General features: G+C 73.4%; 51 protein-coding genes (1 of these 51 running past the window's edge). 28 read left to right on the top strand and 23 right to left on the bottom strand.

The features are described from left to right. The 3 genes from G5C62_RS04645 to aceB all read right to left on the bottom strand — a co-directional run. Positions 1–451 carry the start of an FAD-binding oxidoreductase gene (locus G5C62_RS04645; RefSeq protein ID WP_036336341.1) on the bottom strand. Its footprint begins 812 nt before the window's first position, so the window shows 451 of its 1,263 coding nt (coding positions 1–451); its start codon is at positions 449–451; its stop codon lies beyond the left edge, outside the window. After that, positions 451–2,007 carry an FAD-linked oxidase C-terminal domain-containing protein gene (locus G5C62_RS04640; RefSeq protein WP_197058473.1) on the bottom strand — a complete coding sequence of 519 codons (1,557 nt, stop codon included), beginning with the start codon at positions 2,005–2,007 and terminating at the stop codon, positions 451–453. Before G5C62_RS04640 ends, G5C62_RS04645 begins: the two co-directional genes overlap by 1 nt. Positions 2,008–2,149: 142 nt before the next feature. Further along, positions 2,150–3,751, bottom strand: a complete 1,602-nt coding sequence (gene aceB / locus G5C62_RS04635) for a malate synthase A (protein ID WP_036336342.1) — start codon at positions 3,749–3,751, stop codon at positions 2,150–2,152. 254 nt (positions 3,752–4,005) lie between these two features. Between aceB and G5C62_RS04630 the strand changes: the two genes are divergently transcribed. Then, positions 4,006–4,809, top strand: coding sequence for an IclR family transcriptional regulator (locus G5C62_RS04630; protein WP_036336343.1), 804 nt, complete (start codon positions 4,006–4,008; stop codon positions 4,807–4,809). Here G5C62_RS04630 and G5C62_RS04625 read toward each other — a convergent pair. The 3 genes from G5C62_RS04625 to G5C62_RS04615 all read right to left on the bottom strand — a co-directional run bounded on the left by G5C62_RS04625 (position 4,790) and on the right by G5C62_RS04615 (position 8,409). Beyond that, positions 4,790–5,560: an enoyl-CoA hydratase/isomerase family protein gene (locus tag G5C62_RS04625; protein ID WP_036336344.1), complete on the bottom strand. Its 771-nt coding sequence runs from the start codon at positions 5,558–5,560 to the stop codon at positions 4,790–4,792. The genes G5C62_RS04630 and G5C62_RS04625 overlap by 20 nt on opposite strands. Next, positions 5,557–6,771 (bottom strand): CaiB/BaiF CoA-transferase family protein, encoded by a 1,215-nt coding sequence (locus tag G5C62_RS04620; RefSeq protein WP_164700090.1) that lies wholly within the window; start codon positions 6,769–6,771, stop codon positions 5,557–5,559. Before G5C62_RS04620 ends, G5C62_RS04625 begins: the two co-directional genes overlap by 4 nt. 126 nt (positions 6,772–6,897) lie before the next feature. Next, positions 6,898–8,409 (bottom strand): SLC13 family permease, encoded by a 1,512-nt coding sequence (locus G5C62_RS04615; protein WP_164700089.1) that lies wholly within the window; start codon positions 8,407–8,409, stop codon positions 6,898–6,900. 239 nt (positions 8,410–8,648) lie between these two features. Between G5C62_RS04615 and G5C62_RS04610 the strand changes: the two genes are divergently transcribed. The 3 genes from G5C62_RS04610 to G5C62_RS04600 all read left to right on the top strand — a co-directional run bounded on the left by G5C62_RS04610 (position 8,649) and on the right by G5C62_RS04600 (position 14,630). After that, a complete protein-coding gene (locus G5C62_RS04610) occupies positions 8,649–9,821 on the top strand; it encodes an alanine--glyoxylate aminotransferase family protein (protein WP_164700088.1) in 1,173 nt (390 codons plus the stop codon). Continuing rightward, entirely contained in the window at positions 9,818–12,736 is a 2,919-nt protein-coding gene (locus G5C62_RS04605) for an FAD-binding and (Fe-S)-binding domain-containing protein (RefSeq protein ID WP_164700087.1), read from the top strand. Before G5C62_RS04610 ends, G5C62_RS04605 begins: the two co-directional genes overlap by 4 nt. 229 nt (positions 12,737–12,965) lie before the next feature. Further along, on the top strand, positions 12,966–14,630 hold the full coding sequence (locus G5C62_RS04600; RefSeq protein WP_164700086.1) for an MFS transporter: 1,665 nt from the start codon (positions 12,966–12,968) through the stop codon (positions 14,628–14,630). 119 nt (positions 14,631–14,749) lie between these two features. Here the strand turns inward: G5C62_RS04600 and G5C62_RS04595 are convergent, their stop codons facing one another. Beyond that, complete coding sequence (locus G5C62_RS04595) at positions 14,750–15,184, bottom strand: OsmC family protein (RefSeq protein ID WP_036336349.1); 435 nt, start codon at positions 15,182–15,184, stop codon at positions 14,750–14,752. A 193-nt stretch (positions 15,185–15,377) separates the two neighbouring features. Further along, positions 15,378–15,839 carry a MarR family winged helix-turn-helix transcriptional regulator gene (locus G5C62_RS04590; RefSeq protein ID WP_164700085.1) on the bottom strand — a complete coding sequence of 154 codons (462 nt, stop codon included), beginning with the start codon at positions 15,837–15,839 and terminating at the stop codon, positions 15,378–15,380. Between the two features lie 196 nt (positions 15,840–16,035). Here G5C62_RS04590 and clpB point away from each other — a divergent pair, with 196 nt between their 5' ends. Together clpB and G5C62_RS04580 are read left to right on the top strand one after the other, a co-directional pair. After that, the gene (gene clpB, locus G5C62_RS04585) at positions 16,036–18,627 is read left to right on the top strand and encodes an ATP-dependent chaperone ClpB (protein WP_036336351.1); all 2,592 of its coding nucleotides are present in this window, start codon (positions 16,036–16,038) and stop codon (positions 18,625–18,627) included. 240 nt (positions 18,628–18,867) lie between these two features. Further along, complete coding sequence (locus G5C62_RS04580) at positions 18,868–19,506, top strand: hypothetical protein (RefSeq protein ID WP_036336352.1); 639 nt, start codon at positions 18,868–18,870, stop codon at positions 19,504–19,506. A gap of 6 nt (positions 19,507–19,512) precedes the next feature. On the opposite strand, the gene G5C62_RS04575 is transcribed toward G5C62_RS04580, so the two are convergent. Further along, the gene (locus G5C62_RS04575) at positions 19,513–19,986 is read right to left on the bottom strand and encodes a hypothetical protein (RefSeq protein ID WP_036336353.1); all 474 of its coding nucleotides are present in this window, start codon (positions 19,984–19,986) and stop codon (positions 19,513–19,515) included. Positions 19,987–20,087: 101 nt separating this feature from the next. Between G5C62_RS04575 and G5C62_RS04570 the strand changes: the two genes are divergently transcribed. The 7 genes from G5C62_RS04570 to G5C62_RS04540 all read left to right on the top strand — a co-directional run bounded on the left by G5C62_RS04570 (position 20,088) and on the right by G5C62_RS04540 (position 26,112). Continuing rightward, positions 20,088–20,801: a fasciclin domain-containing protein gene (locus G5C62_RS04570; protein WP_206330458.1), complete on the top strand. Its 714-nt coding sequence runs from the start codon at positions 20,088–20,090 to the stop codon at positions 20,799–20,801. 68 nt (positions 20,802–20,869) lie between these two features. Then, a complete protein-coding gene (gene pyrE / locus G5C62_RS04565) occupies positions 20,870–21,427 on the top strand; it encodes an orotate phosphoribosyltransferase (protein WP_164700084.1) in 558 nt (185 codons plus the stop codon). 49 nt (positions 21,428–21,476) lie between these two features. After that, positions 21,477–22,913 (top strand): FAD-binding oxidoreductase, encoded by a 1,437-nt coding sequence (locus tag G5C62_RS04560; RefSeq protein WP_164700083.1) that lies wholly within the window; start codon positions 21,477–21,479, stop codon positions 22,911–22,913. A 29-nt stretch (positions 22,914–22,942) separates the two neighbouring features. Further along, positions 22,943–24,304 (top strand): FAD-dependent oxidoreductase, encoded by a 1,362-nt coding sequence (locus G5C62_RS04555; RefSeq protein WP_164700082.1) that lies wholly within the window; start codon positions 22,943–22,945, stop codon positions 24,302–24,304. A 98-nt stretch (positions 24,305–24,402) separates the two neighbouring features. Next, positions 24,403–25,437, top strand: a complete 1,035-nt coding sequence (gene fbaA, locus G5C62_RS04550) for a class II fructose-bisphosphate aldolase (protein ID WP_036336355.1) — start codon at positions 24,403–24,405, stop codon at positions 25,435–25,437. A 3-nt stretch (positions 25,438–25,440) separates the two neighbouring features. Next, on the top strand, positions 25,441–25,848 hold the full coding sequence (locus tag G5C62_RS04545) for a DUF3151 domain-containing protein (RefSeq protein ID WP_036336356.1): 408 nt from the start codon (positions 25,441–25,443) through the stop codon (positions 25,846–25,848). A gap of 120 nt (positions 25,849–25,968) precedes the next feature. Then, on the top strand, positions 25,969–26,112 hold the full coding sequence (locus G5C62_RS04540; protein WP_164700081.1) for a GPGG-motif small membrane protein: 144 nt from the start codon (positions 25,969–25,971) through the stop codon (positions 26,110–26,112). A 48-nt stretch (positions 26,113–26,160) separates the two neighbouring features. Here the strand turns inward: G5C62_RS04540 and G5C62_RS04535 are convergent, their stop codons facing one another. Genes G5C62_RS04535 through G5C62_RS04525 form a run of 3 tightly spaced genes read right to left on the bottom strand, consistent with a single transcriptional unit; the run spans position 26,161 to position 29,014 of the window. Further along, positions 26,161–27,186, bottom strand: coding sequence for an NAD(P)-dependent alcohol dehydrogenase (locus G5C62_RS04535; RefSeq protein WP_164700080.1), 1,026 nt, complete (start codon positions 27,184–27,186; stop codon positions 26,161–26,163). Further along, positions 27,183–27,971, bottom strand: coding sequence for an iron-sulfur cluster assembly protein (locus G5C62_RS04530; protein ID WP_164700079.1), 789 nt, complete (start codon positions 27,969–27,971; stop codon positions 27,183–27,185). Before G5C62_RS04530 ends, G5C62_RS04535 begins: the two co-directional genes overlap by 4 nt. Continuing rightward, positions 27,971–29,014: an amidohydrolase family protein gene (locus tag G5C62_RS04525; protein ID WP_036336359.1), complete on the bottom strand. Its 1,044-nt coding sequence runs from the start codon at positions 29,012–29,014 to the stop codon at positions 27,971–27,973. The genes G5C62_RS04530 and G5C62_RS04525 overlap by 1 nt, the downstream gene beginning before the upstream one ends. A gap of 211 nt (positions 29,015–29,225) precedes the next feature. Here G5C62_RS04525 and G5C62_RS04520 point away from each other — a divergent pair, with 211 nt between their 5' ends. Beyond that, positions 29,226–30,698: a helix-turn-helix domain-containing protein gene (locus G5C62_RS04520; protein ID WP_206330457.1), complete on the top strand. Its 1,473-nt coding sequence runs from the start codon at positions 29,226–29,228 to the stop codon at positions 30,696–30,698. Positions 30,699–30,713: 15 nt separating this feature from the next. On the opposite strand, the gene G5C62_RS04515 is transcribed toward G5C62_RS04520, so the two are convergent. From G5C62_RS04515 to G5C62_RS04505, 3 genes are all read right to left on the bottom strand, one after another. Beyond that, positions 30,714–31,535, bottom strand: coding sequence for an ATP-binding cassette domain-containing protein (locus G5C62_RS04515; RefSeq protein WP_164700078.1), 822 nt, complete (start codon positions 31,533–31,535; stop codon positions 30,714–30,716). Continuing rightward, positions 31,532–32,632 (bottom strand): ABC transporter permease, encoded by a 1,101-nt coding sequence (locus G5C62_RS04510; RefSeq protein WP_241175697.1) that lies wholly within the window; start codon positions 32,630–32,632, stop codon positions 31,532–31,534. The genes G5C62_RS04515 and G5C62_RS04510 overlap by 4 nt, the downstream gene beginning before the upstream one ends. 73 nt (positions 32,633–32,705) lie before the next feature. Continuing rightward, positions 32,706–33,323, bottom strand: coding sequence for a hypothetical protein (locus G5C62_RS04505; protein WP_164700077.1), 618 nt, complete (start codon positions 33,321–33,323; stop codon positions 32,706–32,708). A gap of 76 nt (positions 33,324–33,399) precedes the next feature. Between G5C62_RS04505 and G5C62_RS04500 the strand changes: the two genes are divergently transcribed. Beyond that, on the top strand, positions 33,400–34,689 hold the full coding sequence (locus G5C62_RS04500) for an adenylosuccinate synthase (RefSeq protein ID WP_164700076.1): 1,290 nt from the start codon (positions 33,400–33,402) through the stop codon (positions 34,687–34,689). Positions 34,690–34,945: 256 nt separating this feature from the next. Here the strand turns inward: G5C62_RS04500 and G5C62_RS04495 are convergent, their stop codons facing one another. Both G5C62_RS04495 and G5C62_RS04490 read right to left on the bottom strand, forming a co-directional pair. After that, positions 34,946–35,113, bottom strand: a complete 168-nt coding sequence (locus G5C62_RS04495; protein WP_164700075.1) for a hypothetical protein — start codon at positions 35,111–35,113, stop codon at positions 34,946–34,948. A 70-nt stretch (positions 35,114–35,183) separates the two neighbouring features. Beyond that, the gene (locus G5C62_RS04490; protein WP_036336362.1) at positions 35,184–36,230 is read right to left on the bottom strand and encodes a glycerophosphodiester phosphodiesterase family protein; all 1,047 of its coding nucleotides are present in this window, start codon (positions 36,228–36,230) and stop codon (positions 35,184–35,186) included. Positions 36,231–36,409: 179 nt separating this feature from the next. Between G5C62_RS04490 and rsgA the strand changes: the two genes are divergently transcribed. Both rsgA and purD read left to right on the top strand, forming a co-directional pair. Beyond that, positions 36,410–37,348: a ribosome small subunit-dependent GTPase A gene (gene rsgA / locus G5C62_RS04485; protein WP_241175696.1), complete on the top strand. Its 939-nt coding sequence runs from the start codon at positions 36,410–36,412 to the stop codon at positions 37,346–37,348. 56 nt (positions 37,349–37,404) lie between these two features. Beyond that, the gene (purD, locus tag G5C62_RS04480) at positions 37,405–38,658 is read left to right on the top strand and encodes a phosphoribosylamine--glycine ligase (RefSeq protein WP_164700073.1); all 1,254 of its coding nucleotides are present in this window, start codon (positions 37,405–37,407) and stop codon (positions 38,656–38,658) included. Positions 38,659–38,751: 93 nt separating this feature from the next. Here purD and G5C62_RS04475 read toward each other — a convergent pair whose 3' ends face one another. Further along, a complete protein-coding gene (locus G5C62_RS04475; protein WP_164700072.1) occupies positions 38,752–40,200 on the bottom strand; it encodes an AI-2E family transporter in 1,449 nt (482 codons plus the stop codon). 92 nt (positions 40,201–40,292) lie between these two features. Between G5C62_RS04475 and purB the strand changes: the two genes are divergently transcribed. Both purB and G5C62_RS04465 read left to right on the top strand, forming a co-directional pair. After that, positions 40,293–41,600 (top strand): adenylosuccinate lyase, encoded by a 1,308-nt coding sequence (gene purB / locus G5C62_RS04470; protein ID WP_164700071.1) that lies wholly within the window; start codon positions 40,293–40,295, stop codon positions 41,598–41,600. Then, positions 41,597–42,475 (top strand): phosphoribosylaminoimidazolesuccinocarboxamide synthase, encoded by an 879-nt coding sequence (locus tag G5C62_RS04465; protein WP_164700070.1) that lies wholly within the window; start codon positions 41,597–41,599, stop codon positions 42,473–42,475. The genes purB and G5C62_RS04465 overlap by 4 nt, the downstream gene beginning before the upstream one ends. 45 nt (positions 42,476–42,520) lie before the next feature. Here G5C62_RS04465 and G5C62_RS04460 read toward each other — a convergent pair whose 3' ends face one another. Next, positions 42,521–43,186, bottom strand: coding sequence for a PilZ domain-containing protein (locus G5C62_RS04460; RefSeq protein WP_164700069.1), 666 nt, complete (start codon positions 43,184–43,186; stop codon positions 42,521–42,523). Between the two features lie 222 nt (positions 43,187–43,408). On the opposite strand from G5C62_RS04460, the gene purS reads away from it, so the two are divergent. From purS to G5C62_RS04440, 4 genes are read left to right on the top strand one after another with little or no spacing between them, the layout of a single operon-like run. Then, the gene (gene purS / locus G5C62_RS04455) at positions 43,409–43,657 is read left to right on the top strand and encodes a phosphoribosylformylglycinamidine synthase subunit PurS (protein WP_036336369.1); all 249 of its coding nucleotides are present in this window, start codon (positions 43,409–43,411) and stop codon (positions 43,655–43,657) included. 10 nt (positions 43,658–43,667) lie between these two features. Next, complete coding sequence (purQ, locus tag G5C62_RS04450) at positions 43,668–44,342, top strand: phosphoribosylformylglycinamidine synthase subunit PurQ (protein WP_164700068.1); 675 nt, start codon at positions 43,668–43,670, stop codon at positions 44,340–44,342. After that, a complete protein-coding gene (gene purL, locus G5C62_RS04445) occupies positions 44,339–46,660 on the top strand; it encodes a phosphoribosylformylglycinamidine synthase subunit PurL (RefSeq protein WP_241175695.1) in 2,322 nt (773 codons plus the stop codon). Before purQ ends, purL begins: the two co-directional genes overlap by 4 nt. A gap of 36 nt (positions 46,661–46,696) precedes the next feature. Further along, positions 46,697–47,107 carry a sterol carrier family protein gene (locus tag G5C62_RS04440; protein WP_036336371.1) on the top strand — a complete coding sequence of 137 codons (411 nt, stop codon included), beginning with the start codon at positions 46,697–46,699 and terminating at the stop codon, positions 47,105–47,107. Positions 47,108–47,244: 137 nt separating this feature from the next. Here the strand turns inward: G5C62_RS04440 and G5C62_RS04435 are convergent, their stop codons facing one another. Together G5C62_RS04435 and G5C62_RS04430 are read right to left on the bottom strand one after the other, a co-directional pair. Then, positions 47,245–47,394, bottom strand: coding sequence for a hypothetical protein (locus G5C62_RS04435; RefSeq protein WP_164700067.1), 150 nt, complete (start codon positions 47,392–47,394; stop codon positions 47,245–47,247). After that, the gene (locus tag G5C62_RS04430) at positions 47,391–48,809 is read right to left on the bottom strand and encodes an OFA family MFS transporter (protein WP_164700066.1); all 1,419 of its coding nucleotides are present in this window, start codon (positions 48,807–48,809) and stop codon (positions 47,391–47,393) included. Before G5C62_RS04430 ends, G5C62_RS04435 begins: the two co-directional genes overlap by 4 nt. 236 nt (positions 48,810–49,045) lie before the next feature. Between G5C62_RS04430 and G5C62_RS04425 the strand changes: the two genes are divergently transcribed. The 4 genes from G5C62_RS04425 to purM all read left to right on the top strand — a co-directional run bounded on the left by G5C62_RS04425 (position 49,046) and on the right by purM (position 53,447). Next, complete coding sequence (locus tag G5C62_RS04425; protein ID WP_036336373.1) at positions 49,046–50,146, top strand: S-(hydroxymethyl)mycothiol dehydrogenase; 1,101 nt, start codon at positions 49,046–49,048, stop codon at positions 50,144–50,146. Continuing rightward, entirely contained in the window at positions 50,143–50,751 is a 609-nt protein-coding gene (locus G5C62_RS04420; RefSeq protein ID WP_164700065.1) for an MBL fold metallo-hydrolase, read from the top strand. Before G5C62_RS04425 ends, G5C62_RS04420 begins: the two co-directional genes overlap by 4 nt. Before the next feature lie 75 nt (positions 50,752–50,826). Then, positions 50,827–52,386, top strand: coding sequence for an amidophosphoribosyltransferase (purF, locus tag G5C62_RS04415; protein ID WP_164700064.1), 1,560 nt, complete (start codon positions 50,827–50,829; stop codon positions 52,384–52,386). Beyond that, a complete protein-coding gene (purM, locus tag G5C62_RS04410; RefSeq protein WP_036336376.1) occupies positions 52,383–53,447 on the top strand; it encodes a phosphoribosylformylglycinamidine cyclo-ligase in 1,065 nt (354 codons plus the stop codon). Before purF ends, purM begins: the two co-directional genes overlap by 4 nt. Positions 53,448–53,572: 125 nt before the next feature. On the opposite strand, the gene G5C62_RS04405 is transcribed toward purM, so the two are convergent. Both G5C62_RS04405 and G5C62_RS04400 read right to left on the bottom strand, forming a co-directional pair. Beyond that, positions 53,573–53,788: a DUF3073 domain-containing protein gene (locus G5C62_RS04405; RefSeq protein WP_036336377.1), complete on the bottom strand. Its 216-nt coding sequence runs from the start codon at positions 53,786–53,788 to the stop codon at positions 53,573–53,575. Between the two features lie 199 nt (positions 53,789–53,987). Continuing rightward, complete coding sequence (locus G5C62_RS04400; protein WP_036336420.1) at positions 53,988–55,043, bottom strand: Glu/Leu/Phe/Val dehydrogenase; 1,056 nt, start codon at positions 55,041–55,043, stop codon at positions 53,988–53,990. A gap of 287 nt (positions 55,044–55,330) precedes the next feature. Between G5C62_RS04400 and G5C62_RS04395 the strand changes: the two genes are divergently transcribed. Beyond that, positions 55,331–56,314 carry a sugar ABC transporter substrate-binding protein gene (locus tag G5C62_RS04395; RefSeq protein WP_164700063.1) on the top strand — a complete coding sequence of 328 codons (984 nt, stop codon included), beginning with the start codon at positions 55,331–55,333 and terminating at the stop codon, positions 56,312–56,314. Positions 56,315–56,450: the final 136 nt, after the last annotated feature.

Here is a 56,450-nt window from a genome sequence, read left to right as displayed (position 1 = left end):
TGCCGACGGCGACCCGACCGGGACCGCTGGCGTTGGTGGCCAGCATGCCGCCGACCGTGCCGCCGGCGATCGGCTCGTCCAGGGCGAGTCGCTGCCCGGCCGAGCTCGCGGTCTGCTGGACGTCGGAGAGCAGCGCGCCGGCCTCGGTGTCGACGATGAGGTCGCCGGCGGCGTGGTCGAGCACCCGGTTCATCCGGCTGAGGTCCAGCACCACGTCGGCGGACTCCGGCGGCCGGCCCCAGGTGAGCTTGGTGCCCTGGCCGCGCGGGACGACGGTGAGCCCGGCGGCCGCGGCGGCGCGCAGGACGGCGGCGGTCTCCTCGGTGGAGCCGGGCCGGGCGACGAGTGCGGCGGGCACCCCGTCGACGGCGTCGGCGGGCGTGGCGTCGGTGATCTCCCCGCAGGCGTCGGCGAGGGCGGTACGGGCGCTGTCGAGGTCGACGGTGGTCATCAGAACGCGTCCGCCAGACCGGCCTCGACCAGCGGGTGCGCCTTCTTCCGCTTGCCGGGCACCTCGCCGCAGAGCCGCGGGGTCGGGAAGACCTTGCCCGGGTTGGAGATGTTGCCCGGGTCGAAGGCGCACCGGACCAGCTGCATGGTGTCCAGGTCGTCGTCGGTGAACATCTTCGGCATGTAGGCGGCCTTGTCCACGCCCACCCCGTGCTCGCCGGTGATCGCCCCGCCGTGGGTGATGCAGAGGTCCAGGATCGCGCCGCTGACCTTCTCCGCGGCCTCGCCGGCGCCCTCCTTCTCTCCGTCGAAGAGCACCAGCGGGTGCAGGTTGCCGTCGCCGGCGTGGAAGACGTTGGCCACCCGGACGCCGGAGGACTCCGACAGCTCGGCGATCGCCCGGAGCACCTCGGGCAGCGCGGTCCGCGGGATCACGCCGTCCTGCACGATGTAGTCGGGGCTGATCCGGCCCACCGCGGCGAAGGCGGACTTGCGGCCGCGCCAGATCAGCGCGCGCTCCATGGCGTCGGTGGCCAGCCGCAGCTCGAAGGAGCCGTTCTCCTGGCAGAACCGCTCGACCAGGGCGTACTCGTGCTCGACCTCGGCCGAGGCGCCGTCGAGCTCGATGACCAGCACCGCGCCGGCGCCGTCCGGGTAGTTGCAGTGCACGGCGGCCTCGGCGGCCTCGATGGCCAGCGCGTCCATCATCTCGATCGCGGCGGGCAGGACGCCCGCGCTGATGATCGCCGAGGTGGCGGCGCCGGCGTCGTCGGTGGTGTGGAACCCGACGAGCAGGGTGCGGACCTCCTCGGGCAGCCGCACCAGCCGGACGGTGGCGGTGGTGGCGATGCCGAGGGTGCCCTCGGAGCCGACGACGGTGCCGAGCAGGTCGTAGCCGGGGGAGTCCGGCGCCAGGCCGCCCAGCTGCACGACGTCGCCCTGCGGGGTGATCAGCTCGGTGCCGAGCACGTGGTTGCTGGTGAACCCGTACTTCAGGCAGTGCGCGCCGCCGGAGTTCTCGGCCAGGTTGCCGCCGATGGAGCAGATCTGCTGGCTGCTGGGGTCGGGGGCGTAGTAGTAGCCCTCCGGGGTGGCGGCCCTGGTGACGTCGAGGTTGATCACGCCGGGCTCCACGATCGCGCGCTGGTCGGCGCGGCGGACCTCGTGGATGGTGCGCATCCGGGAGGTGACCAGCAGGACGCCGTCGGCCCGGGGGAGTGCACCGCCGGACAGCCCGGTGCCCGAGCCGCGGGCGACGAACGGGACGCCGTGCTCCGAGCAGGCCTTGACCACCGCGGCCAGCTGCTCGGTCGTCTCCGGGAGGACCACCAGTGCGGGGGTGACCCGGTAGTGGGCCAGGCCGTCGCACTCGTAGGTGCGCAGCTGGGTCGGGTCGGCGATCACCCCGGTCTCGGGCATCAGCTCGCGGGCCACCCGGCCCACGGCCGCGATGCCCGCGGCGTTGTCCCCTGCCTCACCGGTGGCCGACGTGGCCTCGGGTGGGGTGTCGCCGAGGACCGGGCCGGCCGTCGTCTCGGTGCCGTGCATGCCGCTCATGAGGTTCCGCCTTCGTTGCCGGACCTGCTGTGACGTGCGATCTGGTGCGGTCCCCGCTGACCACCGAAATGGCCATTTCGGTGGCCAGCGGGGGTGTGCCCCTGGGGGCCAAAATAGCGACTTTGGCCCCCAGGGGCGGAGATCAGGGCATGCGCTCGTAGGCCGGGACGGTCAGGAAGTCGTTGTACTCGTCGCCCAGGGCCATCTCGGTGAAGAGCGCACGGGCATCGTCCCATCGGCCGGAGGAGTACGCATCTCCCTTGGCCTCGGCGATGGCGGCCATCTCCTCCTCGATCACCCGCTGCACGAGCTCGGTGGTGACCTGCTGGCCGTCGTTGAGCGACACCCCGTTGTGCAGCCACTGCCAGACCTGGCTGCGGCTGATCTCGGCGGTGGCGGCGTCCTCCATCAGGCCGTTGATGCCGGCGGCACCCGAGCCGCGCAGCCAGGACTCCACGTACTGGATGCCGACGCTGACGTTGGCCCGGAGGCCCGCCTCGGTGACCTCGCCCGGGGTGGCCTTCACGTTGAGCAGGTCGGCCGCGCTGACCGACACGTCCTCACGCAGCTTGTCCAGCTGGTTCGGCCGCTCGCCGAGCACCTTGTCGAAGGCGTCCATCGCGGTCTGGACCATGCCCGGGTGGGCCACCCAGGAGCCGTCGAAGCCGTCGTTGGCCTCGCGGCTCTTGTCCTCGGTGATCTTGTTGAACGCGAACTCGTTCTTCTCCGGGTCCTTGCTCGGGATGAACGCGGACATGCCGCCCATCGCGTGCGCGCCGCGCTTGTGGCAGGTGCGCACCAGCAGCTCTGTGTAGGCCCGCATGAACGGCACGGTCATCGTGATCGAGTTCCGGTCGGGGAGGGTGAAGTCCTCACCGCGGGTGCGGAACGTCTTGATCACGCTGAAGAGGTAGTCCCAGCGGCCGGCGTTGAGGCCGGAAGAGTGCTCGCGCAGCTCGTAGAGGATCTCCTCCATCTCGAAGGCCGCCGGGTAGGTCTCGATCAGGCAGGTGGCCCGGATGGTGCCGCGCGGGATGCCCAGCTGGTCCTGCGCGAGGTTGAAGGCGTCGTTCCAGAGCCGCGCCTCGAGGTGGCTCTCCATCTTCGGCAGGTAGAAGTACGGGCCCTGACCGCGGTCGATCTGCTTCTGCCCGCAGGCGGAGAGGTAGAGCGCGAAGTCGACCAGGCTGCCCGAGGTCTGCTCACCGTCGACGGTGATGTGCTTCTCCGGCAGGTGCCAGCCGCGGGGGCGGACGATGATCGTGGGCAGCTCGTCGTCCGGCTTGAGCTCGTAGCTCTTGCCCTGCGGGCTGGTGAAGTCGATGGTGCGGTCGATCGAGTCCATCAGGTTGAGCGGACCGTTGACGACGTTCTCCCACAGCGGGGAGTTCGCGTCCTCCTGGTCGGCCAGCCAGCACTTCGCGCCGGAGTTGAGCGCGTTGATGGTCATCTTGCGGTCGGTCGGGCCGGTCATCTCCACCCGGCGGTCGACCAGGCCGGGGGCCGGCGGGGCCACCCGCCAGGAGTCGTCCTCGCGGACCGAGGCCGTCTCCGGCAGGAAGTCCAGCGTGCCGCCGTCGGCGAGTGCCTGCACCCGCTCCGTGCGGGCCTGCAGCCGCTCCAGCCGACGGCCGTTGAACTCGCGGTGCAGCAGCGCGATGAGCTCCAGAGCCTGAGGCGTCAGGACCTCGTCGAACCGCGGGCCCATCGGGCCGGTGATCTCCACGCCGTCGACGGTGCTCATTGCTCTCCCTGGGGGTCGGTGCCGTCCGGCAGTGCCACCGAGGCGTTCCCCGGGCCGGCGGGACGGGCCGTACGAGTGGTGTCACCTTCCGAGAAGCGGAAGGTTCCATCTGTGATGTGGAAAACGTATCCTCGGTCACCAGTGGGGTCAAGACGACCGCGGGCGCTCCGGTGCCCGGCGGCCGTGCGGCCCCGGGTTCCCGGGGAGCGAGCACGGTGGCGGGCCCCGGGTGCGCGGGACGACGGAGGAGTGGCATGGCCGAGACCGGCGGCGCGATCAGCGGTTCCGACGGGGGCGTGCAGTCCCTCGAGCGGGCCTTCCTGCTCCTGGAGCTGATGGCGGAGGACGGCGGCGAGGTCGCGCTCTCCCGGCTCGCGGTGGACAGCGGCCTGCCACTGTCCACGATCCACCGGCTGGTCCGCACGCTGGTCGCCCGCGGGTACGTACGCCAGCTCCCCTCCCGGCGGTACGTGCTGGGCCCCCGGCTGATCCACCTCGGCGAGAGCTCCTCGCGGACGCTCGGCACCTGGGCCCGGCCGCACCTGAGCGACCTGGTCGACTCCACCGGGGAGACGGCGAACCTGGCGATGCTGGACGGCGACCGGGTGGTGTACGTCGCTCAGGTGCCCTCCAAGCACTCGATGCGGATGTTCACCGAGGTCGGCCGCCGGGTGCACCTGCACTGCACCGGGGTCGGCAAGGCGCTGCTGTCCCAGCTGCCCGTCTCGACCGCCCGTGAGCTGCTGGAGCGCGGCGGCATGCCCCGCCGCACCGACAAGACGATCACCGACCCCGACGAGCTGCTGGCGTTGCTGCCGCAGATCGCCGCGCAGGGCTACGTGCTGGACGACGGTGAGCAGGAGATCGGCGTCCGCTGCGTCGCCGTCCCGGTGCCCGGCGGCCCGGCGCAGACCGCGATCTCGGTCTCCGGCCCCGAGGGGCGGGTGCCGATGGAGAGCGTGCCGGCGATCGTGGCGCTGCTGCAGCGGACCGCCGCCGGGCTGGCCGCCGAGCTGCGGGAGGACGGCGCCCGCGCGCTCAGCGGCCGGTCCAGCTGACCTGTCCACGGTCCACGAACGCCCGCACGCCGGCCCGGAAGTCCGCACTGCCGAACACCTCCCGCACCAGGTCGTCGCCGTCGGGCAGGTCGGCCCGGCGCAGCCGCGCCACCGCCTGGCCGGCGGCCTTCATGCTCAGCGGCGCGTGCCCGAGCAGCGTCTCGACGAGCGACGCCAGCGCCGGGTCCAGCTCCCCGTCGGGCACCACCTCACCGACGAAGCCGGCGGCGGCCGCGTCGGCGGCGGACAGCAGCTTCGCGCGCAGCAGCATGTCCAGCGTGCGACCGGGGCCCAGGTGGTGCACCAGCAGCGAGTAGGTGTTCATCGACAGGCAGTTGCCCAGCGTGCGGGCGATCGGGACGCCGAACCGGGACGACGCCGTCGCCACCCGCAGGTCGCAGGCGGCGGCCAGGGCGAGCCCGCCGCCGACACAGGAGCCCTCGACCGCGGCGACGGTCGGCACGGTGACGTCCTCCAGGCGGTTGACCACCCGCTCGATCCGGGCCTCGTAGGCGATCCCGTCGTCCCCGCTGGTGAACTCCAGGAACTGGGCGATGTCGGTGCCGGCCACGAAGGCCCGGCCGCCGGCGCCGCGCAGCACCAGCACCCGCACCGACTCCTCGGCGTCGGCCCGGGCGCAGGCCTCCTCGAGCCCCTCGTACATCGCGAAGGTCATCGCGTTGCGGGCCTCGGGGCGGTTGAACAGCACGGTCAGCACCGCGCCGTCCTGGGTGACCTCGAGCTCGCTCATGCGTCGTCCTCTCGGCTGGATGGGGCGACGGCGTCGACGACGTCGGCGGGGACGCCGTACCGGGTGAGCACCGCGCGGGTGTCGGCGCCCAGCGGGGGGCCGGCGACGCCGCGGACGGCGGGGGTCCGGGAGAACCGCATCGGCGAGCCGATCTGCCGCACCGGCCCGAGCGTGGGGTGCGGCGCGTCCCAGAAGAACTCCCGGGCGTTCAAGTGCTCGTCGGTGAACACCTCGCCGTAGTCGTTGATCGGGGCGCACGGCACCCCGGCCGCACCCAGCGCGGTGAGCAGGTCGGCGGTGGTGCGGGTCCGGGTGCGGCTCTCCACGACGTCCAGCAGCTCGCCGCGGCGGGCGTGCCGGCGGCTGGCGTCGGCGTAGCCGGGGTCGGCGAGCTCGTCGGCCATGTCCAGGGTGGCGCAGAGCCCGGCCCAGGTGTTGGGGGTGTTCGCGCCGATGGTCACCCAGCCGTCGGCGGTCTGGAACGCCTGGTAGGGCGCCTGGCTCTGGTGCGCCGAGCCCAGCGGGCCGCCCACCTCGCCGGTGGCGAACCACTTGCCGGCCTCCCACACCGCGAGGCTGACCCCGGCCTCGAACAGCGAGACGTCGATCGACTGGCCGACGCCGGTGCGGTCCCGCTCGCGCAGCGCCGCGGTGACCGCGAGTGCCAGGTAGAGGCCGCAGACCAGGTCGCAGACCGGGACGCCGACCTTGACCGGCTCGCCGCCCGGCGTGCCGGTGATGCTCATGATCCCGCTGCGCGCCTGGGCCATGATGTCCAGCCCGGGGAGCGGGGCGAGCGGCCCGTCCTGCCCCCAGCCGGACCCGGAGGCGTGCACCACCCGCGGGTTGACCGCCCAGATCCCCTCGGCGTCCAGCCCCAGCCGGGCCATCGCGCCGGGCCGCAGGTTCTCGATCACCACGTCGGCGGAGGCGACCAGGTCGAGGAACGCCTGCTTGCCGGCGGGTGACTTCAGGTCCAGCGCGACGGACTCCTTGTTCCGGTTCAGCCGCAGGTACGGCGAGCTCTCGCCGTCGACGAACGGCCCGCTGGCCCGGACCGGGTCACCGGACCGGGGGTCCTCGACCTTGACCACCCGGGCGCCCAGGTCGGCCAGCTGCATCGCGGCGTACGGCGCCGCCATGAAGACGCCGACCTCCAGCACGGTGATGCCGGTCAGGGGCGGCTGGTCCGGCGGTGCGGGTGTGCTCACGTCTGCCTCCGCGGGTGGTGGTGGTCTCGTCGTGGTGGGGATGTCGTGGTGGGGATGTCGTGGTCGGGACGTGACCGCGCCCCGGTGGCTGGGTGCCGACCGGGGCGCGGGTGGTGCGGGTGCTGCTCAGAGCCAGCCGGGCACGATCAGGATCAACCAGGTGATCGGCGGGATGAGCGCGACCATCGAGAAGCCCCAGACGGTCAGGTTCTTGAACGTCCGCTCCCGCTCGGCCTCGGTGGCGTTGGCGACGACGAGTGCCCCGCTGGTGGAGAACGGGCTGGAGTCGACGATCGAGGAGGACATCGCCAGCGCGGTGATCAGGCCGATGGCCCCGATCGCGTTGTCGCCCTGGAGGAAGGGCACGGCCAGCGGGATCAGCGCGCCGAGGATGCCGGTGGTGGAGGCGAAGGCCGAGACGACGGCGCCGATGTAGCAGATCAGCAGCGCGGCGATCAACGGGAGGCCCATTTGGGCGACGTTGTCCCCGAGCCAGCCGGGCACGTTCTGGTCCTGCATCAGCCCGACGAACGTGACGATGCCGCAGATCAGCAGCACGGTCGGCCAGGCGATCTGGCCGACGGCGCCCTTGGCGCCGCGGGGGGCGATGACCGACAGGATGACGCCGACGGTGATCGCCATCAGGCCGATGTCGAGGTCCAGGGGGAGCAGCGACCCGACGACCAGGATGACCAGCCCGATCAGCGTCAGCGTGCGGTCCCGGTCGAGCGTGGTGACCGGGTCGGGCGCGTTGTCGACGGCCAGCGCGGTGGTCTGCAGCGCCTTCTGGTCGGCGCGGTCCTCGACGTGGGAGTGCTGGTGGCCCGGCTCGCCGTGCCGCGCCTCGGTGACCCGGCCGCCGGAGACCGCCGCACCGGCGGTGCCGGTGCTGCCGATGGCCACGCCGCGGGCAGGGCCGCCGGGGATGTCCTCGCCGGTGTCCTCGGTGGCGTCCCCGGCGACGGAGGCCGCCACGAAGTCGTCGTCGCGCTTGTCGGTCAGGTCGACCCGCCCGCCGCCGAGCAGCTTGCGGCCGCCGAACAGGAAGAAGACGGCGATGGAGAGCAGGATGTTGATGACGATCGAGGCACCCCAGAGGAACAGCGGGCTGCCCTCCAGGCCGTTGTCGGCGACCACGGTGTTGGTGATGACACCGAAGATCGACAGCGGCGAGAACCCGCCGGCGGTGGCGCCGTTGATGATGAACAGGCCCATCAGCACCGGGTTGATCTGGTAGCGCCGCGCGAAGGACATGCCGACCGGGGCGATGATCGCCACCACCGCCGGCACGACGCCGCCGATGGCGGTGAGCACGCCGGTGACGGCGAACATCGCCCACGGGATGGCTGCGAGCCGGCCGCCGGATGCGGTCACCGCGGCGTGCACCAGCCAGTCGACGGTGCCGTTGTTCTTCGCGATGGCGAACAGGTACGTCACCCCGACCAGGACGACGAACAACGACCCGGGGAAGAAGCCGAAGACCGCGTCGTCGTACGTCGGGTCGCCGTCGGTGCCGTAGATGAAGTAGCCGGCGATGAACGCCGCCACCAGCGCCAAGGCGCCCATGTGCACGGGCATCACCGTGGCGATCAGGAACACCACCAGCAGGATCGAGATCAGCACGAGCTGTACGGACACCGGCGTCCCCAGGGTTCGGTCGAGGCGGGTGTCACCCGCCGGTCAGGCGCTTCCGCGATACGGAACCGCGCTTTCGCTAGCGGGGATTAGATGGTGTGGCGCGGCCAGTGTCAAGGGTCACAGGACGTCCGAGATGTCTCTGCGCCAATCCGCCTGCCGGTAGTAGCCTCCCGCATGGTGGACTTCCGGTGTCGAGCCGGGGATCCGGACGAGAGGGCCACACCCATGGAGGCACGGGCATGTCAGTGACGACGACGACCGGCGGGCGCCACTTCCTGCAGATCCCGGGGCCGACCAACGTGCCCGACCGGGTGCTGCGGGCGATGTCCGCCCCGACCATCGACCACCGCGGCCCGGAGTTCGCCGCCCTCGGCCTGGAGGTCCTCGAGGCCGTCAAGCCGGTCTTCGGCACCACCCAGCCGGTGGTCATCTACCCCGCCTCGGGCACCGGGGCCTGGGAGGCGGCGCTGACCAACACGCTCTCGCCCGGGGACAAGGTGCTGGCCTTCGAGACCGGCCACTTCGCCACCCTCTGGCAGGACATGGCCAGCCGGCTCGGCCTGCAGGTCGAGTTCGTGGCCGGCGACTGGCGGCACGGCGCCGACCCGCAGGCCGCGCAGGAGCGGCTCGCCGCCGACACCAGCCACGAGATCAAGGCCGTCATGGTGGTCCACAACGAGACCTCCACCGGCGTGACCAGCCGGGTCCCCGAGGTACGCAAGGCCATCGACGCCGCCGAGCACCCGGCCCTGCTGCTGGTCGACACGATCTCCTCGCTGGGCAGCATCGACTACCGGCACGACGAGTGGGGCGTCGACGTCACCGTCGCCGGGTCGCAGAAGGGGCTCATGCTCCCGCCGGGGCTGAGCTTCAACGCGGTCAGCGAGAAGGCGCTGCAGGCGTCGAAGACCGCCGGGCTGCCCCGGTCGTTCTGGGACTGGCAGCCGATCCTGGCCGCCAACGAGCGCGGCTTCTTCCCGTACACGCCGGCCACGAACCTGCTGTACGCGCTGAAGGTGGCGCTGGAGATGCTGGACGACGAGGGCCTGGCCAACGTCTACGCCCGGCACACCCGGCACGCGGAGGCCACCCGGGCCGCCGTGCGCGGCTGGGGGCTGGAGGTGCTGGCCCTGGACGAGCGGGAGTACTCCGGCTCGCTGACCGCCATCTACCTGCCGGACGGCGGCGCGGACGCGATCCGCGAGGTGATCCTCCGCGAGTACGACATGTCGCTGGGTGCCGGGCTGGGCAAGCTGGCCGACAAGGTCTTCCGGATCGGGCACCTGGGCCACTTCAACGACCTGACCCTCGTCGGCACCCTGGGCGGCGTGCAGATGGGCCTGGTCCGCAGCGGCGTGCAGATCGACCCGAACGGCATCCAGGCGGCCCTCGAGCGCCTGCAGCAGGCATGACGGCGGCCCCCGAGCGCCCCCGCGTGGGGGTGGCGGACCTCGAGCAGGAGCTGACCCGGGCGCTGGACGGCGAGGTCGCCTTCGACGACTACACCCGGCACCTGTTCAGCCAGGACGCCTCGATGTACACGATGACCCCGGTCGGGGTCGCCTACCCGGCGCACACCGCCGACGTGGTGGCCGCGGTGCGGCTGGCCCGCGAGGCCGGCATCCCGGTGCTCGCCCGTGGCGCGGGCACCAGCCTGGCCGGGCAGACCGTCGGCCCGGGCCTGGTGCTCGACCTCTCCCGGCACATGCACCGGATCACCGAGCTGGACCCCGAGGCCCGCACCGCCCGGGTCGAGCCGGGCGTCGTCCAGGACGACCTGAACCGGGCCGCCGCGGCCGCCGGGCTGATGTTCGGGCCGGACACCTCGACGTCCAACCGCGCCACCATCGGCGGGATGATCGGCAACAACTCCGCCGGCAGCGGCTCGGTGCGCTTCGGCATGACGATCGACCACGTCGAGGAGGTCGACGTCGTCCTGGCCGACGGGTCGACGGCCACGTTCGGCGTCGTCGACGAGGCCGAGCGCGCCCGCCGGGCGCAGGGCGACACGCTCGAGGCGGAGATCTACCGCCGGCTGCCCGAGCTGGTCGCGGAAAACGCGGAGGCGATCGCCACCGGGTTCCCGTCCTTCTGGCGCCGGGCCGGGGGCTACCGGCTCGATCGGCTGGCCGAGGGGCAGCCCTTCGACCTGGCCAAGTTCCTGGTCGGCTCCGAGGGCACGCTCGCGATCATCACCGCCGCCCGGGTCGGGCTGGTGCCCAAGCCGTCGAAGCAGGTCTTCGCGGTGGGCCACTTCGAGACGGTGCAGGCGGCGATCAACGCCACCGAGGACGCGCTGACGGTCGACCCCGCCCAGGTGGAGCTGCTGGACCGCACGATCCTCGACCTCTCCCGGCAGAAGATCGAGTACGCCGGGCTGGGCAAGATCCTGCAGGGCGACCCCGACGCGCTGCTGTTCGTCTCGTTCACCGGGGACGACGAGGCCCAGTTGGTCGAGTCGATGGACCGGCTGATCGAGCTGTGGGAGCGCAACGGGCACGGCTACCACACGCTGCGGGCGGTCACCCCGGCCCAGCAGGGCGCGCTGCTCAAGGTGCGCAAGTCCGCCCTGGGCCTGCTGATGGCCAACTCCGTGGGCGCCCGCCGGCCGCTGGCGTTCATCGAGGACACCGCGGTCGACCCCAAGCACCTGGCCGAGTACACCGCCCGGTTCAAGGACGTGCTGGACCGGCACCAGCTGGAGGCGGGCTTCTACGGGCACTGCTCGGTCGGCTGCCTGCACATCCGCCCGTTCGTCGACCTGAGCCAGCCCGGCCAGGTCGAGGTCATGCGCTCGGTGGCGGTGGAGATCAAGGACCTGGTGCGTGAGTACGGCGGGGTGAACTCCAGCGAGCACGGCGACGGCCTGGCCCGCAGCGAGTTCAACCGCGAGCTGTTCGGCGACGACCTCTACGAGGCGATGCGGCAGGTCAAGGGCCTGTTCGACCCGCAGGGCACGCTCAACCCCGGCAAGATCGTCGACTCCCCGGCGATGACCGAGCACCTGCGGGACGCGAACCCGCCGACGCCCGGCCCGCTGCGCACCCGGCTGCAGTTCGACGTCGTCGGCGGGATGTTCGGCGCCGCCGACCGCTGCATGAACATCGGGCTGTGCCGCAAGTCCACGACCGGGGCGATGTGCCCGTCCTACATCGCCACCCGGATGGAGGAGCACTCCACCCGCGGCCGGGCCGGCGCGCTGGTCAAGGCGCTGAGCGAGGGCGACCCGCACACCGCGCTGGCCGACGAGCGGCTGCACGAGGTGCTCGACCTGTGCCTGATGTGCAAGGCCTGCAAGAGCGAGTGCCCGCTGGGCGTCGACGTCTCGGCGATGAAGAGCGAGGCGCTGGCGGCCAAGCACGACGTGCACGGCACCCCGCTGCGGTCGCGGGCGTTCGGGGCGATCCGGACGCTCAACCGGCTGGGCTCGGCCACCGCGCCGCTGTCCAACCTCCCGCTGCGGATCAAGCCGCTGCGGGCGCTGATGGACTCCCGCCTCGGCATCGCGCGCCAGCGGGACCTGCCGGTCTTCCACCGGACCACCCTGATGCGCTGGTTCAAGCGGCACGAGGCGCCGGCGGCGCTGACCCAGCAGCCGGTCACGATGCTGGCCGACTCGTTCACCAGCTACACCGAGCCGGGCATCGGTCAGGCCGTGGTGCGGCTGCTGGAGGCGGCCGGGCACCCGGTGCGGCTGGAGAGCAAGGGGTGCTGCGGCCGCGCGAGCATCTCCAAGGGCTTGCTGGACGACGCCCGGGGCAAGGCGCAGAAGCTGGCGGCGAACCTCTGCGAGGGCTCCGAGCCGGGTTCGCCGATCGTGGGCTGCGAGCCCTCCTGCATCCTCACGCTGCGCGCCGAGCACGTGGAGCTGCTCCCCGACGACCCGAACGTCCGGGACGTCGCGGCGCGGGTGAAGCTGCCGGAGGAGCTGCTGGTCGAGGCGATCGACGACGGCCGGCTGCAGTTGCGGGCGGACAGCTGGCTGGCCGGGCGCACGGTGGTCTTCCACGGCCACTGCCACCAGAAGGCCGAGGCCGGGACGGCGGCCACGGTGGCCCTGCTGTCGCGGATCCCCGGGGTCACCGTGCAGGAGCTGGACGCCGGCTGCTGCGGCATGGCCGGGTCGTTCGGTTTCGAGTCCGAGCACTACGACGTGTCCCTGCAGGTGGGGGAGGACCGGCTGTTCCCGGCCGTCCGAGCCGCCGCGCCCGACGCGGTCATCGCCGCGACGGGGGTGTCCTGCCGCCAGCAGATCTTCCACGGCACGCAGCGCACCGCCTGGCACCCGGCGGAGCTGGTGCTCGAGGCGCTACAGGTGCCGGCCTGACCCCAGGCTGAGCGAGTACCGCCGGACGGGCGGCGACCGGACCCCAGAGGTCCGGTCGCCGCCCGTCCTGCTTCTGGGAGACGCGGCTCACCGGAAACCCTTGTTGCATGCTGCAACAAACGGGTGCACGATGGTTGCTGTCTACATGTACCGGGTTCCCGGCGCGCGGGGCCGATCGGCCACCGGACGGCGCTCGCCCCCGTACTCGCAACGTCCAGGAGAGCCACGGATGAGCAGCTCCGCACCGCCCCGGCCGGCCGCCGGGGCGACCGCCGGCCCGGCGGCGCCCGGCCCCGCCGAGCAGCAGGGCCGGATGACGCACCGGCAGATCCTCAGCGCGCTGTCGGGGATGTTGCTGGCGATGTTCGTGGCGTTCCTGTCCTCGACCGTCGTCTCCAACGCCCTGCCGACGATCATCACCGACCTGCGCGGCTCGCAGAGCCAGTACACCTGGGTGGTCACCGCCACCCTGCTGGCCTCGACCGCGTCCACGCCCATCTGGGGCAAGCTCGCCGACCTGTTCAGCAAGAAGCTGCTCATCCAGATCGCGATCGTGGTCTTCGTCGTCGGCTCGATGCTGGCCGGGCTCTCGCAGTCGCTGCCGACGCTGATCGGCTGGCGGGTGCTGCAGGGCCTGGGCCTGGGTGGGCTGCAGGCGCTGGTGCAGATCGCGATGGCGGCGATGATCAGCCCGCGGGAGCGGGGTCGGTACTCCGGCCTGCTCGGCTCGGTGATGGCGGTCGCCACCGTCGGTGGCCCGCTGATCGGTGGCCTGCTGGTCGACACCAGCTGGCTGGGCTGGCGCTGGTGCTTCTTCGTCGGCGTCCCGTTCGCCCTCGTCGCCCTGGTGCTGCTGCAGCGGACCCTGCACCTGCCGGTCACCAGACGTGCGGTCTCCATCGACTACCTGGGTGCGACGTTCCTGACCGCCGGCGTCTCGGCGCTGCTGATCTGGGTGACCCTGGCCGGGGACAGCTTCGCCTGGGCGTCCCTGGAGACCGCGCTGTTCGTCGGGGGCGGCGTGCTCGCCCTCGTCGCGTTCGTGGTCGCGGAGCTGCGTGCGGAGGAGCCGATCGTCCCGCTCCGGTTGTTCCGCGACCGGACGACGACCCTGGCGATCATCGCCAGCGTCGCCATCGGTGTCGCGATGTTCGGCTCCACGGTGTTCCTCGGCCAGTACCTGCAGATCTCCCGCGGCTACTCGCCCACGGCGGCCGGGCTGCTCACCATCCCGATGGTCGGTGGCCTGCTGGTCTCCTCGACCGTCTCTGGGATCCTGATCACCCGCACCGGGTTCTGGAAGCGCTACCTGGTCGCCGGTTCGTTGCTGGTGGCCCTCGGGTTCGGCCTGCTGGCCACGATCGACCACGCCACCAACATGGTCGTGCTGGGCGTCTTCCTCGCCGTGCTCGGCGTCGGCATCGGGATGACCATGCAGAACCTGGTGCTGGCCGTGCAGAACACCGTCGCCGCCACCGACCTGGGGGCGGCGAGCTCGGCGGTCGCGTTCTTCCGCAGCCTCGGCGGCACGATCGGCGTCTCGGTGCTCGGTGCGGTGCTCTCCAGCCGGGTGGGCACGCTGATCCGGTCCGGGCTGTCCGACGTGCCGGGCGCCTCCGCGGCGGCCGGATCCCAGGAGATCGGGCTCGCCGACCTCGCCGACGCGCCGGCGCCGATCCGTGCGCTGATCCAGGTCTCCTACGGCGACGCCACCGGGCGGGTCTTCCTCATCGCGGCGCTGCTGTCGCTGATCACGATCGTGGCCGTCCTGCTGATCCGCGAGGTCGCGCTGCGCACCGAGACCGGGGACGAGCGGCTGCGGAGCGAGGGCGGTGCCACCTCGGGCGGTGCGACCGCCGAGGTCGACGCCCAGCTCGCGGGCCGACGCGGCTGACCGCCAGGACGCGCAGAGGCCCGTCCCCCCACCGGGGAGACGGGCCTCCGTGCGTCACGGCCCCCCCTTCAGGGGCCCACCCTGAGCGTGCGAAGGGTGGGGGGAAGGGGGGTCCTTCCTCAGAGGAGCGCGGCGTCCAGGCTGATGTCCACGGCGGCCAGCGCCTTGCTCACCGGGCACCCGGCCTTGGCGGCCTGGGCTGCCTTGTCGAACCCGGCGGCGTCGAGCCCGTCGACCTCACCGCGCACGGTCAGCGCGATGGCGGTGATCGTCGGGGCGCCGTCCTGCTGGCCCAGGGTCACGTCGGCGCTCACCTCGAGCGACTGCGTCGTGCCGCCGGCCTTGCCGATCTCGCTGGACAGCGCCATGGCGTAGCAGGACGAGTGCGCGGCGGCGATGAGCTCCTCGGGGCTGGTGGTGCCCCCGGCCTCCTCGGCCGCCCGCTTCGGGAAGCTGACGTCGAACGTGCCGACCTTCGAGCTGGACAGCTCGACCTGGCCGGAGCCCTCCTGCAGGGAGCCGTTCCAGGCGGTGCGTGCGGTACGGGTGGGCATCGGACCTCCTCTTCGTCGGTGGCGGTCGCGGCGCAGGTCTGCGTCGGGACCGGACACCGGTTCTGACGGGGTCAACCGTTCCGGGCCGCCGGTGTTCCCGCCACCGGACCGGCCCCGCAGCCGACCCGGCCCGTCCGGCCCCGCTGCAGGCCCCGCCGCGAGCTCGCGACTGGTGGGGGCAGCGGGCCCTTCCTCAGGCGGAGGCGCTCGCACGGGTGTCGGCGACCCGGTCGGTGATCAGCCGCAGCTGGCTCTTCAGCTCGTCGAACTGCTGCTGGTTGAGCGCCAGGGCGTCGATCATCTCCGCGGAGATCGCGCACGCCGGGGCCTCGAGGGCCCGGCCCGCGTCGGTGAGGCGGACGGAGACGGACCGCTCGTCGTCGGCCCGGCGGTGCCGGGTCACCAGCCCCGCGGCGGTGAGCCGCTTGAGCAGGGGGGACAAGGTGCCGGAGTCCAGTGCCAGGCGGGTGCCCAGCTGGCCGACGGTCTGCCCGTCCTCCTCCCACAGCAACATGAGGACCAGGTACTGGGGATAGGTGACCCCCAGCTCGTCCAGCATGGGCCGGTAGCGGGCGGTGACCGCCCGGGAGGCGGCGTAGAGCGCGAAACAGAGCTGATCGTCGAGAGCGACGCTCGGCGACGGGATGTCTGTCATGGGGCAAGAGTAGGGCGCGATCCGGCGGCAAGCAGCCATGTGGTCCTCCTCGTCGGCTTTTCTGCCAGGGGCGAAGGTCCCGGAAGGCTGCGGGGCGGCCCTGGACGTGTCCGGGTTGAGTGGAACAGACTCAAGTCCTGGTCCGTTGGACTCCACGAACCGTCCCGTGTCGCAGGAGAGGACAGACCCACCCGCCATGCAGAGCAAGCTCACCACCCGTTCGCAGGAGGCCGTCGCCGCCGCTCAGCGGCTGGCGGTCGACCGGGGCCAGGCGGCCCTCGAGCCCCTGCACCTGCTGGTCGCCCTGCTCGAGCAGGCCGACGGCATCGCCGGGCCGCTCCTGCAGGCCACCGGCGCCGACCCGGGCGACGTCCGGGCCAAGGCCGACGCCGCGCTGCGCCGGATGCCGAGCGTCAGCGGCTCCACCGTGGCGGCCCCCGCGCCGTCCCGGGAGCTGCTCCGGGCGATCAACGCCGCCGGGGAGCAGGCCAGTGCGCTGGGCGACGAGTACGTCTCCACCGAGCACCTGCTGGTCGGCCTGGCCACCACCGACGGTGAGGCCGGCGCCGTCCTGACCAGTGCCGGGGCCACCCGCGACGCCCTCGTCGCGGCCTTCCGCACCGTCCGCGGCAACCGCAAGGTCACCAGCCCCGACCCGGAGAGCACGTTCCAGGCGCTGGAGAAGTACGCCGTGGACCTGACCGCCCGCGCCCGCGAGGGCCGGATGGACCCGGTCATCGGGCGGGACACGGAGATCCGCCGGGTGGTGCAGGTGCTCTCCCGGCGCACCAAGAACAACCCCGTCCTGATCGGTGAGCCCGGCGTCGGGAAGACGGCGATCGTCGAGGGCCTGGCCCAGCGGATCGTCGCCGGCGACGTGCCGGAGAGCCTCAAGGGCAAGCGGCTCATGGCGCTGGACCTGAGCGCCATGGTCGCCGGGGCCAAGTACCGCGGCGAGTTCGAGGAGCGGCTCAAGGCCGTGCTCCAGGAGATCACCGAGGCCGAGGGGCAGGTCGTCACCTTCATCGACGAGCTGCACACCATCGTCGGGGCGGGGGCCAGCGGCGACTCGGCCATGGACGCCGGCAACATGATCAAGCCGATGCTGGCCCGCGGTGAGCTGCGGATGGTCGGCGCGACCACGCTCGACGAGTTCCGCGAGCACATCGAGAAGGACCCGGCGCTGGAGCGCCGCTTCCAGCAGGTCTACGTCGGGGAGCCGTCGGTCGAGGACACGATCGGCATCTTGCGCGGCCTCAAGGAGCGCTACGAGGTGCACCACGGGGTGCGGATCACCGACGGCGCCATCGTCGCGGCGGCCACCCTGTCGGACCGGTACGTCACGGCCCGCTTCCTCCCGGACAAGGCGATCGACCTGGTCGACGAGGCCGCCAGCCGGCTGCGGATGGAGATCGACAGCCGGCCGGTCGAGGTCGACGAGGTCGAGCGGGTCGTGCGCCGGCTGGAGATCGAGGAGATGGCGCTGGCCAAGGAGGACGACCCGGCCTCCCTCCAGCGGCTGGCGGCGCTCCGCGAGGAGCTCGCCGACCGCCGCGAGGCGCTCGGCGAGCTGACCGCCCGCTGGCAGCAGGACAAGACCGCGATCGACCGGATCCAGCACACCAAGGAGGAGCTCGAGGGGGTGCGGCTGGAGGCCGAGCGCGCCGAGCGGGACGGCGACCTGGCCCGGGTCGCCGAGCTGCGCTACGGCCGGATGCCGGCGCTGGAGCGGGCGCTGTCCGAGGCCGAGGCGTCGGTGGCGGCCAGCGACTCGATGCTCAAGGAGGAGGTCGGCGCCGACGACATCGCCGAGGTCGTCCAGGCCTGGACCGGGATCCCCGCCGGCCGGCTGCTGGAGGGGGAGACACAGAAGCTGCTGCGGATGGAGGAGGAGCTCGCGAAGCGGGTCGTCGGCCAGCCCGACGCCGTCCGCGCCGTCTCCGACGCCGTCCGCCGGGCGCGGTCCGGCGTCGCCGACCCGGACCGGCCGACCGGCTCCTTCCTGTTCCTGGGGCCCACCGGCGTCGGCAAGACCGAGCTGGCCAAGGCGCTGGCGGAGTTCCTGTTCGACGACGAGCGGGCGATGGTCCGCATCGACATGAGCGAGTACTCCGAGAAGCACTCGGTGGCCCGGCTGGTCGGCGCCCCGCCCGGGTACGTCGGCTACGAGGCGGGTGGCCAGCTCACCGAGGCGGTGCGCCGCCGCCCGTACACGGTGGTGCTGCTCGACGAGGTGGAGAAGGGGCACCCCGACGTCTTCGACGTGCTGCTGCAGGTGCTCGACGACGGCCGGCTCACCGACGGGCAGGGCCGCACGGTCGACTTCCGCAGCACGCTGCTCGTGCTGACCTCGAACCTGGGGTCGCAGGTGATCGCCGACCAGTCGGTGCCCGACGAGCAGAAGCAGCGGGCGGTGCAGGACGTGGTGCGGGCGCACTTCAAGCCGGAGTTCCTGAACCGGCTCGACGACGTCGTCACGTTCCGCGCGCTGGGCTCCGACGAGCTGGTCGGGATCGTCGACATCCAGGTCGAGGTGCTCGCCCGCCGGCTGGCTGCCCGCCGGCTCACCCTGCGGGTGACCGACGCCGCCCGGGAGTGGCTGGCGCTCAACGGCTTCGACCCGGTCTATGGGGCACGGCCGCTGCGCCGGCTGGTGCAGTCGGCCATCGGTGACCAGCTCGCCCGGGCCCTGCTCGCCGGGGAGATCCGTGACGGCGACGACGTCGTCGTCGACTGGGCGGCCGACGTGGCCGACGGCGACGCCGGGCTGACGGTCACCCGGGCCTGACCACACCCCGTCCGAGCCGAGTGTCGCCCGGTCGCCGTCCACTCCCCCCGAGGACGGCGACCGGGCTCGCTCGGACCGTGCCGCCTGCCGCCGAGGCGCACCGCACGTCGTCCGCTCGGGTGACGGGGGCGGCCGGGAGCGCCTGCGACGGGCCCGGCAGGCGGACGATGAGGTGCCGGGTGGCCTGGGTAGACCATGATCATCCGGAATTGCAAGCCAGAGGTGACCCGAGGAGCCGTCATGACGTCAGGACCGCAGGACCCGCAACAGGGCGGGTACGGGCAGCAGCCGCCGCAGGGCGGGCCGCCCCAGTACGGGCAGCAGCCGGGCTACGGGCAGCAGTCCGGCTACGGGCAGCAGTCCGGCTACGGGCAGGGCGGGCCGGAGCAGCCCGGCCAGTACGCCTACCCCGCCGCACCCGGCGCCCAGTACGGCGGCGCCCCGGAGGCCCCGACGGAGCGACCGACCACCGTCAAGGCCGGGATCGGTGCGTTCCTGGCGAACACGATCCTCGGGCTGATCGCCTCGATCATCACCTTCACCAGCCTCGACTCGCAGATCGACGACCTGGTCGTCGACCAGGCACTGACCCGCGACGAGGCCTCGGCGGCGCTCACCATCGGCGCGGGCATCGGCCTCCTCCTGACGGCGGCCTACCTGCTGGTGCTGTTCTTCGCCTGGAAGGGGCGCAACTGGGCGCGCATCGTCCTCTGGGTGCTGGGCGGCCTGAGCGTGCTGTTCAGCCTGCTGGGGGCAGGATCCCTCGGCTTCCTCGGCCTGCTCGGCCTGCTGCTCACCATCGCCGGGATCGTGCTCCTCGCGCTGAAGCCCTCCAGCGACTGGTACAAGGCGGAGACGCAGCGCCGGAACCGCCTCTGACCCCCGTCAGCGGGAGGTGCGGCTGCGTGGGCCGGACGAGGCCCACGCAGCCGTCGTCCGCGCCAGCAGGCTGGTGGCGGCGGCCGCACAGAGCACCAGCACCAGCAGCGACGAGGCCGCCACGCCCCCCGTCAGGAAGGTCGCGCCGAGGGTCAGCAGCCCCAGCGGCAGGCTGACGGCCAGCCCGGTCCACCGCGCCCACGCCCGGCCGCGGGCGAGGAAGACCGCGGAGACGGCGGCCAGCACCCCGAACACCACGGCCTGGACCAGGTTCAGGAGCACGGCCCGCTCGGCGTCGGAGCGCGGCGAGCCCGGCTGGGCATCGGCGAGGGTGTCGATCACGGTGTCCCGGACGACGAACGTGAGCAGTGCGTTGAGCAGGAGCAGCAGGGCGAGCGCAGCGAGCACCCCGATGGAGACCTTGACCGAGACGGGGGTCTCCGGGCGTGCCGGACCGGAGGGCGGAGGGCTGCTGCTCACCGCGACAGGGTGGCACGCCGGGACGGCAGCTCGGTCGCCTGCCGTGCCGGATGCGATGCTGGCAGCGGCCTGACCAGCGGGCCAGGACCACCGTGCATGTGGTGACCGAGACCAGGAGGACAGCCGCAGTGATGGCCCCCCGGCAGACCCGAGCCGTCGTCCCGTCCCGGATCGGTGGGCTCCTCGCCGTCCCGGTCCTCCTGGCCGGGCTGGCCGGCTGCAGCGGGTCCGACGACGAACCGACCGCGCGCGCCACCCCCAGCGCCACGGCGGCCGAGACCAGCGCCGAACCGACACCGGAGGCCGCTGCGGCGCCCACCGGTCCGATCGGACCGGGCTGCGAGCAGGTCTTCCCCGCAGCCGGTGGTGCGCCGGCGGACCTGGCCACCCAGCCGGTGAGCGCGGCGGTGGGCGCCAACGCCCAGCTGAGCACCCTCACCGCCGCCGTGGGCGCGGCCAACCTGGTCGACGTGCTCAACACCCGCGAGGAGGTCACCGTGCTGGCGCCGACCAACGCCGCCTTCGACGCGCTGGGCCCGGATGCGGTGCCCGCGCTGCTCGGGGACGTCCCGCGGTTGACCTCGCTGCTGACCCACCACGTCCTGCCCGGTCGGCTGGCGCCGGCCGACCTCGTCGGGGACCACGTCACGCTCAACGGGGACCCGATCACCGTCGCCGGGACGGCCGAGGCGCCGACGGTCGCCGCCGAGGACACCCTGGCCGGCGCCGCCCCGGCGACCGTGGTCTGCGGCAACGTGCCGACGGCGAACGCCACGGTCTACGTCATCGACCAGGTGCTCGCCCCCGTCGGCTGAGTCGTGCCGTGCCGAGCGGGGTCCCGGTCACCGGCACCCGCTCCGCCGGCCTCAGTAGGGTCAGCGGGGTGAACGCCCCTGCTCCGGCCCACCCCGACCGCGACCGGCTGCTCGAGCTCATCGTCGACCTCGCCGTGGTGCACGGGAAGGTGACCCTCTCCTCCGGCCAGGAGGCCGACTGGTACATCGACCTGCGCCGGGTGACGCTGCACCACGAGGCCGCCCCGCTGGTGGGCCGGGTGATGCGCCAGCTCACCGGCGACCTGCGCTACGACGTGGTCGGCGGCCTCACCCTCGGCGCGGACCCGGTCGCTGCCGCGATGCTGCACGCCGCCTCGGACGGCGAGGGGTTCCTGGACGCCTGCGTGGTGCGCAAGGCGACCAAGGTCCACGGGATGCAGCGGCGGATCGAGGGGCCCGACGTCGCCGGCCGCACGGTGCTCGTGGTCGAGGACGTCTCCACCACCGGCGGCAGCCCGCTCACCGCCGTCGAGGTGCTGCAGGAGGCCGGCGCCGAGGTGCTGGGCGTGGCCGTGATCGTCGACCGCGGCGCCCGCGCAGCCGTCGAGGCGGCCGGCCTGGAGTACCGCGCGGCGTTCGAGCTGGCGGACCTCGGCCTCTCCTGAAGCACCCTGCGGCGGGCCGGAGGGGACGGCGGCGTCGTACGGTGGCGACGTGACCGCCCTCACGACGACGTGGGTCCGCGAGCTCCAGGACGCCCTGGGCCCGGACAGCGTGCTCACCGACCCCGACGTCACCGCCGCCTACGCACGCGACCAGGCGATGCTCGCCGAGGCGGGGCTGCCGGCCGCGGTGGCGCTGCCGCGCAGCACCGAGGAGGTGTCGGCGGTGCTCCGGCTGGCCAGCCGGCACGGGGTGCCGGTGGTGCCGCGGGGCGCCGGCTCCGGTCTGGTCGGTGCGGCCAACGCCGTCGACGGGTGCATCACCCTGGCCCTGACCCGGATGGACGCCGTCCTGGAGGTGGCCCCGGCCGACCGGCTCGCCGTCGTCCAGGCCGGCGTGGTGAACAAGACGCTGCGCGACGCCGTCCGGGAGCACGGGCTGTTCTACCCACCGGATCCGGCCAGCTACGACTGGTGCACCCTCGGCGGCAACCTGGCGATGAACTCCGGCGGGCTGTGCTGCGTGAAGTACGGCGTCACCACCGACTACGTGCTCGGCCTGGAGGTCGTGCTCGCCGACGGCCGGGTGCTGCGCACCGGACGGCGCACCGTCAAGGGCGTCGCCGGGTACGACCTGGCCCGGCTGTTCGTCGGCTCCGAGGGCACGCTGGGCGTGATCACCGAGGCGACGCTCGCCCTGCGGCCGGCCCCGCAGCCGCCGGTCACCCTGGTCGCCAGCTTCGGCACCAGCGCGCAGACCGGCCAGGTGGTCGAGCGGGTGGTCACCAGCGGCCTGGTGCCCAGCATGCTCGAGGTGATGGACCGCACCTGCATCCGCGCGGTCGACGACCTGATGAAGGCCGACCTCGACCGGGACGCGGCGGCGCTGCTGCTGGCCCAGTCCGACAGCGGGGGAGACGTGGCGCTCGCCGAGATCGCGGCGCTGACCCGGCTGTGCGAGGAGGCCGGGGCGGACTTCGTGCACTCCACCGACGACCCGGCCGAGGGCGACCTGCTGATGACCGCCCGGCGGATGGCGCTGCCGGCCCTGGAGCGGCTGGGCAGCAGCCTGCTGCTCGACGACGTCGCCGTCCCGCGGTCGCGGGTGGCCACGTTCATCGACGGCTGCGACGCGATCGCCGCCACCGCCGGGCTGGTGGTCGGGGTCGTCGGGCACGCCGGTGACGGCAACATGCACCCCACCGTCGTCTTCGACGGCGCCGACCCCGACCAGTGCACCCGGGCCTACGCCGCCTTCGACGCGATCCTGGAGCTCGGCCTCTCCCTCGGCGGCACCATCACCGGTGAGCACGGGGTGGGCACGATCAAGGCCGACTGGCTGGAGAGGGAGATCGGCCCGGTCTCCCTCTCGGTCCACCAGGCGATCAAGCACGCGCTGGACCCGGCGGGGGTCCTCAACCCGGGCAAGGTGTTCCGCCGCGCTGCCGGCGGCGACCTGGCCGCCGTCTCCGGCCTGGTCGGCGGCTGAACTGCCGTGCCGGTGGGAGGCTGCGGGACATGACCGAACGACTGGTGGTGGTCGGCGGCGACGCGGCCGGGATGTCGGCGGCCGCCCAGGCCCGGCGCCTGCGCACGGCGGCCGAGCTGGAGATCGTCGTCCTGGAGCAGAGCGACGTCGTCTCCTACTCCGCCTGCGGCATCCCCTACTGGGTCGCCGGGCAGGTGGGCGACCGGGACGACCTCATCGCCCGGACGCCGGCACAGTTCGCCGCCGCCGACATCACCGTGCACATCGGCACGCGGGCCGAGGCGATCGACCTGGACGCCGGTGAGGTGCACGCCCGCGGGGGCGCGCGGTTCGGCTACGACCGGCTGGTCGTCGCCACCGGCGGCCGGCCCAGCCGGCCCCCGATCCCCGGCCTGGACGCCCCCGGGGTGTTCGGCGTGCACCGGCTGGACGACGGCGCGGCCATCCGGGCGGCGATCGACCGGCTGCCCGCCGACGGCCCGCGGCGCGGGCTGGTGCTCGGCGGCGGCTACATCGGGCTGGAGATGGCCGAGGCCCTGCAGGACCGGGGCCTGGAGGTCACCGTCGTCCTGGCCGACCCGCTGCCGATGGCGCTGCTGGACACCGACATGGGCGAGCGGGTCTGCGCCGCCCTCGGGGCGATGGGCATGACGGTGCACGCCGACCAGGCGGTGCGGGAGGTGCTCGTCGACGCCGACGGCCGGGCCTGCGGCGTGCGCACCGACGTCGGCACGTACGAGGCCGACCTGATCGTCCTCGGGCTCGGCATGGGGCCGGAGGCGTCCCTGGCCGCCGAGTCCGGGCTGGCGATCGGGCCGACCGGCGCGGTCGACGTCGACCGGAGCCAGCGCTGCCGGGACCACCCGGAGGTCTTCGCCGCCGGTGACTGCGCGCAGACGTTCCACCGGGTCACCGGCGACGTCGCGCACGTCGCGCTGGGCACGCACGCCAACAAGCAGGGCCGGGTCGCGGGCTCGGTGATCGGTGGCCGGCCGGCCCGGTTCGCCGGGGTGCTCGGCACCGCGGTGACCAGGGTGCGCGAGCTGGAGATCGGCCGCACGGGCCTGTGCACCACCCAGGCCGAGGAGGCCGGGTTCGCCTACCGCACGGACGTCATCGAGGCGACCACCCGGGCCGGCTACTTCCCCGGCGCCGAGGAGATCGCGGTCAAGCTGGTCACCGAGGCGGGCTCCGGGCAGCTGCTCGGGGCGCAGGTGGTCGGCGGGCCGGGGTCGGCGAAGCGGATCGACGTGCTGGCCACCGCGATCTGGGCGGGGATGACCGCCGAGGAGCTGGCCGGCAGCGACCTCTCCTACGCCCCGCCGTTCTCGCCCACCTACGACCCGGTGGTGGTGGCCGCCCGCGCCGTCAGCCGCATCGAGCAGGGCTGAGGAGCCCCTCCTCCCCACCCTCGCGACCCCCGGGCGGTGCCCCGGAGGGGCCGATGAGCGGTGCGCCCGGTGGCGGTCGGCTCCACTAAGGTGCGGGCATGCCGATCGCGACACCCGAGGTCTACGCCGACATGCTCGCCCGGGCGAAGGAGGGCGGGTTCGCCTATCCGGCGATCAACTGCACCTCGTCCGAGACGATCAACGCCGCGCTGCGCGGCTTCGCCGACGCCGGCAGTGACGGGATCATCCAGTTCTCCACCGGGGGTGCGGAGTTCGGCTCGGGCACCCGGGTGAAGGACATGGTGACCGGTGCGGTCGCGCTGGCCGAGTTCGCCCACGTGGTCGCCGACAAGTACCCCGTCCAGGTGGCGCTGCACACCGACCACTGCCCCAAGGACAAGCTGGACAGCTACGTCCGGCCGCTGATCGCCCTCTCCCAGGAGCGGGTGGACGCCGGCAAGGAGCCGCTGTTCCAGTCGCACATGTGGGACGGCTCGGCCGTCGAGCTCACCGAGAACCTGGAGATCGCCCAGGAGCTCATCGAGAAGTGCGCGGCGGCCAAGATCGTGCTCGAGGTGGAGATCGGCGTCGTCGGCGGCGAGGAGGACGGCGTCGCCCACGAGATCAACGAGAAGCTCTACACCGCCGACGGCGACTTCGTGCGCACCGCCGAGGCCCTCGGGCTCGGGGAGAAGGGCGTCTACCTGCTGGCGGCGACCTTCGGCAACGTGCACGGGGTCTACAAGCCGGGCAACGTGAAGCTCCGCCCCGACGTGCTCGAGCGCGGCCAGGCCGTCGTCGCCGAGCAGTTCGGCCTCGGGGACGGCGCCAAGCCGTTCAACCTGGTCTTCCACGGCGGTTCCGGCTCCGCGCTCGAGGAGATCCGCGAGGCGCTCTCCTACGGCGTGGTGAAGATGAACGTCGACACCGACACCCAGTACGCGCTGACCCGGGCGATCGCCGGGCACATGTTCAGCAACTACGACGGCGTCCTCAAGGTCGACGGCGAGGTCGGCGTGAAGAAGACCTACGACCCGCGCACCTACATGAAGCTCGCCGAGGCGAGCATGGCCGACCGGATCGTGGAGGCCTGCGAGCACCTGCTGTCCGCCGGCCGGTCGCAGGCGGCCTGAGCCATGACCCACGCACACCACAACCTGCTCGGCGAGCCGCCGGCCACCCTGCTGCCGGGCATCCCGGAGGCCGACGACGCGCTGGCTGCCGGCGCCGACCCGGCCGAGGTCGCGGCGGGGCACCCCACCTCCAGCGCAGCCTGGGCCGCGCTCGCCGAGACCGCGCTGGAGGCCGGCCGCACCATCGAGGCCTACGCCTACGCCCGCACCGGGTACCACCGCGGGCTGGACGCGCTGCGCCGCAACGGCTGGAAGGGCTACGGCCCGGTGCCGTGGTCGCACGAGCCCAACCGCGGTTTCCTGCGCTGTGTCACCGTGCTGGCCACGGCGGCCGGGCGGATCGGCGAGGTCGACGAGCAGGAGCGCTGCACCCAGCTGCTGCGCGACTGCGACCCGACGCTCGCCCCCTGACCCAGGGGACTCCAGCAGGTAACGGATCTTGTCCGTCCCGATGACGGGACGCGGCAGTTCCGTTACCGTCTGCCCTCCGGTCGGCGCCACGGGGCGTCACCTCGGGAAGAGAGGCTGATCATGGTCACCCTGCTCTGGATCCTCGCCGTCGTCCTGGTCGTCGCGGGGATCGTCGCGGTCGTCCGCAAGCAGATCGTGTGGGGGGTCGTGTTGATCGTCCTCGGGCTGCTGGTCGGCCCGGGGGGCGTCAGCATCTTCAACTGAGCTGCCCCTGGTGGGGCCGAGAGAGCCTCTCGGCCCCACCAGGGGGCGTCAGGGCACCAGGATGGCGCGGCCGCGCACCCGGCCGGCGTCGAGGTCGTCGATCGCCGACTGGAAGTCCTCCAGCGCGTACTTCGCGGTGTGCAGCGTGACCTTCTGCTGCGCCGCCAACGCCATCAGGTCGACCAGGTCGTTGTACGAACCGACCAGGTTGCCCAGCACGTTGATCTCCGCGGAGACCAGGTCGATCGTCGGGACGTCGACGTTCTCCCCGTACCCGACCACCAGGTAGTCCCCGGCCCGCCGGGTCATCGCCAGGCCCTCCTTGGTGGAGCCGCCCTCGCCGACGAAGTCGATCACCACCTCGGCGCCGTGCCCACCGGTGAGCTCGCGCACCTGCTCGACCTGGCTGCCGTCGGCGACGATCCCCCGGTCGGCACCGATCGACTCGGCCAGCTTCACCGCGTCGGGGTTGCGGTCGACCACGATCAGCTCGGCCGGGGAGAGCGCCTTGAGCACCTGGATGCCGATGTGCCCGAGCCCGCCGGCGCCGATCATCACGCACCGGAACCCCGGCCGCAGCCGGCGGGCCGCCTTGGCCACCGCGTGGTAGGCGGTGAGCCCGGCGTCGGCCAGGGCCGCGACGTCCGCGGGCTCCAGCGAGTCGTCGATCCGCACCACGCTGCGGGCCGTGGTCCTCAGGTACTCGGCGTACCCGCCGTCGCTGTCGATGCCGGGGAACTGGGAGTTCTCGCAGTGCACGTCGTCCCCGGACCGGCAGGCGCGGCACAGCCCGCAGGTGACCAGCGGGTGCAGGATCACCTTGTCGCCCTCGGCCACGTGGCCGACCGCGCTGCCCACGGCCGCCACCCAGCCGGCGTTCTCGTGCCCGATCGTGTACGGCAGCGCGACCTGGGACTTCTCCGCCCACTGCCCTTCCAGGATGTGCAGGTCGGTGCGGCAGACCCCGGCGCCGCCGATCTTCACGACGACGTCGTGCGGGCCGGTGACCTCCGGCTGCGGGACGTCGTCCAGCCGGAGCGGCTCGTGGTAACCGGTGACGCGGACGGCTCTCATGACAGGACCTCCAGGGGGAGCGCGGGGCGGGTCGGACCGGGCAGCGGGACGTCGTCGACGCTGGGCCGGGGCGTCTGGTCGGTCTCGGCGCCGGGGTAGCGGGTGGCGAGCAGGCCGCGGCAGAAGTGCGCGTTGCCGTCGACGGAGATGCGCACCGACCGGGCCCGGCGCAGGAACAGGGCGGCCTCGCCGACCGACGGGCGGGTGCCGTCGGCGGCGACGAGCACGGCGGCGTCCGGGTCGATCGGCAGGTCGAGCGCGGCCCGACGGCGCAGCAGCGCACCGGTGGTCGGCTCGTCGGCCGGCAGGTCGCCGAGGGTGGTGCGCTGCAGGTCGGCCTCGGTGAGCGACCGGTCGGCACGGAGCAGGGCGGTGAGCGCACGCTCCATCGCCGCGGTGTGCCCCTTGCGGACGAAGATCGCCCGCAGCTCGTCCAGCGACTCCTCCGCCTCGTGCCCGAAGGTGCCCCGGTACCCGGCCCCCGCGGCGAGGCCGCGGTTGATCAGGTCGGAGTCGTGGTGGTCGTCGAGCTCCACCACCACTCGCTCGACCCCGGGGACGGCGGAGACCGCGTCGTGGGCGTCGGAGCACATCAGCCAGGCGAAGTTCGGTGCGCAGAACGACGTGGGCAGCCGCAGGTGCACCGCCACCTCCGGCCCCTGGACGGCCACCGACCGGACGAAGCCGAGGTCGGTGATCGGCTCGTCGAGCTCCGGGTCGACGACGGTGCCCAGCGCAGCCCGGACCTGCGCCTCCGTCACCCCCGTCAGCAGGGTCGCCGTCATCAGGACATCGCCAGGTCGGCGGCGTCCGGCTGGCGGGGTCCGGTGGCCGGCTCGTCGGCGTCGGGCAGTCGCAGCCGCTCGGGCACCGGGATGTCGTAGAGCTTCGCGGCGTTGAGCCCGAGCACCTTCTTCTTCACCTCGGTGGTCAGCGGTGCGTACTCGGCCAGGTCCTCGGGGATCTGGAAGTCCACGAACCGCTCGACCAGCCACGTCGGCGTCCAGAGCGCGTAGTCGCTGGAGAAGAGGATCCGGTCCTCCCCGAGCCAGTAGACGAGCTCGCCGATGATCTGGGCGAAGTACCGCGGCCGGGTGTGGATGAACGGGAGCGCCACCGCCAGGCCGGCGTGCACGTTGGGCTCCTGGGTGGCGATCCAGCAGAAGTCCTCCAGCCGGGGCAGGCCGCAGTGCTCGACGATGAACTGCAGGTCGGTGAAGTCGGTCGCCACGTGGTCGACGTCGGCGACGTCGAAGGCGTCCCGGTCCAGCGGGCGGATCGTCGGGCCCTTGTGGACGTGGATGTTGGTGATCCCGAGCTCCCGGCAGAGCTCGAGGTACCGGTAGGCCATCGGGTCGGTGAGCTTCCAGCCGCGGGACTCCCCGTGCCAGTCGGCGGTGTAGAGCTTCACGCCCTTGAGCCCGAAGCGCTCGGCGTCCGCGCGCAGCTGGTCCAGCCCGTTCTCCCCGTCCCGGGGGTCCCACCAGTGGTTGTAGGTGAGCTGGTCGGGGTGCTGCTGGGTGAGCGCGAACGCCTCCTCGGTCTGCCCGAACCCCCGGTGGTAGAACTCGCCGAGCCGGGCCGGCTGGAAGATGGCGTGGTCGACCATGCCGCCGGCGAAGACGTCGCGCATCAGCCGCTCGCCGCCCTGGTAGAGGTACTCCTCGTACGGCCAGACCTCGGACTCCGGGCTGAGGTTGCGGTGGTAGTCGTAGAAGCAGTCGATGAACTGCTTGCCGTGCACGTTCCGCTGGTTCTCCGGCCGCGCGTCCCAGAGCGCGATGTGCGCGTCGACCACGAAGTAGTCGACGCCGTCCTTGCTGTACATGGGTCCTCCTCGACTCCTCCCGCCCGCGTCGTTGCGGGCCGGAGCACCTCGGGATCGACGCTAGGTGTGGTGTGGACCACAATGAGGGGGTCTGCTGTCTCACTTTGAGACACCTCGGGCCCGGGTCCCCCGTCGGCCGCAGCCGCGCCCGAGCCCCCTCGACCGGCCGACACCTGCAGGTCCGCCCGCCAGCGTCCCGAGGAGGCTCGCCGTGTCACCTCCACCTCCGGACCGGCTGCGGCCGGCCGGTGCCGCCGGGCTCGACCGGCCGAGCAGTCCGGCCCGGGTGCGTGCCTCCTGGCAGCGCAGCGAGCGCTACGGGGTCACCCCGGAGGAGGTGGTGCCGGTCTACGTCGACGGGGTGCCGACCGACTCGCTTTTCTACGAGTGCGGTGCCGAGGTGGTCCGGGGGCTGCACGGCACGCTGGCCGGCGAGCCGGTCGGCTTCATGCTCACCGATCCGCAGGGCCTCGTGCTGGCCCGCTGGTGCGACGACGGGACGATCAACCGCTCCCTGGACCGGGTGCACCTGGCGCCCGGCTTCTACTTCGGCGAGCAGACCGCCGGAACCAACGGTCTGGGCCTGGCCCTCGCCGACCGGGTGCCGACCCTGGTCCGCGGACCGGAGCACTACGTCGCACCGTTGCGCCGCTACACCTGTGCCGCGGTGCCGGTGCTGGACCCGCGCACCGGTGGGCTGGTGGGCAGCATCAACCTCACCACCTGGTCCGATGCCTCCTCGGAGCTGTTGCTGGCGCTGGCCCAGGCCGCCGCGGGGAACACCGCGGCGCTGATGCAGGTGCGGGCCGGTGGCCAGCTGCTCCGCGCGGCGCCGCGCGGTGAGGTGTTCCACGTGCTGACCGGCCGGCTGGTCGACGGCGTCGCCGACGACCCGTGCGTGTCCCCGGCCTGGCAGGCGGCCGTGGGGGCGGTGCGCGACGCGGTCGCCGGCGGCCGGCTGGTCGCCGTGGTCGGCGAGCCGGGTGCCGGGCGGACGACGGCGACCTCGCTGGCCCGCCGCGCCACCGGCCTGCGGGAACGGGTGCTGGTCGCCCGGCCACCCGAGCCGGCCGAGGTCGGCGAGTGGCTCACCCTGTGGACGCCGGAGCTGCACGCGCCGGACACCTGCGTCGTGGTCGCCGAGGTCGACACCTTGCCGGTCTGGGCGGCCGAGCAGCTGGCCGCGGAGGTCGCCGCCGTGCCGACGACCACGGGCGCGCCGGGCCCCCTGGTGCTCACCGGCTCCTCCTTCACCGCCCTCCCCGGCCCGCTGGCCGCACTGGTGGAGGCGGTCGTCGAGGTGCCCGCCCTGCGCGACCGGCCCGCCGACGTCGAGCCGCTGGCCCGGGCCTTCGCCCGGCAGCTCCGGCACCGCGACGTCGAGTTCACCGCGCGTGCGCTGCGGGCGCTGGCCGCGCACGGCTGGCCGGGCAACGTGCGGGAGCTGCGGGCGGCGGTGCGCGCGGCCGCCGCCCGGGCCGACCTCGTCGACGTCGCGCACCTGCCGCCCGGGGTGCTGTCCGACGGCAGCCGGACGCTCGGGCGGCTGGAGCAGCTGGAGCGGGACGAGATCGTGCGCTGCCTGAGCCGCCCCGGGACGACGGTGGTGCACGCCGCCACCGAACTGGGCCTGTCCCGGGCCACCCTCTACCGGAAGATCGCCCAGTACCGGATCACCGTGTAGCCCGCGGCCACCCGCTCAGCGGTCGCGCTGGGCAGCCCGCAGCGAGTCGCCCAGCCGGGACAGCTCGTCGCCGCCGGCGACCAGCCGGGTCAGGTCGTGCACGTCGACGTCCTCCCGGGTCAGGTCACCGGCCACCCGCCCACCGCCGAGCAGCAGGAAGCGGTCGCCGACCAGGTGCGCGTGCTGCGGGCTGTGGGTCACGAACAGCACGGCGAGCCCCGCCTCGCGGGCGGCCACCACCGACTGCAGCACCAGTGCCCGCTGGGCCACCGTCATCGGCGCGGTGGGCTCGTCGATGACCAGTGCCCGGGCGCCGAAGTGCAGGGCGCGGGCGATCGCCAGGCTCTGTCGCTCCCCGGCCTTCAGCGCGCTGGCGGCCTGACCGGGGTCGAGCCCTGGGACGCCCACCCGGGCCATCGCCCGGGTGGTGATCTCCTCGGCCCGCCCGACGTCCAGCCGCCGGAACGGCCACAGCCCGCGGGTCGGTTCGGCGCCGAGGAAGAAGTTGCGCCAGACCGACATCAGCGGCGCGATCGCCAGGTCCTGCCAGACCGTGGCGATCCCGCAGGCGCGAGCCTGCTGCGGTGACCGGAAGCGCTCGAGCCGGCCGTCGACCAGCAGCTCGCCCTCGGCCGGCTGCTGCAGGCCGGAGAGGACGGCGACCAGCGTCGACTTGCCCGAGCCGTTCTCCCCGAGCACGCAGACCACCTCGCCGGCCCGCAGGGCCAGCGACACCCCGGACAAGGCCGGCACGCTGCCGAAGCGGACCGTCACCCCGCGCAGCTCCAGGACCGGCGCCGGGGAGCCGTGCGCGGACAGGTGGGCGGCCGTGCTCATGAGCGGGGCACCGAGCGGAGCCGGCGGCGGACCACGCCGTTGACCAGCAGGGCCACCAGCAGCAGCATCCCGAGGAAGGCCTGGAACCAGCGCGGGTCCCAGTCGGCCAGCGAGAGGCCCTCCCGGGCCACGGCGTACAGCAGCGCCCCCAGTGCGGCGCCCACGGTGGAGCCGTACCCGCCGGTGAGCAGGCAGCCGCCGATCACCGCGACCACGATGAACTCGATCTCGTCGCCCAGGGCCGGGTCGACCTGCACGCCGCCGAGCCGGACCAGGGTCAGGGTGCCGATCAGCCAGCCGGCCGCGGCGGTGCCCAGGAACAGCAGGACCGTCGTGCGCGCGACCGGGACGCCCAGCTCCCGGGCCGCCCGGCTCGCGCCGCCGCTGGCGAAGACGGCGTTGCCGAAGCGGGTGCGCCACAGCAGCCAGGTGGTCAGGACGGTGGCCAGCAGCCACCAGAGCAGCGAGATGCGGAACCGTCCGTCACCGAGCTGCGCGGTGGCCCCGAACACCGCCAGCGCCGACTCCCAGCCCGGTGCGTCCGCCAGCCCGGTGATCCGCGAGGACCCCGCGATCGCGGCGGCCCCGGCGAGCGAGGCGCCCTGCAGCACGAGGAAGGTCGCCAGCGTCACCAGGAAGCTGGGCAGCCCGGTGGTCACCACGAGCAGCCCGTTGGCCGCCCCGACCAGCAGGGCGGCGAGCAGCGACACCAGCAGGGCCGGCCAGATGCCGAGGCCGAGCTGGGTCACCAGCAGCGCGGTGACCAGGCTGCTGCCCACCGCGACGACCCCGATGGACAGGTCGAACTGGCCGGCGACCAGCAGCAGCGCGACCGCGACGCCGCCGATGCCCAGCGGGGCGGCGATGTCGAGCACGGTGGCCAGGCCACCGGAGCTGATCAGCCCCGGTGCCTGCAGCCCGAAGAAGACGGCGAGCACCAGCACCCCGAACAGCGCGCCGATGCCCGGGCGGGCGAGCAGCCGGTCCAGCACCCGGCGCCCGGCCGAGCGGGGGGCGGCGGGCGCCACGGGGCCGAAGCCGGCCGGGCGCTCGGTGCTCACCGGGGACTCGGCCGAGAAGGGGTGCAGGGGTGGCACGGCGACGCGGGACCTCCTCGAGCGGGGCGGAGTCCCCAGTGTCCACGATCGCCGGCGGCCGGACCGTCGCCCGTCAGGGGCGCAGGCGCCAGCGCACCCGGTCGTCGGCGTACCAGGTCCACTTCGTGACCTGGCGGTCGAACGGCACGCCGTCCCGGCTGACCTGGGCCGGGTCCGACGCCATCTGCAGGGCCCGCCCGACGGCCCGGCGCACCGGGCGCAGCGGCAGCGTCACCACCGTCACGCCGATCCGGTCCACCGCCGTCCAGTCCGGTCGGACGTCGATCCGGGTGATCGAGCCGTCGGCCACCCGGGTGTCGTCGCAGTACGCCCGGGCGCCGAACCGGCGGGCCAGGAGGCGGCGCGACGCGCCGTGCGCGGTCACCAGGCCGGTGTGCAGCAGCACCCCACCGTGGTCGTCGCGGACCAGCGGCAGCTCCCGCTCGGCTCCGGTGCCGACGCCCAGGGAGCGGGCCAGCCCGGTGGACGCCGGGTCGTCCGCGGGTTCCCAGCTCACCGGCACCGCGGGCAGCCGCTCGGTCTTCCACAACCGCGTCAGGACGGCGGACAGCGCCGGCACCGGGCCCAGCACGTGCACCGCCTCGGCGCCGTCCACCACCGAGGCGACGTGCCGGCGCGATGGCGGCTGGACCGCCGCCAGGCCGCGCAGGTCGAGCTGAGTCGCGGGCATGCCGATACCCTGCCACCTGGCCAGCCGGGAACCGCCGGTGTCTTGGGCAGACGCGACGAACGAGGAGAACCCCCCGATGCCGGCAGTCGTGCTGATCGGCGCCCAGTGGGGCGACGAGGGCAAGGGCAAGGCCACCGACCTGCTGGGCGGCCGCGTCCCGTACGTCGTGCGCTACCAGGGTGGCAACAACGCCGGCCACACCGTGATCACCCCGGACGGCGAGAAGTACGCGCTGCACCTGATCCCCAGCGGGATCCTCACCCCGGGCTGCACGCCGGTCATCGGCAACGGCGTGGTCATCGACCCCGAGGTGCTCATCGGCGAGCTCGCCGGCCTGGAGGAGCGCGGGGTGGACACCTCGCGCCTGGTGATCTCCTCCGACGCGCACCTGATCATGCCGCACCACCGAGCCCTGGACCGGGTCACCGAGCGGTTCCTCGGCCAGCGCAAGATCGGCACCACCGGCCGCGGCATCGGCCCGGCCTACGGCGACAAGGTGGCCCGCACCGGCATCCGGGTGCAGGACCTGCTCGACCTGTCGATCCTGCGGCAGAAGCTCGAGGGCACGCTGCAGGAGAAGAACCAGGTCCTCGTCAAGGTCTACAACCGCAAGGCCATCGACGTCGACGAGGTGGTCGAGGAGTACGCGGCCTACGCCGAGGCGCTCAAGCACCGCATCGTCGACACCCGGCTGCTGCTGGGCAAGGCCCTCGACGCCGGTGAGTGGGTGCTGCTGGAGGGCTCGCAGGGCACCCTGCTGGACGTCGACCACGGCACCTATCCGTTCGTGACGTCGTCCAACCCGACCGCCGGCGGCGCGGCCGTCGGCGCCGGCGTCGGCCCCACCCGGATCGAGCGGGTCGTCGGCATCCTCAAGGCCTACACGACCCGCGTGGGCTCCGGCCCCTTCCCGACCGAGCTGCACGACCAGTGGGGCGAGTACCTGCGCAAGCACGGCGGCGAGGTCGGCGTGACCACCGGCCGCGACCGGCGGTGCGGCTGGTTCGACGCCGTGGTCGCCCGCTACGCCAGCCGGGTCAACGGCATCACCGACTACTTCCTCACCAAGCTCGACGTCCTCTCCGGGCTGGAGACGGTGCCGATCTGCGTCGCCTACGACGTCGACGGGGTGCGGCACGACGAGATGCCGATGACGCAGACCGACTTCCACCACGCGAAGCCGATCTACGAGGAGATGCCCGGCTGGTTCGAGGACATCACCGCCTGCCGTCGCTTCGAGGACCTGCCGGCCAACGCGCAGGCCTACGTGCGCCGGCTCGAGGAGCTCTCCGGCGCCCGGGTCAGCGTCATCGGCGTCGGCCCCGGGCGGGACGAGAACGTCGTCCTGCACGACCTGCTGAACTGATGGCGACCCTCCGGGCCGCACCGCGGCCAGGAGGGGTGCCCGGCGGACGTTGAGCCGCTTCGTGCGCTGAGGTCGGGAGCCTCCGGCCCCGCGACCTCAGCCCACAGTCGCCTCACGGCGACCCAGGGGTCGCGTTCAGGGGTCGGCTCACCCAAGCCGTCCCCGGCCCGCGTTGTCGGGGCGCCCGACCCGAGTCGTCCCTTGCGTTGTCCGGGCGCTCGACCGGTTTCCGGCCTGGCCCGTCACGTGGCTGGTGTCAGGCGGGCTCGGGGACGCCACCGGTGTCGCCGCCGGGGTCGTCGGGCGTCGACTCGATCGGCGGGGGCGGCAGCGTGTCCGGGGTGTCCGGCAGCAGTTCGCCGGCGTCGTCCGGCACCGGCTGGTCCGGGTCGAGGGGTGAGTCCGGTTCCGGGATGGCCGTCATGCCGCGAGTCAACCAGCGCATGATCGCCTCCGCCATCGACCGGGTTGGTCCCGCCGGCCGGCGGGAGCGCTCAGACTCGGGGGCGCACCGGGGCCATGGCGGCGGCGGAGAGCTCCGCGCGGGCCCGGTGGGCGGTCTCCGGCGCGTCGGTGATCACGCTGTCGACGCCCAGGGCGAAGAGCAGCCGGGCCTCGGTCTGGGCGTCGCCCAGCCCGCGAGGGTCGCCGCCGCGGCGCAGGTGGCTGGGGAGGAAGACGTTCTCCGGCCGCAGCGTCCACGGCTCGACCGTGAGCCCGGCCCGGTGCGCCTGGGTGATCAGGTCCGAGACGCCGACCAGCCCGCCGTCGGCGCCGTGCAGCAGGATCCGGCCCTTGTGCGGCGCGATCCCGTCGGCGTAGGTGGAGACCTCGCGCAGGCCCGAAGGGGTCACGAGGGCGTCCTGACGGCCCTCCTCCTCGATCAGCTGCACCAGCCGGGGGCCGTCGCTGCCGAGGTCGGCCCGCAGCTCGCGCAGCGCCGACTGCTCGAAGGCCATGACGACGACGGAGCCGTCGGACCGGGTGGCGTCCAGCCGGCGCAGTTCCGCGGCGACCAGCTCGGTCATCGGCAGCCCCTGCGCGGCGAACCAGGCCGGGCACTTCAGCTCGGCCTGCACCCGCACCTCGCGGCCGGGTGTGGAGCGGCGCCGGACCACCTCCACGACCTCGGCCAGGGTCAGGATGCCGAACCGGCCGTCGTAGGCGGTGTTCATCGGCCGCATCCCGGGCAGCCGCTCGACCGCGCGCAGGGTGCGCAGCTCGGCGAGGGTGAAGTCCTCGCTGAACCAGCCGGTCAGCTCCTCGCCGTCCACCTCCTGGGTGCGGCGGCGGTCGGCGAACTCGGGGTGCTGGGCCACGTCGGTCGACCGGGAGAGCTCGTTCTCGTGGCGGGCCACGAGCTGGCCGTCCCGGGTCACCACGACGTCGGGCTCGATCAGGTCGGCACCCAGGTCGATCGCCAGCTCGTAGCTGGCCACGGTGTGCTCGGGGCGGTAGCTGGGGGCACCGCGGTGCCCGATGATGCGCGGTGAGCGCTCCTGACGGGGCGAGTGAACGGCCTTCAGGCCGGTCTCCTGCATGGCTCCAGGGAAACCCAGTTCGCTGTCCGGGGTCTGAACGCGCGCCGACTTCATGAGGACAAATCGGGGGACAGCGCCCTCACCTGGAGACGAGCATGACCCCTGTGAGGGATCTCTCAGCAGGGGTAGGTGTAGGAGAGCACGTCACCGGGCTCCCCGACGAAGGGGAGGTGGCCCGGGTGGCGCGGGTCGACCGTGGCCGGCTCACCGTGCTCACCGCCGAGGGTGAGCGCCGGGTCAGCTGTGCCGGCGCTATGCACGCGAGGACCGCGCCCGCGGTCGGGGACTGGGTGGCGCTGCGCGGTGAGCAGGCGGTGCAGGTGCTGCCGCGGCGCACCGCCTTCGTGCGCACGGCGGCCGGCCGCGGGTCCGGTGCGCAGGTGGTCGCGGCGAACGTCGACGTCGTCCTCGTGGTCGACGCCCTGGGGGCCGAGGCGAGGTTGCGGCGGATCGAGCGGTACCTCGCCGTCGCCTGGGCCAGCGGGGCGACGCCGGTCGTCGTCCTCACCAAGGCCGACCTGTGCGCCGACGTGCCGGCGGCGGTGGCGCAGGTCGCCGAGGACGCCGTCGGCGTCGACGTCCTGCCCGTCAGCGCGGTCACCGGCAGCGGGCTGGCCGCCGTGCGGGAGCTCGTCCCGGCCGGGTGCACCGCGGCGATGGTCGGCCCCTCCGGCGTGGGCAAGTCCAGCCTGCTCAACGCCCTGGCCGGCCAGCCGGTGGCCGCGGTCGCCGGGATCCGCGGCGACGGGCGCGGCCGGCACACCACCACGGCGCGGGAGCTGCACCCGATCCCCGGCGGCGGGCTGCTGATCGACACCCCCGGGATGCGCGAGCTGGCGCTGGCCGACGGCGAGGGGCTGTCGGCGACCTACGCCGACGTGGCCGACTGGGCGGCCGGGTGCCGCTTCCGGGACTGCGCGCACCGCACCGAGCCCGGCTGCGCGGTGGCGGCCGCGATCGACCGCGGCGACCTGGACCCCGCGCGGTTCGTCGCCTGGCGCAAGCTGCAGGCCGAGGCCCACCGGCAGGAGCTGCGCGCCGACGCCCGGGCCCGCGCGGCCGAGTCGGCCCGGCTGCGGGCGCTGCACCGGCAGCTGCGCGCCCGGCCCGGGCGGTGACCTCCCCACGAAACGGCCGTTGTGGTGCCTCCGGCGCCGGTGGGTAGGTTCGCCCGGTGCGCGTCCTCGTGATCGGCTCCGGTGCCCGGGAGCACGCCCTGTGCGTGGCTCTGCAGTCCGACCCCGCCGTCACGGCGCTGGCCTGCGCACCAGGGAACGCCGGCACCGTCACCCTGGCCCAGGCGTTCCCGCTGGACGCCGCTGACCCGGTCGCGGTCAGCGCCCTCGCCGTCGAGTGGCAGGCCGACCTGGTCGTGGTCGGCCCGGAGGTGCCGCTGGTCGCCGGCGCCGCCGACGCGGTGCGCGACGCCGGGATCGCCTGCTTCGGTCCCTCGGCCCAAGCCGCCCAGATCGAGGGGTCCAAGGCCTTCGCCAAGCACGTGATGACCGCCGCCGGGGTCCCGACGGCGCAGTTCTGGGCCGTCGGTGGCACTGCCGAGCTGGAGACCGCGCTGGACGAGGCGGGCGCCCCCTACGTGGTCAAGGACGACGGGCTGGCGGCCGGCAAGGGGGTGCTGGTCACCACCGATCGGGCGGCGGCCGTCGCGCACGGGCGAGCCGTGCTGGACGCCGGGCACTCGGTGGTCATCGAGGAGTTCCTCGACGGCCCGGAGGTGTCGCTGTTCGCGCTGTCGGACGGGACGACGGTGGTGCCGCTGCTGCCCGCCCAGGACCACAAGCGCCGGGACGACGGCGACGGCGGGCCCAACACCGGCGGGATGGGCGCCTACGCGCCGCTGCCCTGGGCGCCGGCCGGTCTGGTCGAGCAGGTCCGCGCCACCGTCCTGCAGCCCACGATCGACGAGATGGCCCGCCGGGGGGAGCCGTTCAGCGGCCTGCTCTACGCCGGGCTGGCGCTGACCTCACGCGGCGTGCGGGTGGTGGAGTTCAACGCCCGGTTCGGCGACCCGGAGACCCAGGTCGTGCTGCCGCTCCTGGAGACCCCGCTGGCCGGGCTGCTGTACGCCGCGGCCACCGGCACGCTGGCCGAGCAGCCGCCGCTGCGCTGGCGGGACGGGGCGGCGGTGACCGTCGTCGTCGCCGCCTCGGGCTACCCCGAGCGGCCGCGCCTCGGCGACCCGATCACCGGTGCCGACGGCGAGGGCGTGCTGCACGCCGGCACGGCGCTGGGCGCCGACGGTCTGGTGCACTCGGCCGGGGGGCGGGTGCTCGCGGTCACCGCGGTCGGCGACGATCTGGCCGCGGCGCGGCAGACCGTCTACGAGCGGCTGGCGTCCGTCCGGCTGGCCGGAGCGCACTGGCGCACCGACATCGCCCTGGCCGCCGTCGAGGGCCGCATCACGGTGTAACCGGTGGGGTCGAGCCGCGCGACCGACGGTGGGTCCACGTCCTGACGCGGTCCAACGGTCGGCGGGCCGGCTCAGGCCCGTCGATGCCCGGGCTCACCGAGCGGTGACCGGCCGGCGGGCGCGGCGGGTGTCGGGTTGGGGTGGCCGGGGACCCTCGTGCCGCCGGGACAGGTAGGTGCCCGCCACGTTGCCGCAGGCGATCACCGGGACGGCGATGAGCGCACCGAAGATCCCGCCGATCAGCAGCCCGGCGGCGATGCCGAGCACCACGGCCAGCGGGTGCACAGAGACCGCGCGGCCCAGCAGCAGCGGCTGCAGCACGTGGCTCTCCAGCTGCATGATCAGCACGATGATCCCCAGGGCGATCAGCGCCCGGACCGGTCCGACGGCGACCAGGGTGACCAGCACCGAGACCGTGCCGGCCAGGAACGACCCGATGATCGGGATGAAGGCGCCGAGGAAGACCAGCGCGGCGAGCGGCACGACCAGCGGCGTCCCGAGGAACACCAGGCCGATGCCGATGAAGACGGCGTCGAAGGCGGCCACCCCCACGGTGGCCCGCACGTAGGAGATCAGCGTGCGCCAGGACCGGCGGGCCGCCTCGTCCAGGTAGGCCTGCGAGTTCACCGGCGTCAGCCCGACCACCCACAGCCAGATCTGCCGGCCGTCGAGCAGGAAGAAGAACAGCGTGAACAGGGCCAGCAGGGCGCCGGTGAGCACCTCGCCGACGGTCGCGGCCGTGGTCAGCGCGCCGGAGGTGAGCACGTCCTGGTTGTCCGCGATGGCCTGGCTCGCGTCGTCGAGCGCATCGGTGATCTGGCCGTCGGTCACCGGGAAGGTGCCGGTGACGAAGGCCTGGACCCGGGTGAGCCCCTCGTCGACCTGGGACACGAGGTCGGCGTAGCCGGCGGCGAACTCCTCCACCACGAGGGTGACGATCCCGGCGACCACACCCAGGCCGACGACGAGCATGGTCAGCGCGGCCAGCGAGCTCGGCCAGCCGTTGCGCCGCAGGAAGGCCGCGCCCGGCTGGAGCAGCGCGGCCAGCAGCAGCGCCACGATGACCGGCACGATGGCGACGGCGACGTATCCCGCCGCGCGCAGCAGCAGGTACAGCGCCGCCACCACGGCCACCGTCCGCCACGACCAGGCCGCGGCGACCCGCAGGCCGTAGGGGACGTCCCGCTCCACGGCCCGGGGAGCGGACTCCGGGGCCAGCAGGCTGCCCCGGCTGCGGTCGCGGCCGGGCGCCGGAGGCGGGCCACCCGGTGCCGGGGGGCCGCTGACCCCGCCGGGGACGTCGACGTCCGGGGCGTCGGGGTGCGGGCTGCCGGGAGCGAGGGGAGCAGCGTCGCGGACGGGGGCGCCGGTGGCCTGGTGGCCGTCACCCGGGTGCGGCTCCTCGACGTGGTCGACGATGGCGCGGCTGCCGTCCTCCAGGACCAGCACGGTGCCGTCGGGCCAGGCGTGCGGATCGTGCTCGGCGGCGGCCCGGATGCGCTCCCGCGCCCGGTCGACCACGCGTCTGGCCCGCTGCAACATCGAGTCCTCCGAGCTGATGGGGGCCCGCTCGCAGCGGTGCGAGAGGATGGGGCCGTGGTGCGACGAGCTGACCGGTCCGAAGCGGTGCCCGCATGATCGACAGGTACACCCTGCCGGAGATGGGCCGGGTCTGGAGCGATCAGCACAAGTACGACCTGTGGTGCCGGGTCGAGACCCTGGTGCTGGAGGCGCACGCGGCCGCCGGGCGGGTGCCCGCCGACGTCGTCGAGCCGGTGCGCAACGCGCCGCCGCCCACTCCCGAGCGGGTCGCGGAGATCGAGGAGACGACGCAGCACGACGTCATCGCCTTCCTCACCGCCTGGGCCGACAACACCGAGCCGCGCTCGGCCGCGGCCTACGTGCACCACGGCATGACCTCCTCGGACCTGCTGGACACCGCGCTCGCCGTCCAGCTCACCGACGCCACCGACGTGCTGCTGGCCAAGGCCGACCGGCTGGTGGTGGCGCTGCGCGACCACGGGCTGGCGCACCGGGACACGATCAAGGTGGGCCGCACCCACGGCGTGCACGCCGAGCCGGTCGTCTGGGGCCACCGGGTCGCCGACCTCGCCTTCGCGATGGCCCGCTCCCGGGACCGGCTGCGCCGGGCCCGTTCGGCCGTCGGCGTGGTGGCCATCTCCGGCGCCGTCGGCACCTACTCCCTGATCGACCCCTCGGTCGAGGTCGCCGTGGCCGAGGCGCTGGACCTGCGCGCCGCCGACGCGTCCACCCAGGTGGTGCTGCGCGACGGCATCAGCGAGTGGGTGTCCGCGCTGGCCGTCATCGCCACGGTGTGCGAGGCGATCGCCCTGGAGGTGCGGCACGGCCAGCGCACCGAGGTGCGCGAGCTGTCCGAGGCGTTCGGCAAGGGCCAGAAGGGCTCCAGCGCCATGCCGCACAAGAAGAACCCGATCCGCTCCGAGCGGATCGCCGGGCTGGCCCGGGTCGTGCGTGCGGCGATCGTGCCGGTGATGGAGGGCATCCCGCTGTGGCACGAGCGGGACATCTCGCACTCCTCCACCGAGCGGGTGTTCCTGCCCGACGCGGCGATCACCACCGACTACCTGCTGGACCTGACCGCCGGCCTGGTGGAGAACCTCGTCGTCGACGCCGACCGGATGCGCGCCAACCTGGAGTCCACCGGCGGGCTGATCTACACCTCGTCGGTGCTGCTGGAGCTGGTCGAGGGCGGGATGAGCCGTGAGCAGTCCTACGCGCTGGTGCAGTCCGCGGCGATGCGCACCTGGTCCGACGGCACCCCGTTCCGGCAGACGCTGCGCGAGCGGGCGACCGAGGACGGCGTGACCCTCGACGAGGCCCGGCTGGACGAGATCTGCCGGCCGGAGCAGTACGTGGCGAACCTGGGCCCGCTGTTCGACCGGCTGGCCGCGCTGTCGTGAGCCTGCCCTTCGAGCTCGTCGCCCAGGGCAAGGTCCGCGAGGTCTACGCCGTCGACGACGACCGCTTGCTGCTCGTCGCCAGCGACCGGGTCTCCGCCTACGACCACGTGCTCCCCACCCCGATCCCGGACAAGGGGCGCGTGCTCACCGCGCTGTCGGTGTGGTGGTTCGAGCAGCTGGCGCCGGTGCTGGCCGAGCACGGCGCCGAGCACCACCTGCTGGCCGCCGGTGACGACCTGCTCGCCTCCGGCGTCCCGGCCGAGCTGACCGGCCGGTCGATGCTGGTCCGCCGGCTGGAGATGCTCCCGGTGGAGTGCGTGGCCCGCGGCTACCTGTCCGGCTCGGGCACGGTCGAGTACCAGCGCACGGGTGCGATCGTCGACGTCCCGCTCCCGGCCGGGTTGGTCGAGGGTTCCCGGCTGCCCGAGCCGGTGTTCACCCCCTCGACGAAGGCCGAGGTGGGCGAGCACGACGAGGCGATCGGGTTCGCCCAGGTCGTCGACGCCGTCGGCGCCGACCGGGCCGAGGCGCTGCGGTCGCTGACCCTGGCGCTCTACCGCCGCGGCGCGGAGATCGCCGAGCAGGTCGGGATCGTGCTGGCCGACACCAAGTTCGAGTTCGGCACGGCCGCGGACGGCCTCGTGCTGGCCGACGAGGTGCTGACCCCGGACTCGTCGCGCTTCTGGCCGGCGATGACCTGGTCGCCGGGCGCGCCGCAGCCGTCCTTCGACAAGCAGTACGTCCGGGACTGGCTGACCACCTCCGGCTGGGACCGGGTGTCCCCGCCGCCGGAGCTCCCGGAGGACGTCGTCGCCGCCACCCGCGACCGCTACGTGAGGGCCTACGAACAGCTCACCGGCCTGCCCTGGAACTGAGCCGCCCGAGCCCCCCGTCCCCACCAAGATGGCCATTCTGGTGGCTCAGTAGATGGCGGTGATGCCGCGGGCGCGGGCGTTGCGCAGCGCGGTGAAGACGTGCGAGCGGATCAGGTCGGCGGCCGGGTCGGGCAGGTCGACGAAGCGCAGCGACCACTCGTGCAGGTTGTCCTGCCGGGGCCTGCGGCGGACCAGCGCCACCTCGGTGACGAGCTCGTCGGAGTAGAGGTCGAGCGAGAGGGTCAGTGACTGGTTCCTCGTCGGGAACGGGACGCCCACGCCCAGGTCGCCGTGCGGGCGGAAGACGGCGAGCAGCCCGCCCTCGCTGAGGTCGGCGGTGCTCCCCACCAGGGTGGCGCGGTCCCAGGAGAGGGTCACCGACAGCCCGATGGGGGCGCGGACGGCGTCGCGGCGCTGGATCTTGCTGGCCGGGCCGGTGACCCTGACCTTCCACAGGCCGTCGTCGGTGACCGCGACCGCGTCGGCCGGGACGGACCGGAGGCCGTCGTCGGCCTGCCAGGACAGCTCGAGCATGTCCCGCTCGACGAAGGGGGTGGCCTCTCCGAGGGCGTTGCGCGGTGCGCTGAGGTAGAGGTACGACTCGCTCTCCCGGCGGACCCGGGCGGTGAGCGCCTCGTCCTCCCCGAGGGGGAGGACGCTGAGCGCGGTGGCCGCGGCCGGGTGGTCCACGTTGGGCACTCCGGCGACCATCCCGTGCTCCTCCGTCCACCTCGCCGACCGCCGGGTGGCGACCGTGTCCGGGCCCATCATCGGCAGGCGGTGCCGGTTGTCCAGCACAACGGTGCAGGTCCGTGACCCCTTCGGATGAGCCGCGGTCGGAGGACTCCGGGCAGCGGGTGACCGGTCGTGCACGACCGGTCCGCCGACCGGTGTGGTGTCGGCGCCCATCGCCCAGCCGGTACCCTCATCGGCGTGTCCCAGGTGGTCGTCGACGTCGTCCTGAAGCCAGAGATCTCCGATCCCCAGGGGCAGGCGGTGCTCGGCGCCCTCGGGCGCCTCGGCCACACCGGCGTGCGCAGCGTCCGTCAGGGCAAGCACTTCGTCCTCGAGGTCGACGGCGAGCCCGACGAGGCCGAGCTGCGCCAGATCGCCGAGACGCTGCTGGCCAACCCCGTCATCGAGGACGTCGAGCTGCACCTCCCCGCTCGCACCACCGACTGAGAGAGACCCAGTGCGCATCGGTGTCATCACCTTCCCGGGTTCCCTGGACGACGTCGACGCAGCGCGCGCAGTGCGCCTCGCCGGCGGCGAGCCGGTGGCGCTGTGGCATGCCGACCACGACCTGAAGGACGTCGACGCCGTCGTCCTGCCCGGCGGCTTCTCCTACGGCGACTACCTGCGGGCCGGCGCCATCGCCGCCCGCTCGCCGCTGATGGCCGACGTCGTGGCCGCGGCGCACGGCGGCCTGCCGGTGCTGGGCATCTGCAACGGTTTCCAGGTGCTCTGCGAGGCGGGGCTGCTGCCCGGTGCGCTCACCCGCAACGGCCACCTGCACTTCCGCAACCGTGACCAGGGGCTGCTGGTCGAGCGCGCCGACACCGCGTGGACGTCGTCGTTCGAGCAGGGCCAGCGGATCGTCGTCCCGGTGAAGAACGGCGAGGGTCGCTACGTGGCGGCACCGGCCGAGCTGGACCGGCTGGAGGGCGAGGGCAGGGTGGTGGTGCGCTACGTCGACGGCAACCCCAACGGCAGCTCCCGCGACATCGCCGGGGTCACCAGCGCCGACGGCCGGGTGGTCGGGCTGATGCCGCACCCGGAGCACGCGGTCGAGGAGCTCACCGGCCCGTCGGTCGACGGCCTGGGCTTCTTCACCTCGGTCCTCTCCGCCCTGGTGGTCGCCGCGTGAGCGCCACCGAGGGCCTCTCCGAGCTCGACACCGCCCCGGGCCGGACGAACCGGCTGGACACCGTCACGCTCGCCACCGAGCAGCCCGACGACGCGCAGCCCTACGCCGAGCTGGGGCTGAAGGACGACGAGTACGCCCGGATCCGGGAGATCCTCGGGCGCCGGCCGACCACGGCCGAGCTGGCGATGTACTCGGTGATGTGGAGCGAGCACTGCTCCTACAAGTCCTCCAAGGTGCACCTGCGCCGCTTCGGTGACCTGCCGAAGAGCGACGCCCTGCTGGTCGGCATGGGCGAGAACGCCGGCGTGGTCGACGTCGGCGAGGGCTACGCGGTCACCTTCAAGGTCGAGTCGCACAACCACCCGAGCTACGTCGAGCCCTACCAGGGCGCGGCCACCGGGGTCGGCGGCATCGTCCGCGACATCCTCACCATGGGCGCCCGCCCGATCGCCGTCATGGACTCGCTGCGCTTCGGTCGCGCCGACGCCCCCGACACCGCCCGGGTGCTGCCCGGCGTGGTCGCCGGGGTCGGCGGCTACGGCAACTGCCTGGGCCTGCCCAACATCGGCGGCGAGCTGCTCTTCGACGACTGCTACGCCGGCAACCCGCTGGTCAACGCGCTCTGCGTCGGCGTGCTGCGGCACGAGGAGCTGCAGCTCGCCAAGGCCGAGGGGGTCGGCAACAAGGTGGTCCTCTTCGGGGCCCGCACCGGCGGCGACGGCATCGGCGGCGTCTCGGTGCTGGCCAGCGAGACCTTCGACGCCGAGGGCCCGGCCAAGCGCCCCGCCGTCCAGGTCGGCGACCCGTTCACCGAGAAGCTGCTGATCGAGGCCTGCCTGGAGATCTTCGCCGCCGGCCTGGTCACCGGCATCCAGGACCTCGGCGGGGCCGGCATCTCCTGCGCCACCAGCGAGCTCGCCGCGGCCGGCTCGGGTGGCATGGCGATCGACCTGGACGCCGTCCCGCTGCGGGACTCGACGCTCACCCCCGCCGAGATCCTGATGAGCGAGTCGCAGGAGCGGATGTGCGCGATCGTCGAGCCGGACAAGGTGGAGGCCTTCCTCGCGGTCTGCGCCAAGTGGGACGTGCTGGCCACCGTCATCGGTGAGGTCACCGACGGGGACCGGCTCACCATCGACTGGCACGGCGAGCGGATCATCGACGTCCCGCCGCGCACGGTCGCCCTGGAGGGGCCGCGCTACGAGCGACCGATGTCCCGCCCGGCCGACCTGGACGCGCTGCAGGCCGACACCCCGCCGTCGTCCTCGGCCGACCTGCGGGCCGACTGGCTCGCCGTCGTCTCCAGCCCGGACGGCGCGGACAAGAGCTGGGTCACCGAGCAGTACGACCGCTACGTGCGGGGCAACACCGTGCTCGCCCAGCCCGAGGACGCCGGCGTCCTGCGGATCGACGAGTCCAGCAACCTGGGCATCGCGCTCTCACTGGACGGCAACGCCCGCTACGCCCGGCTGGACCCCTACACCGGCGCCCAGCTGAACCTGGCCGAGGCCTACCGCAACGTCGCCGTCTCCGGCGCGAAGCCGCTGGCGGTCACCAACTGCCTGAACTTCGGCTCCCCGGAGAACCCCGAGGTGATGTGGCAGTTCGCCGAGGCCGTCCGCGGCCTGGCCGACGGCTGCCGCGAGCTCGGCCTGCCGGTCACCGGCGGCAACGTGAGCCTCTACAACCAGACCGGTGACGTCGCGATCAACCCGACCCCGGTGATCGGGGTGCTGGGCGTGCACGCCGACGTCACCCGCCGGGTGCCCACCGGCTGGCGGACCGACGGCGAGTCCGTGCTGCTGCTGGGGGAGACCCGGCCGGAGCTCGGTGGCTCGGCCTGGGCCGCGGTCGTCCACGGCCACCTGGGCGGGCTGCCGCCCCGGCTGGACCTGGCCGCCGAGCGCTCGCTGGGCGAGGTGCTCACCTCCCTGGCGGCCGACGGGCTGGTCAGCTCGGCGCACGACCTGGCCGACGGCGGGTTGGCGCAGGCGCTCACCGAGTCGGCGCTGCGGTACGGCACCGGCGCCCGGCTGAACGTGACCGGCGACCCGACGGCGGCGCTGTTCGGCGAGTCGGTGGCCCGCGTCGTGGTCACCACCGCCGACCCCGCCGCGGTGCGGGCAGTGGCCGAGGCGGCGGGCGTGCCGGTCACCGAGCTCGGGACGACGGGCGGCGACGCCCTGGTGCTGGACGGTCTGCTGGAGCTGCCGCTGGCCGAGCTGCGGGCGGCGTGGACGGCGACCCTGCCGGCGCTGTTCGGCAGCCCGGAGGTCGCGGTGGGCACCGTCCCGGCGGGCACCGTCCCGACGAGCTGACCTCGTGTCCGCTGTGCTGGTCCCGGTCCCGCGCTGATGGCCGGGGTCGCGCCGATCTCGGCCGAGGACCTGCGGGCGGCGCTCGCCCCCACGGCCGGCTGGCTGGCCGGGGAGGCCGAGCAGCCGCCCCGCGCGGTGCTGGGGGCTGCGGTGAAGACCTCGGCGCGCTGGCTGGCCCAGCACGTGCCCGGGCGCTCGGTCGAACTGCGGGTGCCGCCGTTCGTGGCGGTGCAGTGCGTGCCCGGGCCGCGGCACACCCGCGGCACCCCGCCGAACGTGGTCGAGACCGACGCCGCGACCTGGCTGCGGCTGGCGACCGGCGCGCTCTCCTGGGCCGAGGCGGTGGGGGAGGGGCGGGTCAGCGCCAGCGGCAACCGCGCCGACCTCTCCGAGCACCTCCCGCTGCGCCCGGTCCGAGCCTCCGGGCCGCATCCCTCCCCGGGTTGATCATCGGCGGCCGGCAGCCCGCCACGCCGATGGGCGCCGCCGTCCGCCGATGACCGACTGTGGGTGCGGGTGGCCCCAACGACAGCGCCCCTCCTGCCGGTGGCAGGAGGGGCGCTGTGCTGCGTGGTGCGGGTGGGTCAGCCGCCGAAGAGCGCGCTGGCCGCCTTCACCGTGTTGTACAGCCCGTAGGCCAGGGGGACGCCGACCAGGGCCCAGGCGAAGGCGACGAGACCGGTCGGGGTGTGCGTGGTGGCCTGCTGGTCACCGGTGCGCTGTGAGGTGCTCATCGCGAGAGGCTCCGATCTCCGGTGGTGGACGCGGTGGTGGGGGCGTCGGTGTCCTTCGGCTCGAACCACTTCTCGGCGACCGGCTTGATCAGCAGGTTGGCGACGAAGCCGACGGCCAGCAGACCGACCATGATGAACAGCGCCGGACGGTAGTCACCGGCGGTGAGCTGACCCGGCGTGCCGCGGGCGTCGAGGACGCCGTTGATGATCAGCGGGCCGGCGATGCCGGCAGCCGCCCAGGCGGTCAGCAGCCGACCGTGGATCGCGCCGACCTGGTAGGTCCCGAAGAGGTCCCGCAGGTAGGCCGGGACCGTGGCGAAGCCACCGCCGTAGAACGAGATGATGATCGCGGCGAGGATGACGAAGACCCAGGTGGCGGTGCTGCCGACGGTGGCCAGCAGGACGTACAGCACCAGGCCGACGCCCAGGTACACCATGTAGATCGGCTTGCGGCCGATGTAGTCCGAGGTGCTGGACCACACGAACCGGCCGCCCATGTTGAACAGCGAGAGCAGCCCGACGAAGCCGGCCGCGGTCGCCGCGGCGACCGCAGAGGTCTCCCCGTTGCGGAAGAAGTCCTGGATCATCGGCGCGGCCTGCTCGAGGATGCCGATGCCGGCGGTGACGTTGCAGAACAGCACCGTCCAGAGCAGCCAGAACTGCGGGGTCTTGATGGCGTTGTTGGCGGAGACGTTCTCCGTCGTCACCAGGGACTTGGCCTTGACCGTGGACGGGTCGAAGCCGTCGGGGCGCCAGTCGGGTGCAGGGACGCGGATGATGAAGGCGCCGAACATCATGAAGGCCAGGTAGACGATGCCCAGCGTGACGAACAGCTGGGCGACGGCCGCGCCCGTGGGCGTGGTGCCGATGGTGCCGTCGTAGGTCGGGTCGTACCAGTTCATCAGCTGGCGGGACAGCGGCGAGGCGATGAGCGCGCCACCACCGAAGCCCATGATCGCCATGCCGGTGGCCAGGCCCGGCCGGTCCGGGAACCACTTGATCAGCGTGGAGACCGGGGAGATGTAGCCGATGCCCAGCCCGATGCCGCCGAGGACGCCGTAACCGAGGTAGACCAGCCACAGCTGCTCGGTGGAGATGCCGAGGGCGCCAACCAGGAAGCCGGCGGACCAGAAGCACGCGGCGGTGAACATGGCGGCACGCGGGCCGTTCCGGTCGACCCAGGTGCCGAAGACGGCGGCGGAGAGGCCGAGCATGACGATGGCAATCGAGAAGATGATGCCGATCGCGGTCAGGCTGGAGTCGAAGTGCGAGACGAGCGCGGCCTTGTAGACGCTGGTCGCGTAGGCCTGGCCGATGCACAGGTGCACGGCGAGCGCGGCTGGCGGGATGAGCCAGCGGTTGAAGCCCGGACGAGCGATGATGCGCTCCCGGGCCAGGAAGCTGGGTAGTGCCACGGAACGACCTCCGAGGTACGGGAACGGCGCGCCCGGCGGACGCAACCCGGTCGCGGCCCGTTCACAGGTGTGACACAGGTCGCGGCCGAGGGCACCGTACGACGCTGTGACGATTCCGGCTGCACGGCGAACCCCAGCCGGGTGAGGCTGAGACCAATTCGTTGCACGCACAACCGCCGTTTCCACGGTGCGGGAGCGGGGAGCGGAACGGCCGTCCCGTTCCCTAGGCTGGCGACATGCCGTACGAGGTCAAGGGCGTCGTCGCCCTGAGCAAGGGTGCTCCGGTCACCATCGAGACGATCATCGTCCCCGACCCGGGGCCGGGTGAGGCGGTGGTCGACGTCCAGGCGTGCGGGGTCTGCCACACCGACCTGCACTACCGGGAGGGCGGGATCAACGACGAGTTCCCGTTCCTGCTGGGCCACGAGGCGGCCGGCCTGGTCTCCGCGGTCGGCGAGGGCGTCACCAACGTGGCCGTCGGCGACTACGTGGTGCTGAACTGGCGCGCGGTGTGCGGGGAGTGCCGGGCCTGCGCCAAGGGCAAGCCCTGGTACTGCTTCAACACCCACAACGCCGCGCAGAAGATGACGCTGGCCGACGGCACCGAGCTCTCCCCGGCGCTGGGGATCGGTGCGTTCGCCGAGAAGACGCTGGTCCACTCCGGGCAGTGCACGAAGGTCGACCCCGCGGCGAAGCCGACCGCGGCCGGGCTGCTGGGCTGCGGCGTGATGGCCGGTGTGGGTGCGGCGATCAACACCGGCGGGGTGGGCCGCGGCGACTCGGTCGCCGTCTTCGGCTGCGGTGGCGTCGGTGACGCCGCGATCGCCGGCTCCCGGCTCGCCGGCGCGGGCACGATCATCGCCGTCGACATCGACGACAAGAAGCTCGAGTGGGCCAAGGGCATGGGCGCCACGCACACGGTCAACTCCTCCGAGACCGACGCGGTGGAGGCCATCAAGGCGCTCACCGGCGGGTTCGGGGTCGACGTGGCGATCGACGCCGTCGGGCACCCGGCGGTCTACGAGCAGGCGTTCAACGCCCGCGACCTGGCCGGCACCGTCGTCCTGGTCGGTGTGCCGAACCCGACGATGACGATCGAGCTGCCGCTGATCGAGGTCTTCGGCCGCGGTGGCGCGCTCAAGTCCTCCTGGTACGGCGACTGCCTGCCCAGCCGGGACTTCCCGATGCTGATCGACCTGTACCTGCAGGGCCGGTTCGACCTCGACGCGTTCGTCAGCGAGACGATCGGGATCGAGGACGTCGAGGCGGCCTTCGACAAGATGCACGCCGGTGAGGTGCTGCGCTCCGTGGTCGTGTTCGAGGGGGCCGGCCAGTGAGGGCCCGGGTCGAGCAGGCTGTCGTCAGCGGGGTCTTCAGCCTCGACGGGCAGGACTTCGACGTCGACAACAACGTCTGGCTGGTCGGGGACGACGACGAGGTGCTCGTCATCGACGCGCCGCACGACGCCGCCCCCATCGTCGAGGCGATCGGCGGCCGCCGGGTGACCGGGATCGTGCTCACCCACGGGCACAACGACCACATCACCGCGGCGGTCGCCCTGCGTGAGGCCACCGGGGCACCGATCTGGCTCAACCCCGCAGACCGGATGCTCTGGGACGTCGTCCACCCCGACACCGAGCCCGACCACGACCTGGTCGAGGGCACCCGGTTCGGCGTGGGCGACGTGCAGCTGCACGCGCTGCACACCCCCGGGCACTCCCCGGGCAGCACCTGCCTGCACGCGCCGGACCTGCGCACCGTCTTCACCGGCGACACGCTGTTCTGCGGTGGCCCTGGCGCCACCGGGCGGTCGTTCAGCGACAAGCCGACGATCCTGCGGTCGATCACCGACCGGCTGATGACGCTGCACGGTGACACGGTGGTCAGGACCGGTCACGGCGACGACACCACGATCCACGCCGAGCTGGGCAACATCTCCTAGCCGGTCCTCCGCCGTCCCCTCCCGAGTGAGCGGTCCCACCCGGGAGGGGACGGCGCAGCCGGTACGCTCGCACCTGTGCCTCGCGGTGATGGACGGCTGACGCACGACCTCGACCCCCAATCTCCTGGTCCCCAGGACGCCTGTGGCGTCTTCGGGGTCTGGGCCCCGGGGGAGGAGGTCGCCAAGCTGACCTACTTCGGCCTGTACGCCCTCCAGCACCGCGGTCAGGAGGCGGCCGGCATCGCGGTGTCCGACGGCTCCTCCGTCGTGGTCTACAAGGACCTCGGCCTGGTCAGCCAGGTGTTCGACGAGCCGACGCTCGGCAGCCTCCGTGGTCACATCGCCGTCGGCCACGCCCGGTACTCCACCACTGGGGCCTCCACCTGGGAGAACGCCCAGCCGACGTTCCGCACCACCGGGGCGGGCACCGGGCTGGCGCTGTGCCACAACGGCAACCTGGTGAACACCGCCGAGCTGGCCAGTGCTGCGGCCGACGAGGGCGTGGCCGGGGCGTTCGTCGCGACCAACGACTCCGACCTGGTCACCTCGCTGATCGCGGCCAAGCCCGACATGTCGGTCGAGGCGGCGGCGATGGAGGTGCTCCCGCGCCTGCGGGGGGCGTTCAGCTTCACCTTCATGGACGAGGACACCCTCTACGCCGCGCGTGACCCACAGGGCGTGCGGCCGCTGGTCCTCGGCCGGCTGGAGCGGGGCTGGGTCGTCGCCAGCGAGACGGCGGCGCTGGACATCTGCGGTGCCTCGTTCGTCCGAGAGGTCGAGCCCGGTGAGCTGATCGCCATCGACGAGGACGGGCTGCGCAGTCAGCACTTCGCCGTCGCCGACCCCAAGGGCTGCGTCTTCGAGTACGTCTACCTCGCCCGGCCGGACACCACGATCTCCGGCCGCGGCGTGCACGCGGCTCGGGTCGAGATCGGCCGCCGGCTGGCCAAGGAGCACCCGGTCGAGGCCGACCTCGTCATCCCGGTGCCCGAGTCGGGCACGCCGGCCGCGGTCGGGTACGCCGAGGCCTCGGGGATCCCCTACGGGCTGGGCCTGGTCAAGAACTCCTACGTCGGGCGCACCTTCATCCAGCCCAGCCAGACGATCCGGCAGCTGGGCATCCGGCTGAAGCTCAACCCGCTGCGCGACGTCATCCGCGGCAAGCGTCTGGTGGTCGTCGACGACTCGATCGTGCGCGGCAACACCCAGCGCGCGCTGATCCGGATGCTCCGCGAGGCCGGTGCGCTCGAGGTGCACGTGCGGATCGCCTCGCCGCCGGTGAAGTGGCCCTGTTTCTACGGCATCGACTTCGCCAGCCGCGCCGAGCTGGTCGCCAACGGGCTGGACGTCGACGGCGTGCGCGCCTCGATCAACGCCGACTCGCTGGGCTACGTCTCCGAGCAGGGGCTGATCGCGGCCACCGAGCAGCCGGCCAACCGGCTGTGCACGGCCTGCTTCACCGGCGAGTACCCGATCGCCCTGGGCCAGCCGGAGGTGCTGGGCAAGCACCTGCTCGAGGGCATCGGCCGCCGGGCGCTGACCGAGGATGCCTCCGCGGTCACCGGGTGGACCGGCCAGCAGGCCGGCAGCCCGATGGTCCCCGGCGGTGCCGACGACGCGCTGAGCCGGCCGTGACGACCCACGAGGGCGATCTGACCTACGCCGCCTCCGGGGTCGACATCGACGCCGGCGAGCGAGCGGTCACCCTGATGCGCGCCGCGGTGGAGAAGACCAACCGTCCGGAGGTCGTCGGTGGCCTGGGCGGGTTCGCCGGGCTGTTCGCCCTGGACACCGCCAAGTACCGCAAGCCGCTGCTCGCCTCCTCGACCGACGGCGTGGGCACCAAGATCGCGCTGGCCCGGGCCCTGGACCGGCACGACACCGTCGGGATCGACCTGGTCGCCATGGTCGTCGACGACCTGGTCGCCTGCGGCGCCGAGCCGCTGTTCCTGCAGGACTACGTCGCCTGCGGTCGGGTCGTGCCGGAGCGGATCGCCGCCATCGTCACCGGGATCGCCGACGGCTGCACGCAGGCCGGAGCCGCGCTGGTCGGCGGGGAGACCGCCGAGCACGGCGACCTCATGGGTGCCGACGACTACGACCTGGCCGCCACCGCGGTCGGGGTCGTCGAGGCCGATGCGGTGCTGGGGCCGGAGCGGGTGCGGGCCGGTGACGTCGTCGTCGCCATGGCCTCGTCCGGGCTGCACTCCAACGGCTACTCGCTGGTGCGCCGGGTCATCGACCGGGCGGGGCTGGACCTCACCGGCACCCCGGCCGGCCTCGGCCGCCCGCTCGGGGACGAGCTCCTCGAGCCCACCCGGATCTACGCCCGGGACTGCCTCGCGCTGGTCGAGCAGCTGGGCGTGGAGACGGTGCACGCCTTCGCCCACATCACCGGTGGCGGGCTGGCCGGCAACACGGTCCGCGTCGTCCCGGCCGGGCTGGAGGCGGTGCTGGACCGGAGCACCTGGGCGCTGCCCGCGGTGGTGCGGCTGCTGGAGGAGCACGGGGTGCCGCGCGCGGAGTCCGAGCGGGCCTTCAACTGCGGCGTCGGCATGGTGGCCGCGGTCGCACCCGAGCACGCGGACCGGGCGGTCGAGCTGCTCCTCGCCCGCGGCGTCCCGGCCTGGGTGGCCGGCACGGTCGGGCCGCACGACGGAGACGCCTCGGCGCGGCTGGTCAGCTCCTACCGCTGACGGAGGGCCCCCGGCTCCCACCGCTCGCTCGCGGCGGGACCTGCCGGGGGTCGGGACGCACGGCGACACCGCTCCCCCCGGAGGAGGAGCGGTGTCGCCGTGCTACAGAGGGCTGGGTCGCCGGTTCAGCGGCTGGCAGCCCAGTCGTCATCTTCGTCGTCCTGCGACCAGCTCCCGACGTGCGTGTCGTCCTCGTCGTCGTCCTTCGGCCCCCGGGAGGGGAACGACGACGGCTGTCCAGCCAGTTCGCGCTGGAGGGCAGTGAGGTCGGTGTTGGGTGAGCTGTACTTGAGCTCACGGGCCACGCGTGTCTGCTTGGCCTTCGCTCGGCCGCGCCCCATGGCTCGACCCCCTCGTGACGGAGTGCGGGTCGTCTCCAGCACTGGGCTGGACGGCCCGTGTGGCGACCCCGACTGAGTGACTGTGTCCTTGGCCGAGCTTACGACACGGATCGGTCACGGGCACGCAGCCCACCCCCCGGCTGCCCCATCCGGAGGTGGATGTGACCGGGGTCTCACCCGTTTCGGCTGCAGGAGCCGGTCATCGGGGCAGTCGGATGGTCGCCAGTCGCCCCACCGAGCTCATCCGCTCCTCGGCGAGTCGGTCGGCGGCCACGGCCGGGGAGACGCCCTCGGCATCGGCCGCGGCGAAGACCCGCAGCGCGACGTCGAAGATCGAGGTCGCCTTCGACTCGGCCCGGGGGAAGGAGAACCCGTGCCGCTCGTCCTCGACCTGGATCACGCCGCCGGCGTTCACCAGGTAGTCGGGGGCATAGAGGACGCCCCGGCCGCGCAGCAGCTCGGCGGTGCCCTCGTGGGCCAGCTGGTTGTTCGCCCCGCCACAGACGATCTCGGCGGGCAGCACGGCGACGGTCTCGTCGTCCAGGGCGCCACCGAGGGCGCAGGGGGCGTAGACGTCGTGCGGCGTGCGCACCAGGGTCGCGGTGTCGGCGACCGCCTGCACCGCGGAGTGCCGGGCCCGGACCCGGGCGACCGCGGCCGGGTCGACGTCGGTGACGACGACGGACGCGCCGTCGGCGATCAGCCGGTCGACCAGCCAGCTGCCCACCTTGCCCACCCCGGCGACCGCGACGGTGCGGCCGGCCAGCGTCGGGGAGCCCCAGCGGTGCTGGGCCGCGGCGCGCATCCCCTGGAAGACGCCGAAGGCGGTGAGCACCGAGGAGTCGCCGCAGCCGCCGAAGGCCTCGGACCGGCCGTGGGCGAAGCGGGTCTCCCGGGCCACGACGTCCAGGTCGGCGTTGTAGGTGCCGACGTCGCACGCGGTGAGGTACCGCCCGCCGAGGCTCTCGACGAAGCGCCCGTAGGCGCGCAGCAGCGCCTCGGTCTTGTCGGTGTGCGGATCCCCGATGATGACCGCCTTGCCGCCGCCCAGGTCGAGGCCGGCCAGGCTGTTCTTGTAGGCCATCGCCTTCGACAGCGCGAGCGCGTCGGCCACCGCGGCCTCCTCGGAGGCGTAGGGGAAGAAGCGGGTGCCGCCGAGCGCCGGGCCGAGCGCGGTGGAGTAGACCGCGATCACCGCGCGCAGCCCCGACCCGGGGTCGGAGCAGAAGACGACCTGTTCGTGCCCGGAGCCCATCACGTCCACGACCTGCAGCCTAGGCAGCCGCGGGCCTGTCCGCCGCGTGCGCGCGCCCCCGCGGGGGCGCTGTCGCCGCTCCGCGGACGGCGCAACGGCAACGACCGGGTCTCGTCGAGGAGGTCCGTGCCGTGTCCGCCTGCCGCGGCGGGCATGATCAGAGGTGGACCACAGGCGCCGGCCGACCCCGGTGCCGCACACTCCTCTGGGTGGCCCGAGTCGGGGCCGACCGGTGGAGGACACCAGCGGGGCATCGCAGCGCCGCCACACAGGAGGACACGCACACGATGGCTCGATCCAAGCGGCTGCTCGCACTCGCCCTGGCGGCACCCCTGTTGCTGAGCGCCTGCTCCACGGAGAACTCCGGCGGTGGCGACGAGGGCGGGGACGGCGGTGGCACGGCCGCCTCCGGTGACCTCGACTTCGCCGTCGTCACCCACGGGGCGGCCGGTGACGCCTTCTGGGACGTGGTGCAGAACGGCGCCGAGGCCGCCGGGGAGGACCTCGGCGTCGGTGTGGACTACCAGAGCGACGGCGACCCGCAGCGGCAGTCCCAGCTGATCGAGGCCGCGGTCAACCAGGACGTCGACGGCATCGTGGTCTCCATGGCCAACCCCGACGCGCTCGAGGACTCGATCAGCGCCGCGACGGAGGCAGGCATCCCGGTGGTGACGATCAACTCCGGCGCCGAGCGTTCCGCCGAGTTCGGCGCGATCGGGCACGTCGGGCAGGACGAGACGATCGCCGGCGTCGGCGCCGGGCAGCGGCTGGCCCAGGACGGCGCGACGAACGTGCTGTGCGTGGTGCACGAGGCGGGCAACATCGGCCTCGAGCAGCGGTGCGACGGCGCCTCCCAGGGGCTGGGCAGCGACGTGCAGCTGCTGCAGGTGGACATCAACGACCTGCAGGCGGCCCAGTCGACGATCACCTCGCAGCTGCAGAGCAACCCCTCGATCGACGCCGTGCTGACGCTGAACTCCGCCGTCGCCTCGGTGGCCGCCTCGGCCGCCGCCGACGCCGGCTCCGACGCCGCGATCGCCACCTTCGACCTCAACGCCGACGTCATCTCCGCCATCCAGGACGGCACGATCTCCTTCGCCGTCGACCAGCAGCAGTACGAGCAGGGCTACCTGCCCATCGTGATGCTCAAGCTGTACGCGGAGAACCTCAACACCGTCGGCGGCGGCCAGGCGGTGCTGACCGGCCCGGGGATCGTCGACGCCGAGAACGTCGACGAGATCGCCGACCTCGCCTCGGCAGGGACCCGCTGAGCGCGACCCGGGAGGCGCCCGTCGACGGGCCGGCCCGCGCGGACGAACGCGTCGCCCGGGTCGGTCCGTGGCGCCGGCTGATGGTCAAGCCCGAACTCGGCTCGCTCATCGGGGCCGTCGTCATCCTGGGGTTCTT

The organism is Modestobacter sp. KNN46-3 (assembly GCF_011039295.1).
Note: the sequence above shows the minus strand (reverse complement) of the source record. Positions and strands in the feature narration are given on the sequence as shown.

What these genes read in the sequence shown, in the direction of transcription:
- G5C62_RS04640 (WP_197058473.1), bottom strand. Translation starts at nt 2,007, where the DNA reads ATGAGCGGCATGCACGGCACCGAGACGACGGCCGGCCCGGTCCTCGGC.
- aceB (WP_036336342.1), bottom strand. Translation starts at nt 3,751, where the DNA reads ATGAGCACCGTCGACGGCGTGGAGATCACCGGCCCGATGGGCCCGCGG.
- G5C62_RS04630 (WP_036336343.1), top strand. Translation starts at nt 4,006, where the DNA reads ATGGCCGAGACCGGCGGCGCGATCAGCGGTTCCGACGGGGGCGTGCAG.
- G5C62_RS04625 (WP_036336344.1), bottom strand. Translation starts at nt 5,560, where the DNA reads ATGAGCGAGCTCGAGGTCACCCAGGACGGCGCGGTGCTGACCGTGCTG.
- G5C62_RS04610 (WP_164700088.1), top strand. Translation starts at nt 8,649, where the DNA reads ATGTCAGTGACGACGACGACCGGCGGGCGCCACTTCCTGCAGATCCCG.
- G5C62_RS04605 (WP_164700087.1), top strand. Translation starts at nt 9,818, where the DNA reads ATGACGGCGGCCCCCGAGCGCCCCCGCGTGGGGGTGGCGGACCTCGAG.
- G5C62_RS04600 (WP_164700086.1), top strand. Translation starts at nt 12,966, where the DNA reads ATGAGCAGCTCCGCACCGCCCCGGCCGGCCGCCGGGGCGACCGCCGGC.
- G5C62_RS04595 (WP_036336349.1), bottom strand. Translation starts at nt 15,184, where the DNA reads ATGCCCACCCGTACCGCACGCACCGCCTGGAACGGCTCCCTGCAGGAG.
- G5C62_RS04590 (WP_164700085.1), bottom strand. Translation starts at nt 15,839, where the DNA reads ATGACAGACATCCCGTCGCCGAGCGTCGCTCTCGACGATCAGCTCTGT.
- clpB (WP_036336351.1), top strand. Translation starts at nt 16,036, where the DNA reads ATGCAGAGCAAGCTCACCACCCGTTCGCAGGAGGCCGTCGCCGCCGCT.
- G5C62_RS04580 (WP_036336352.1), top strand. Translation starts at nt 18,868, where the DNA reads ATGACGTCAGGACCGCAGGACCCGCAACAGGGCGGGTACGGGCAGCAG.
- G5C62_RS04555 (WP_164700082.1), top strand. Translation starts at nt 22,943, where the DNA reads ATGACCGAACGACTGGTGGTGGTCGGCGGCGACGCGGCCGGGATGTCG.
- fbaA (WP_036336355.1), top strand. Translation starts at nt 24,403, where the DNA reads ATGCCGATCGCGACACCCGAGGTCTACGCCGACATGCTCGCCCGGGCG.
- G5C62_RS04545 (WP_036336356.1), top strand. Translation starts at nt 25,441, where the DNA reads ATGACCCACGCACACCACAACCTGCTCGGCGAGCCGCCGGCCACCCTG.
- G5C62_RS04540 (WP_164700081.1), top strand. Translation starts at nt 25,969, where the DNA reads ATGGTCACCCTGCTCTGGATCCTCGCCGTCGTCCTGGTCGTCGCGGGG.
- G5C62_RS04535 (WP_164700080.1), bottom strand. Translation starts at nt 27,186, where the DNA reads ATGAGAGCCGTCCGCGTCACCGGTTACCACGAGCCGCTCCGGCTGGAC.
- G5C62_RS04530 (WP_164700079.1), bottom strand. Translation starts at nt 27,971, where the DNA reads ATGACGGCGACCCTGCTGACGGGGGTGACGGAGGCGCAGGTCCGGGCT.
- G5C62_RS04525 (WP_036336359.1), bottom strand. Translation starts at nt 29,014, where the DNA reads ATGTACAGCAAGGACGGCGTCGACTACTTCGTGGTCGACGCGCACATC.
- G5C62_RS04515 (WP_164700078.1), bottom strand. Translation starts at nt 31,535, where the DNA reads ATGAGCACGGCCGCCCACCTGTCCGCGCACGGCTCCCCGGCGCCGGTC.
- G5C62_RS04505 (WP_164700077.1), bottom strand. Translation starts at nt 33,323, where the DNA reads ATGCCCGCGACTCAGCTCGACCTGCGCGGCCTGGCGGCGGTCCAGCCG.
- G5C62_RS04500 (WP_164700076.1), top strand. Translation starts at nt 33,400, where the DNA reads ATGCCGGCAGTCGTGCTGATCGGCGCCCAGTGGGGCGACGAGGGCAAG.
- G5C62_RS04495 (WP_164700075.1), bottom strand. Translation starts at nt 35,113, where the DNA reads ATGACGGCCATCCCGGAACCGGACTCACCCCTCGACCCGGACCAGCCG.
- G5C62_RS04490 (WP_036336362.1), bottom strand. Translation starts at nt 36,230, where the DNA reads ATGCAGGAGACCGGCCTGAAGGCCGTTCACTCGCCCCGTCAGGAGCGC.
- G5C62_RS04475 (WP_164700072.1), bottom strand. Translation starts at nt 40,200, where the DNA reads ATGTTGCAGCGGGCCAGACGCGTGGTCGACCGGGCGCGGGAGCGCATC.
- purB (WP_164700071.1), top strand. Translation starts at nt 40,293, where the DNA reads ATGATCGACAGGTACACCCTGCCGGAGATGGGCCGGGTCTGGAGCGAT.
- G5C62_RS04460 (WP_164700069.1), bottom strand. Translation starts at nt 43,186, where the DNA reads ATGGTCGCCGGAGTGCCCAACGTGGACCACCCGGCCGCGGCCACCGCG.
- G5C62_RS04440 (WP_036336371.1), top strand. Translation starts at nt 46,697, where the DNA reads ATGGCCGGGGTCGCGCCGATCTCGGCCGAGGACCTGCGGGCGGCGCTC.
- G5C62_RS04435 (WP_164700067.1), bottom strand. Translation starts at nt 47,394, where the DNA reads ATGAGCACCTCACAGCGCACCGGTGACCAGCAGGCCACCACGCACACC.
- G5C62_RS04425 (WP_036336373.1), top strand. Translation starts at nt 49,046, where the DNA reads ATGCCGTACGAGGTCAAGGGCGTCGTCGCCCTGAGCAAGGGTGCTCCG.
- G5C62_RS04405 (WP_036336377.1), bottom strand. Translation starts at nt 53,788, where the DNA reads ATGGGGCGCGGCCGAGCGAAGGCCAAGCAGACACGCGTGGCCCGTGAG.
- G5C62_RS04400 (WP_036336420.1), bottom strand. Translation starts at nt 55,043, where the DNA reads ATGGGCTCCGGGCACGAACAGGTCGTCTTCTGCTCCGACCCCGGGTCG.
- G5C62_RS04395 (WP_164700063.1), top strand. Translation starts at nt 55,331, where the DNA reads ATGGCTCGATCCAAGCGGCTGCTCGCACTCGCCCTGGCGGCACCCCTG.